This is a genomic window from Streptosporangium sp. NBC_01755 (assembly GCF_035917995.1).
Lineage (GTDB): Bacteria > Actinomycetota > Actinomycetes > Streptosporangiales > Streptosporangiaceae > Streptosporangium.
Genome location: NZ_CP109131.1, coordinates 2,224,005 through 2,280,527, shown reverse-complemented (window position 1 = coordinate 2,280,527; position 56,523 = coordinate 2,224,005). Strand labels below are relative to the sequence as shown.

The following is a 56,523-nucleotide window of genomic DNA, read 5'->3' as shown; positions in this document are numbered from 1 at the left end:
TGGATCCACGCGTACGTCTGAACCGCACCTGGATCCACGCGTACGAGAGAACGCACGAGCCCGGCTGATCCCGGACCCGTCCCGACCAGAAAGGCACGCCATGACCATCATCGCCGACTCATGGGGCCTGCACGAGGGGCACTTCTGGCTACGGGGAAAACGGCCGGACCGGCCGGTGAGCTTCGACGCCGGCACCGGGACGTGGAACGTCTACGGCTACCCCGAGGTACTGCGGATTCTCGGCGACCCGAAGACGTTCTCCTCCGATACCGGCCGCGTGGTACCCGAGGTCGCCAGGCCCGCCGAGCGCAGCCTGACGCAGCTGGACCCGCCCATGCACAGCAAGCTTCGCAAGCTCGTCAGCCACGCCTTCACCCCGAAGGTCGTCGCCGACCTCGAACCGCGGATCGCCGAGCTGACCAACGAACTGCTCGACGCGGTGGCCGACACGGGCCGGCTGGAGCTGGTGGCGGACCTCGCCTACCCGCTGCCGGTCATCGTCATCGCGGAGCTGCTCGGGGTGCCCGGCTCCGACCGCTACCTGTTCAAGCAGTGGGTGGACAGGATGTTCGAGGGGTCCCAGCGGTTCTCGCTCGTCAACCGGAGCGAGGAGCAGGAGCGCAACCTTGAGTTCGTCATGGAACAGGCCAAACACCTGGCCGACTACCTCGGCGAACACGCCGCGGAGCGACGACTCAGGCCGCGCGCCGACCTGCTCACCCAGCTCGTCGAGGCGGAGGTGGACGGTGAGCGGCTCAGCCAGGCCGAGGTGGTGAACTTCGCCAACGTCCTGCTGATAGCCGGGCACATCACCACCACCATGCTGCTGGGCAACACGGTGCTCTGCCTGGACGCCCAGCCCGAGCGGTTCGCCCGCGCCCGTGCGGACCGCTCGACGATCCCCGCCGTGATCGAGGAGTCCCTGCGCTTCTTCAGCCCGTTCGCGGTCCTGGCCCGGGTCACCAACGTCGACGTCGAGTTCGGCGGCCGGCACGTGCCCGCCGACCAGCTGCTCATGGTGTGGATCGCGGCGGCCAACCGCGACCCCCGGCAGTTCGCCGACCCGGATGTCTTCGACCCGACCCGTGACCCCAACCCCCACCTCGGTCTCGGCCGGGGCATCCACTTCTGCCTCGGCGCGCCGCTGGCCCGCCTGGAGGGCCGGGTCGCGCTCGACATCCTGCTCGACCGCTTCCCGAACCTGCGCACCGACCCGGACGAGCCGCCGCTCTTCCTGCCGAGCCCCAACATGACCGGCGTACGGAAGCTGCCGCTGCTCACCTCCGCCGACTGAGCGGGCTGCTCCGCCAGGAGAAAAGGGGAGGTACGAACGGCACCCCGATTTGAGCGAAAGTTCCGGTCCGGTTCATCGTCCGTTCCGCTTCTCTGCACGTGATCAAGGTCACGCCCCCCTTACCAGGAGAAGTCAAGTGAACGGTGTAACCGACGGGCTCGCCACGACACTACGATTTGTTCAGCGATACCTGCCTAGCGAGGAACCCCGGGCGTTCATGCCCGGGAGGAATCGCATACGGTGCCGCGCGTTTGGCGAATCAACGCTATACTTCACAGCGTGAAATTCGTTGTGCAGGTCCGGCTGTTCCCCACGCCCGCCCAGGAGGCGGCGCTGGCAGACACGCTGCGCCTGTGCAACGACGCCGCCAACCTCGTCTCCGGTGTCGCGTGGGAGACGAAGGTGTTCCGCAACTACGACCTGCGGCTGCACTCCTACGGCGACCTGAAGGCCATGGGCCTGTCGGCCCAGCCCGCCCAGCACGTCATCAAGAAGGTCTCCGACGCGTACACGACGGTGAAAGCCCAGGTGAGTGCGGAGCTGCGCACGCCTCTGGCCAAGCCGATCGCCTTCCGCCCGGACGCGGCGCAGCCGTTCGACGATCGGTGCCTGTCCTGGCAGGTCGAGGCCCGCACCGTGTCCATCTGGACCACCGGCGGCCGGATGAAAGGCATCCGGTTCGCCTGCTCCGACGAGCAGGCCCGCGCACTGGCCGCCTACCGCAAGGGCGAATCCGACCTGATCCACCGAGACGGCATGTGGCTGCTCATCGCCACCTGCGACGTCCCCGATGCCGACGTCACCGAACCCGACGCCTTCCTCGGCGTTGACCTCGGCATCGCCAACATCGCCACCACCGGCGACGGCGAACGACACTCCGGCAGGCACCTGAACGCGGTCCGGCACCGCAACCGGGAACTCCGCCGCCGCCTGCAGGCCAGGCAGACCAAGTCCGCCAAGCGGCTCCTGAAGAGGCGCCGCCGTAAGGAGTCCCGGTTCGCCCGGGACGTTAACCACCGCATCTCCAAAAACATCGTGACCGAGGCTGCACGCACCGGACGCGGCATCGCCCTGGAAGACCTCCAGGGCATCCGTGAGCGGGTACGGCTCCGCAGGCCCCAGCGGGTCACGCTGCATTCGTGGTCGTTTCACCGGCTCGGCCGGTTCGTCGCCTACAAAGCCGCCCGCGCGGGTGTCGCCGTCGTCTACGTCGACCCGGCTTACACCTCGCAGGAGTGCTCGGCGTGCGGGCACGTCGACAAACGCAACCGGCCCAACCAGGAAACCTTCGCCTGTACGTCGTGCGGTTTCGCTGAGCACGCCGACGTCAACGCGGCCCGCAACATCGCCTCGCGCGGTGTGGCGTGCTGGGCAGTGAGTCACGCTGCCGACGACGCGGCCTGAACCGTCGAACCCATCGACGGCGAGGAGCTGCAAGCTCGGTCGTTTACGGCCGAGAAGCTGACCGCAGAGGGCCGCAATCTTGTTATTGGCGGCTGGCGCTCGTTTGGCGCGGCCTGAAACGACACCATGGATCTTCCCTGAAGGGCGGATGGCGCCGTGCTCCCTGACGAGTTCATCAACGGCTACGTGGACGACGTGGTCCGGTTACTGCCACGCCGGGGGCGGCGCGATGTGGCATTGGAGTTGCGCGCACTGCTGGTGGACGCACTCGCGGCCAAGGCCGAGGACGCGGGACGGGCCACCGACGAGGCGATGGCGCGGGAGCTGGTCATCGGTTTTGGTCGGCCCGCCGAGGTCGCCGCGCGGTACGGGCCGGTTTTCACGATCATCGACCCGGCCGATTCCCGCAGGTTCCTCTGGCTGACCGTGGCCGGTATGGGCTTCTTCGGGCTATTCATGTCGATGCCCGCCCTGATGAGGTTTCCGGTGAGCTCGAGGGCGGAGGTAGTCGGCTTGCTGGCGGAGTGGTGGAGGTTCTTCGGGCTGTACCTCCTGTGGTGGCCAGGACTGCTCGTGGTGTGCTTCGCCGTGACGGCCTGGCTGCGGCGGCGCCGGTCGGCGGCGGCCGCATGGGAGCCTCGGCGGAAGGATGGCGATCGGATCAGCCGGGCCGGCTACATTGTCCTGATCATTATGGACGCCTGCCTGATATCCGTACTGATCAACGCCGGAGCGCTGCTCGACTTCCTCTTCGAAAGGCAGGCGGCGGTCAAGAAGATCCACCAACTCTTCGCCATTGACGAGAACTTCCTCCGTTATTACGGTCCGTGGCTTCTGGGGCTACAGGTCGTGCACTGGGCCCTCTACCTGGTCCTGGTCGTGCAGGGGCGGTGGCGGTCGCTGACGCTGCGACTCGACATCGGCCTGACGTTCGCGATGTGCGGCGCCCTTGCCTGGGTCGTGCTCGCGGGCGCCATCTTCCAGGCGGGGCCGCTCAACCGGTGGGCGGAGTTCCTGGTTGTGCTGGTCATCCTGGGTGCCCTGGTCGACGCGGGCCTGAAAGTACGCCGCGAGTGGCGGCGGGCCGCCCCCTCCCCTTGACCTGATCTTGTCATCGGCGATCGCCTCAGGAGCCGACGGATGTCAGTGCGGTGTCCAGGGTTGGCGTAGATGGTCACCCGAGGCGAACCTGTCCGCTCGACAGCGCCGCTACACCGTCGACTAAGACCGGCCACATCTCAAACACCCACCAAGGCGCCGCGATCGGCCGTGATGGGTGTACGCATAGTGCCCGGAAAATGGTGATAAATCAGGTGAACGAACGACGGTGGGCACCCTCAGGTGGCTGACTGGCCAGAGGTTTTCCTTGATCTGGGCGATTAGGCACGTCCCCGGCGTGCCTAATCGCCCAGATCAAGAAAGGACTCCTGGCCGCGCTGATGAACGGCCCCGCCGCTCTTGAACCAACGGGCACATCACCTCTGGCCGCCCCTGAGACGGTGTGGCGCATCAGGGTTTGCGGCCTACTCCGACGTAGCCGATCGAAGTGTTTCGCTCGCCGAACAGGGGCGGATCGACAGGGCGCCAGTCCTTGGGGAACACCAGGCCGGGTTCGAGCAACTCATAGCCGTCGAAGAAGCGGGAGATCTCCGCGTGCGTGCGCAGGCTCAGCGACTCGGTGGCCCGCTTGTAGATCTCCAGGGCCTCCGGCGTGGTGTCAGGCTTGGCGTTGATCGCGTGACTGAGAACGAGGTGGCTGCCCGGCGCGCTCGCCTCGTACAGCCGCTGGGTGATCTGGTAGGCGCCCGCGCCGTCGGGGTTCTCGTCCGGGATGAAGTGCAGAATGGCCAGCAGCAGGAACGCCACGGGCCGACTGAAGTCGACGTGCTCGCGCAGCTCGGCCAGCAGCGTCTCCGGGGCCCGCGCGTCGGCGTGCACGATGGTGACGTTGTCGCCGTTCTCCAGGATCGCCCGGCTGTGCGCGCACACGACGGGGTCGTAGTCCACGTAGACCACGCGGGTGTCGGGCGCGACCGCGTGCGCGATCTCGTGTGTGTTGCCCCGCGTGGGTAGCCCGGAGCCCAGATCCACGATCTGCTGGACGCCCGACTCGACCAGATGGCGTACGGCACGTGCGAGGAACGCCCGGTTCTCCCTCGCGGAGTCGCGGGTCTCGGGGAAGATCTTCAGAATCTGCTCGGCTGCGGCCCGGTCGGCGGCGAAATTGTCCTTGCCGTCCAGGTAGTAGTCGTACATCCGGGCGATGTTAGGCACGTTCGGGTCGACCCCGGCTGGCGTAGCCTGATCTTCCACACTTTCTCCAGACTCTTCAGCATCCGTCTGGGGTTGATCTTAGAGAGTCTTTTGCACGTTGGCAGCAGGATGAGGTCATCGATGTGGGGCTTTGGCGGCGGACGCCGCCGGGGCCGGTGAACAGCCCAAGATGACGAGCATCGCAGCAGGATTCTGAGCCAGATAGCAGGGCGAAGAATGCTGACTTGATTTAAAACAGTACATATATGGTGTTATAGGCATCTTGCTGTGATCGCGAACTTAGACAGAGCCGGCATCGGTAAAAGAGGCGGAGTCCGCCGAGTGCCACCAACACTCGACACCGGCCGGGCCGGTCACCCTCGCAGGTGCGGTAACGGCCTGCCCTCCCGGTCGGGTTCGATCCCCCCGGTGATGTGCCGCGATCACCTCGTTAACACTCGTTGACGTTTCATGTCCAGCCGACCCTGTTCGGTTGGCGCGGAGGGATGTGCTGACCGGGTGGTCAGATGGGAAGGTTCCAGCTTGGTCCCTCTGGTCTCTCCAGCCAGATGTACTGGCGGCTTCGAGTGACCGTGAGCCCGAAGGCCGACTGATGGGGGGAACCGGCTTGCTGCCAGGTCAGGATGGCGTTCTCGACCGCGTCCCAGAGACGCAGAGGTCCATGCTGGCGTACGGTCCAGCCACCGGAGGCCGATCGTTCGGTGGTGGCCTGCGAGCCGGTGGCCACGTCCAGGAGAAAGACGTCGTCACCCCCGCCGAGCTTCTCCGCTGACGGGGCGCCGAGCTGGGCCACGAACAACCCGGTCCAGTCGTCGAGCACGCCGGGATCGATCCGGCTCTCTCCGGCGTCACCCAGCCCTGTCCGTAGATATGACGGCCGGGGCGGACGGCTGTGTTGCCGTGCGGGCATGAAAGAGACGTTCTGCTCGTGGAAGCGCCCGCTCGCGGTGCCGTCGTCGGAGAGGGTGAGGTGGGCGAGAGCCGACCCGGTCATCCAGCCCGACAGCGGGGTAGTGATCGTTCCGCCGTCTCGTACCTGCCACATCCACGGGGCCGGGATGTAACGGACCGAGCAGGTGGCGATCAGTCGATCGTATTCGGCGTTCTTCTCATATCCTCCTAAGCCATCACCAACTACCAGGGCGGGTGTGTATCCGACAGCGGTGATCGCCACAGCGGCGCGAGCCGCGGCGCTCCTGTCGTATTCGATTGAAGTGACCGCGTGGTCGCCGAGACGGTACGAGAGCAGGGCGGTGGAGTAACCGGTTCCGGTGCCGATCTCCAGCACCTTGTCCCCTTCGGCGATCTGCGCCGCCTCCAGCATGCGCACCACCAGGCTCGGAAGCGTGGCGGACGAGGTGGGATCACCTGTCATCGGGCCGGGTGCGTCTTCCGCCAGGACACCGTTCACCTGGGTGACCCATGTCTCGTCGGCGTATGCCAGGCGCGACCATTCGCCCTCGCCGGAGTCCGTACGGTGAACAGGTTGCCACATCGTTTCCCGCTCTCCGTCGACCGGACGATAGACCGCGTCACCGAGAAATGCTTCGCGCGGTACGGCTTTGACGGCCTCACGCCATCGGGGGTGAGTGAGCGCTCCGGTCGCGGCAAGCTTCGTGGCGAGATCATCGGCGGTGGAATTGATCATGAACAGCCTCTCGGGTTCTCCAGGCGGTCGGCGATGGCGGCGGCGATCAGATGCGGGATCGGGTCGGTGAACCAGGCCCACTGGCCATTGGGATTGCACTCCAGGAACACCCACTCACCGCCGGAGGTCAACGCGAAGTCGAATGCTCCGAAGACCAGCCCGAAGTGAGCAAGATAGGCGCGCATCCTCTCGATCAGGTGGGCCGGTGCCTCGATCAACTCGTAAGCCAGGGCGGCGTAGTCGTACCGCCAGTCCAGGCTGGGAGCACCGTCGATGTGGACGGCGAAGGCACGCTCTCCCACCATCGTTACGCGGATGTCGGCGACCTTGTCGATGAGTTGCTGGAAAAGGTGAGCGGTGACGCCGATGCCGTCGTCCAGGTCCGCGGGATCCACGGCGCGGGTCCACACGGCCACGGCCGTCCCGTTCGTGTCGCGGTACGGCGTGGACCACAACGGCTTGTATACGATCGTGCCGACCTCGGCCGCGAACCGTCTCGCGGTGCTGAGACTGTTGGTGATCACCGTGGGGGGAACAGCCAGCCCGCAGGCGGCGGCCGTGACGAGTTGCTCGGGTTTGTACTCGGCATCGCGGTTGCGCCAGGGGTGGTTCAGGTAGAAGGCGCCGGGGATCGCGGCCAGGACTCCGCCCAGGCCGTACCGGGACTGTTCGGCGGCCCACTTCCCGGCCTGCTCGTCGAGGTGTGAATATTTCTGGTGCTGGTAGGGAGTGGGCTTCCGCCAGTACACCGAGCGGACACGTGTCAGCTCCAGACGGCGCGTTCCTGTGCGGAGCAGGCCGCCCATTCCGTGCCCCCCGAGTCGCACGTCCAACGCGCAGGCGGAGGGGAAGTCGGCTCCCGGATCGAACCGCACGACCGGGGTGCCCCGGTCGTGCAACTCGGCCAGCACAAGGTCGGCGGTGAAGTCATCCAAGGCGGTGATCGCCAGTACGGGTGGAGGCATCACCTAATCCGACACCCAGTCGGTGTGCGAGTCCGCCGTGCCGCCACCACCGCCACCGGAACCATCCGTGGTCGGTGGCGCGGTCGCGGTGGCCTGCTCCCTGTTGGTGCCGTGCTTACCGGCTTCGATGGGCTGACCGGTCACCGCGTCGCTGTAGACACCGGTCTGGGTGACCGGGTCAAGCTCAACCCGGTGTGTCCTGGCCGAGGTGTGCGCCGCTGCGGAGAAGGGAGTCGCCCGGGTCAGGCCCCATGGCTTTCTGCGGAGGTTATCCATGATGTCCCTTTCGATAGGATCCGGCGTCTGGGCCCGGATCCGGGTCGCTGGAAACACGCATGTGCGACGCTAGGTAGCCGCCTGTCGGATGAACAATGAACTTGCACGAATTTGCGGGAAGGCTTTTCGGTTATATCGTCGATCGCTCCCGCGATCGGTTAGTCGGCGGCCGGTTTCGTCCGACTGTGATATTTTCATCCTGAAACAAGGTTTTCGTGTTCAGGTGAAAATCTTCTTGGATCACGGAACGCTATTGACCGCTCCGCAACCTCCGGTCATGCTCGCGATTGCGCAGGTCCGCGCACACCTCAAGCTGGGAGGTCGCCATGGCACTACGGTTCCTCGGGAAAGATCCGGAGTCTCCCATCAACGATTCGCCGACGATTTGGGATGACGGTGACTGCTATGTCATCCAGGGGTGGCGTATCACCGATGCCGCCACGCTGGTGGAAGTCGGTGATGTCCCCGGGCACGAGACGGTTCTACGGTTACCCAAGCGCATGATGCAGTTCTTTCCGGAGGTGAACGGCAGGAATGGAACCAACGTTTGACGATCTGCTCGCCTCGGCGCGGAGGTCGGCTGTACACCTGGAAATGCGCGATGGCTACATGCGCAGTGATCCGGCATTCATCGCCTGGAAAAGAGGAGAGGAGATCGTCCCGGCCACCCGATGGCCGGCATGGTTCGCACTCGTCGGCGCTGCTCGTGCTCGGGGCGTCCAGGTCCGGAGGGCACGCATCGTGTCCGAACCGATCACTGACTATGTCCGTTTCGAGTACGACATCACCGAGGGGTTGAACCTCGCGGCGGGTGAGGACGTGCGGTGGCTCCCCCGACGCCGGGCCTCGGACCTGGCCTTGCCCGGCAATGATTTCTGGGTCTTCGACGACACCACGGTCATGTGGAATCACTTCACCGGAGGCGGTGAATCGGCAGGAAAGGAAACAAGCGACGATCCGGCGGCAGTGAAACTGTGCGCGTCGGCGTTCCTGGCCGTCTGGGAGAGGGCGATTCCGCATGCGGAATACCGGGCCGTCTGACCGTAGCCTGGCTTATGCGCACCCCGCCGTCATCCAATGTCCAGCAGGCCCGGCAGGCTCTCGCCGACCGCCTCCGTGAGATTCGCCTCGACGCGGGTTTGACCGCTCGCGCGGTCGCTGTGGCGGCGGGTTGGCACGAGTCGAAGTGTTCCCGGATCGAGAACGGGCGTACCGCGCCGTCCGACGCCGATATCAGGGCATGGTGCGAAGTGTGCGACGCCGGCGACCAGGCCGCCGAAGTCATCGCCGCTTCGCGGACCGTGGATTCCATGTACGTGGAGTGGCGGCGGCTGGAACGTGCGGGACTGCGACAGGCGCAGGAGTCGGTGCGCTCCCTGTTCGAGCGGACGCGGAGATTCCACGCTTATTCCACCTGGCTGATCCCCGGCATCTTCCAGACGAGCGCCTACACTCGCGCCATTCTGCAGGCCACCGCCGCCCGGCGAGGTCTCCCGGACGATGTGGAGGGTGCTGTGGCGGTCCGTATGGAGCGTCAGCGTGTCCTCCATGAGGGTGACCACACTTTCGCGATCTTGATAGAAGAGCCGACACTTCGCACGCTGATCGGTGATACCGAGGTGATGGTTGGGCAGCTCGGCCACCTGCTGACCGTCTCCTCCCTGCCCAGGGTCAGCCTCGGGATCATCCCGGTGTCCAGTGACCGCAGCGCCATACGACCGGTCGAAGACTTCTGGATCTTCGACCGGTCGCAGGTGAACGTGGAACTCGTCTCAGCGTGGCTGACCGTCACCCAGCCAAGGGAGATCGAGATGTACGCACAGGTGTTCGCCGAACTCGCAGGACTGGCCGTGTACGGCGGGCAGGCTCGGAGCCTGATCACGGCAGCGATCGACGCGCTCGGCCGAGAAAGCGCGGATCTGCCCTGACCGATCTTCGAGTCAGTACCTGTGCTGCGTTCCTTAACGGGTGTTTCGGTCAGCTCCAGTAATCCCGCTCCGGAAGTCTGACCCATATGTCGGGTGGGCCGGTGATGGCCCGGGCGTCGGTCAGTCGCAGTCCCGCGCGCGCACAGCAGCGCGCCACGGCTTGACGCTTATAAAGGTAGAGGGCGAGAACCGTCTCCGCCGAGTCCCCGGAAGACACGCCGTCGCGGGTGTCCCGCTCCTCGATGACGCCGTCGCGGGTGACGCTCCCCTGGTTCCCGCTCGCCGCATTGGCGTACATGGCGTAGCAGACGGTGCCCATGGACAGGCGTTTGGTGACTCCGGGGGTGTGTGGCATGTAGTTCCACGGCTGGCTGACGACGCATCCGCCGGGCACGTCGGTCACGCCGACGGTATGCAGGCTCTCCTTGTCATCGTCGGCCCTGCGTGACCATTCCACCGGTGTGGCTTGCAGACGCCGCACCGCCTCGGCCGCGTCGATACCGGACACACATGCCAGGCCCAGGCCCATGTGGGGGGAGAATCTGCCCACGGCCGCGAGCAGACGCCGGGCTTCCGCCTCGGCGGCGGCCTCGGCGGCGGACAGGCCGACGTCGGCGGGACGAGGGGTGAACAGGTCGGGGGTGGGAGTGGCCAGGCTCAGCCGTCCGGGGGACCAGCCGGCCATCATCGGCCGCCACGGGTCCGCTCCCGCCGCGACCAGGGCGCGGGCGTTGTCGGGGCGGTTGGCGAAGACGGCATCCCACAGCGCGGTGCAACCGTTGTTCTCCGCGTCGACCTCGCGGACACGTCTGGCGAGTTCCGCGACCACCTCGGGTGAACCGCACTGGGCCGCAACAGGTAATGGTCGCTCGTGATAGTAAACGACGCTGTCAGGGTCGGCACCAGCGTCGAGCCGGGCTCGGACCAGCGCGAGGTCCGTCCAGTCCTTCCAGCCGACACCGAACCATCCGGCCTCTTCAGTGGCAACCACGAGACTCCTCGGCGAGAGGTAGGGGACACGTGCGGCCGAGCATGGCGTACCCGACCGACATTTTCAGGATCACCCCCGCGAAGGGTCCTCGGCCCGGAGCGGCGGTGTCGCCCCCTCGGCGATGCGCTCACCGATTCGGAGAGGCCCCGCTACATAACCCGAGGCGGACCCGCACGCCGACAGCCGCGCCACACTATCGACTGAACCCAATCACCCACCTCAAACACGCACTGAGACGGTTGGCGATGACCTGGCGCGCCTGCTGGGCGCTGGACGAGGGAGAGGTGGACGCGTGCGACGGTATGTCAGGTGGGCCGATAGTCCGCGTGATCGATGCCCCGTCCCCAGACGGCCCCGAAGGCCGCCAGGCAGAGCCTGATCACGGCGGGGTCATCGCAGAACGTGTGACCGGCGGGCTCGCCATTTCCGGAGAAGTAGCCGAACCGGATCAGCCGTTCGTCGAACAACCAGAAGTCGTTGCCGGGGAGTGCCAGGTCAGAGGCCAGTCGCCGGGGAAGCCAGCGCACCTGTTCGCCCCCGGCGAGGTTGGAGTACGGAGTGGCCGAGTGCTCGTAGCGGATGTAGTCGCTCACCGGTTCCGACACGATCCGGGCCCGTCGTACGACCACGCCCCGGGCGACCGCGCCGCTGACCAGGGCCACCCACGGAGCGTCGAAGTTGGTGCGGTCGAAGGGGACACCGTCACGCCAGGCGACGAATCCCGGGCTGGAGGTGCCGTAGTCATCGCGCGTCTCCAGATGGAGCGCGGAACGGTGACACTCGCCGAACAGGTCACCGAATGTCGGTTCCGCCGTCACCACATGCCTCCACTAGCAGGCCCTTCATCCGCGCGGGAATCCTGACGATCTTCTCGTTCCTTGTGATCGGACTACAGGTCTCGACACACGCAGCAGATCCGCCAGGGTCTGACCGACTACCTCTGGCCGAACTCGCCGTTCTTCACGCCGCCGATGAACGCTCGCCATCTATCAGGACTGAAGCTCAGCGTGGGCCCGTTGGGGTTTTTGCTGTCTCGTACGGCTCGGCCGCCGCTGGGTAGGTTGGCGACCTCGACGCAGTTGTCGTTGTTGGCCCCGCTGAGCCTGGATCCACCGAGCCGATTCTGAACTGAAGATCCTGAAATGAGAGGAGGTGCCCTCCGACCTGGGATGATGGGAGTTCTTCAGGCTTCCGCCACCTTGATCGAGAGGACACCTCTCAAGTGCAATTGTTCCACGACTCTGCCAAGACCCATGCGATCTTCGATGAGGAGCGTGTAGTCGCGTACGGCGGGCTGGGGCCGGTGATGCGGTTGGCCGAGCGGTGCGGCCTGAGCGACCTGGCGGGCGAGCACGTCACTCCCACCGGCCGGGACGGCGTGAACCCGGCGGCGAAGATCGGCTCGATCGTAGCCGGGATGGCCTGCGGGGCCGACAGCATCGATGATCTGGACGCACTGCGCCACGGCGGCATGGACACGTTGTTTACCGGTATCCGCGCACCGTCCACGCTGGGATCGTTCCTGCGGTGCCTGGCCTGGGGCAACGTCCGGCAGATCGAGAAAGTGGCCCGCCTGCTGCTGGCCCGGCTGGCCGCCCATACGCCGTTGCTGCCCGGCGCGGACGTGCTCGCCTTCCTCGATGTGGACTCGATGCAGCGACGTACCTACGGCTACAAGAAGCAAGGATCGGGGTTCGGCCACACCAAGATCGGCGGCAAGGGCGTGCTGGTGCGCGGACTGAACGTGCTGGCCTCCACACTGTCCACACCGCTGGCCGCCCCGGTGGTGACCGGCACCCGGCTGCGCGGCGGAAGCGCGAACTCCGCCCGCGGCGCGGCCTGGTTCGTGCGTGAGTCGATCGGCGCGGCACGATCAGCGGGCGCGAGCGCCACCCTGATGATGCGCGGGGACTCGGCGTTCTACACCGCAGGCGTGATCAACGCCTGCCACACGAACGACGTGCGCTTCTCCGTCACCGCCAAAATGGACCCCAAGATCAAAGCCGCGATCGCGGCGATCGACGAAACCGCCTGGACAGCGATCAAATACCCCAACGCCATCTTCGACGAACAAGCAGGGGGCTGGATCTCCGACGCCGAGATCGCGGAGGTCGCCTACACGGCGTTCGCCGCGAAGAAGGGCCAGGCCATCACCGCCCGGCTGATCGTGCGCCGGGTCAAACGGCTCAACTCGCAGACCGGGCTCCGGCCAGAGGAACCGTTCCCGCTCTACCGCTATCACGCGATCTTCACCGACAGTCCGTACGCCCTCGGGCAGGCCGAGGAACAACACCGTGATCACGCGGTCATCGAGCAGGTCAACGCGGACTTGATCGACGGGCCATTAGCGCACCTGCCCTCGGGCGTGTTCACCGCCAACGCCGCCTGGCTGACCTTGGCGGCGATCTGCCACAACCTGCTGCGCGCGGCCGGCTGCCTGGCCGGAACCTTTCACGCCAAGGCGCGCGGCGCCACCCTGCGCCGCCATCTCATCGGCGTGCCCGCCCGCATCGCCCGGCACGGCCGGGGCCACCTCACCCTGCATCTTCCCCGGTATTGGCACTGGCGGCACGCATGGATGAACCTCTTCCAAGCCGTCCACCGGCTGCCACCGATCCGCGCGGCTTGACCCGTCCCCGCCCTGCCACCACTCTTCCCTCGACCTCCACGGTCACCCGCGCCCTCGCGCACGAACCCCGCCCCCGAGCCCGTGAACGCCTGGACAATCCGTGACCCGCGCACGGCGGGTTCTCCACACCCCAAATCAGACCCCCGTCAGGCAAAACGGTCCTGGTGAAGGAATCGAACCGAAGAATGATCACCAGAATTCACGCCGTGGATCCAGGCTGAGAGTGCTCTTGTACCAGGTGAGATCCTGAGTGTTTTGGGCCACTGTGTTTCGCCGCCCTTCGAGGGTCTCCGCTTACTGAAGCTAGCTGTTCTGGCCGGTCACTTTCGGTCGAACTCGCCGTTTTTCACATTGATGATGAACGTTCGCCACTCGGTGTGGGTGAAGTTCAGCATCGGCCCGTTGGGGTTCTTGCTGTCTCGTACGGCCTGGCCGCCGCTGGGCAGGTTGGCCACCTCGACGCAGTCATCGTTGTTGGTTCCGCTGAGGGTGCTCTTGCGCCAGATGAGATTCGAGGGGCTCTTGTCCACTTTTTCGCCTATCCCTTGAGTTGCTCCACGAGCTTCGCCATGTGTTGGACCGATTCGTCTGGCGACAGAGCCAGTCCCATCACATAGTCCAAAATAATGGTGTATCGCTGATATTCCAATGGCTGTTCAAGCCAGAGGCTTTCCGTCGCGGTCACGGTGTAGATGAGGCTCGGGTCGCTGGGGAAATCCAGAATGACGAACGAACCCTCCAGGGCTGGATGCGCGCCAGCGGAGTCGGGAACGATCCGGATGATGATGTTTGGCCTGGCGGCCATCTCGATGAGGTGGCTGATCTGCTCACGCATCACCTCAGCACCACCGATCGACTTGCGCAGTGCGGCCTCGTCGATGAGCGCCAGCAGGGTTGGCGGGTTCTCCCGGAAAAGGATCTCCTGACGCGTGAGTCTCGCCTGGACGTGGCGCTCGACGAGCGTCTCGTCGAGAACCCGAGCGGCTCGCCATAGTGCTCTTACGTATCCCTCCGTCTGGAGCAGTCCTGGGATCAGCACGATCTGCCAGGTGCGGATGGAACTGGCACCCGATTCGAAATCGGGAAGGCTGCCACGGAAGACGTCCTGGTACTTCTCCCACCAACCGCGCTGACGTGACTCCCTGGCGAGGGTGATCATTGCCTCGCGCTGGTCCTCGTCGGTGATGCCGTACAGGTCGAGCAGTAGGCGAATGTCGTGGACGCTCGGGAGTCGCCACTCGTTGCGCTCCATCCTGGACACCTTTGACGCGTCCCACTCCAGCCGCCTGCCAGCCTCGGTCACCGAGAATCCGGCTTCCTTCCGGAGTTGTCGGAGCGTTTGAGAGAGTTTCCGGCGTTTGACCGTGGGGCTGTTGCTTGTCATTTTGGGCCTCCTCTGTGAACTGCCGGTGACGGTTCTGTGGAACAAATCAGACAATTCATCTTGATTTTATCTACGCATTGTGATCCTCGTGTCACTGTGCCAGCATGCTAATGGGTTCGGGGCTGAACGGCGACCCCAGTGTGACAATGAGGGTTATTATCCTAAATTTCTGCGCAAATATGTCCAGATTGCACTTTATTTAGTAATTGGCACTACCTGCTGTCGGCCATGGCCCCTCCGCCTGCTCCAGGTAGTCGTCAAAACGCGTTCTCCCTCTTCCCCTGGCAGACCCGAAAAACGAGTCGAGGCCGCCACGGTGCGGCAAACACCGTGACGGCCTCTTGAACCGGACTCTGGAGGTCCGATCCCATGGTCAACTTTACAAGAGCGATCAAGGTAATCCGGATGCGTTTCAGCGGTGACCGGCCGCCGGCCCCGTTGGGGTGTCGGTGGTGTGGGCACTCGCCGTACGCGCACGATGACCGGTGCCTGCCCCATCGGCAGGCGCACGCCTACGAGCGGCCGACGCCCGCGCAGTTCCGGGCGAGGCTGGCGGAGTGGTGGCGGCTGGGATTCGCGGGACGGTTGTCCGCCTCGGCCTCGGTGCGCCCGCCGGGAGAGACGCAGGCGGCACCCGGTCAGGGGCGGCACGTCAGGCCCGCAGAGTCCGGATCGCTCTCGTCGTACGGGCGAGGCAGGCCGCCGGACGGCAGGCGGAGGTCGTACCCGGGCGTGCTGAGCTCCGGGAGGGCGGCGTGAGCGGGCGGCATCGGCGGGGAGAGCCCGTCGATCAGCGAGGCCCACGGCAGTGGGACCGCGAGCAGCGGGAGGTCGCGGCCCGGCTGGATCGGGCCGAGGCGGGCTGGCTGGTCATGTACGGGGTGGGCGGGCGTCGGTTCTACGCCATCGCCGCCGGATGGGTCCCCGAGCCGCTGGTCGTGCAGGCGGGTACGGCCGAGGAGCTATGCGCGCTGATGCGCGAGACCGAAGAGGCGAAACCGGCGACGCCGTCCGGCGTGCGGCCGGTGCCGGAATTCCACCGGCAGAAGGAATCCCACAGGCGGACGGAAACCCACGGGCAGGCGGAATTTCACCGGCACGGGCAAGGAGATTTGATGATCGCAGGCACTCCCGACGGGCTCCGGACCGTCTGCTGGGACATTCCCCGTGACCCGGCGACCGTCGGTGAGGCCCGCCGGATGACGCGGGAGACCCTCACCGGTTGGGGCCTGGCGCCCGAGTTCGCCGACGACGCGGTGCTGGTGGTCGGCGAGCTGGTGGCGAACGCCACGCTGTACGGCGAGGAGCCGATCCGGCTCTCGCTCTGGGGCATGCCCCAGGGAGTCTGCGTGCGGGTCACCGATCACGGCTCCGAACGGCCCCGCAAGCTCAGCCTGGGTGAGGACGCCTCGCACGGCCGGGGGCTCGCGATCGTGGAGGCGCTGGCCGACCGGTGGGGTGTCGTTCCGGTGCCGGGCGGGATCGGCAAGACGGTGTGGGCCGCCTGGGGGATCTCCCGCTCGCAGTCCGACGCGTCCCGCGCCATCGACTGCATGGACCCGGTTCCGTCCTCTCGGGGCCACGAAGGGGCGTCAATTACATCCCCATATGTCCCCGAAAAAGGGTTCATGTCATCCTCCTACGCCCCAGAAGGAGCGTTCGTGCGGTCCTCCTCCGTCATCGAGGCGGCGTTCATGGCATCCGCCCAGTTCCGTACCGGAGACCTGCTCTCCTGACGGCAGGTGCGGACTTGTGATCCCGCGGCTGGTCAGCGGAGGTCGCGAGCGGCGGCGCTGAGGCCGTCAGGGCGGCCTTCCCGATGCTCAGAGCCGGATCAGGAAGGCCGCACGGAAGCCGGACGGTCAGCTCGTGACCAGTTTGCCGAGTTCGGGGAGTACCGCGTCGGCGACGGTGATCCTCTTCTCGATCAGCCCGTTGGTGTGGAAGAGGTCGGCGATGTGCTGCTGCTCGGCGACGAACTCCTCGCTGATCGGGTGCAGGCCCCACGGGCGGGTGCGCAGCGCGTGCTCCCAGGCGTCCAGGTCGCCGCCGTCGTCCTTGGCGAACAGCTCCGCCGCCGCGCGGGGGTTTCGCCGGATCCAGTCGTCGGACTCCTGGAGCGCGGAGACGATCCTGGCCAGCTCCTCGGGCTGTTCGAGGGCGAAGTCGCGGCGGGTGAACCAGAGGGAGCGGTGGCTGAACAGGCCGTCGGTGGCGACCAGTTCCCGGACGGACGCCCGCTGCTCGACCCCGGTGAGGTAGGGGTAGGAGCCCACCCACGCGTCGACCTCACCGGACAGGAACAGTTCGGCGGCGTTGCCGTAGGCGTCGACCGGGACGATGTCGCTCCAGCCAAGTCCGACCCGCGCAAGGGCGAGCAGCAGCAGGGTGGTCTGCCAGGAGCCGTGCCCGAGGGCGACCTTCTTGCCCTTCAGGTCCGCCAGGCTCCGGATCGGCGAGTCGTCGAGGACGACCAGGCGGCCGTTCTCGACCCGAGGTTCGGAGATCGCGACGTAGACGATGTCGCGCCCGTTGGCCTGGGCGGTCACCGGAGGGGTGGAGCCGGTGCCGATGAAGTCGTAGCCGCCGTCGAACAGATGGTCGCTGTGCAGCGAGGGCAACCCCCGGGTGGGGTCGGGCCGCTCGCCGGTCGGGAGGGAACGCAGGTCTACCCAGTCCACCTCGGGGAGTCCTCGGTGCCGCAGCACCCAGAGCGAGCTGTTCTGGGGGAAATATCCGACTCGGGTGGTCATCAGGAACGTCCTTTCAGCAGGGGGAGCACGTGTGTGCCCACCCGATGGGCTTCTTCCAGGTGCGGGACTCCGGCGAGGATGAGAGCGTCCACGCCGAGCCCGATCAGTTCGTCGAGCCGTTCGGCGACCTGGTGGTAGTCGCCGACCAGGCCGAAGGCGGGGCCGCTGCGCAACTCGTGGAACCCGCCCCAGACGCCTGGCGAGACCTCCAGGTCGCGGAGGTCTCCGCCGGCCGAGGCGAGGAAGGACCGGCTCCGCCGCACGCCGACCGAGTCGCCGGAGCCGGAGCCGGAGCCGGTGTCGGAGCCGGAGCCGGTGTCGGAGCCGGATTCCCCATCGGAGTCGCGGGGCGCCCTGGCCGCCCAGCCCCGGCGGAGCTCGTCCCACGCCTCCTCCTCGGTCTCGCGGGCGAGCACGTCCACCCGGACCGCGAACTTCGGCGGGGTGTCGCTGTGCGCGCGGACCAGGTCGAACTTCTCCGCCAGCGCGGGGTACGGCTCCAGCCACGACAGGTAGTGGTCGGCGTGCCGCCCGGCGGCGGCGATCGCGGCGGGGGACGAGCCGGAGAAGAAGATCTCCGGGAACGGCTGCCCGGCCAACTCCTCCGGCAGGCCCGCGTTCTCCACCCGGTAGAAACGGCCGTGGTGGGTGTGGGAGCCGTGCCACACGCCCTTGAGCACGTCGAGGAACTCCGAGGTGCGCGCGTAGCGGTCGTCGTGGTCGATCCGGTCGCCCCACCAGAGCTGCGCGGGTCCGCCGCCGCCGGAGATGATGTTGTAGACCACCCGCCCGCCGGTGGCCCGCTGCAGGGTGGCGGTCATCCGGGCCGCCTGCACCGGGTGCAGGAACCCCGGCTGGAAGGCGATCATGAACCGGTAGGAGCGGGTCTCCCCGGCCAGGGTGGCCGCCGCGGCCCACGGGTCGTCGGTGCTCGGGAAGGACGGCAGCAGCCCGCCGACGAAGCCGGAGTCCTCGGTGGCCCTGACCACCTCGGCCATGTAGTCGGCATGGCTGTAGCCGTCCGGGCCGCCGTCCCTGACTCCCGGTGCGAGGGCGCCGGGCAGGTCGGCGAAGCCGCCCCGGCTGCTCTCCCTGCGGCGCAGCGAGGGCTGGTCGCCCTCCATGTGGATACGCCAGTAGATGTCAACCGACACGGGTGCTCTCCTTCAACAGCGGCAGCAGATACTCGCCCAGCCGGTAGTTCTCCTCCGGTCGCGGCCCGGCCTCCAGGAAGAACTCCGACACGCCCCGCTCCACGTACTCCCCGATCGCAGCGGCGACGGCGGCGTACGAGCCGGTCAACCCGGTGAAGCCGGTACGGCGAGCCGTGGCCAGCGCCTCGTCGTCCTCGCGCGCCAGCACCGGCAGCCGCAGGCCGTACGCCACGCCGGGCAGCCGCGCGGTCAGCGCCTCCAGGTCGTCCCCGGGGGAGAACACGTGCACGTCGGCATGGCGCGCGGACAGTTTCAGTGCCCGCGGCGAGGCGCCGCCGAGGTAGACGGTCGGGAAGGCCCGCCCGGAGAGCGGGGGCGCGAAGCCGCCCCCGGCCACCTGGTAGAAGCGGCCTCGGTACTCGAAGTCGCCCTGCCAGACGCCCTTGGCGACGGTGAGGAACTCCTCGGCTCGCGCGTACCGGCTGTCTCCGATGAGGAAGTCCCCCTCGGTCCTGGCCACCGCCGGGTTGAGGTCCACCGTGAGCCACCAGCCGAGCCGGTCGGCGGAGAAGCGCTGCAGCGAGGCCGACAGCTTGGCCAGGTAGACCGGGGTGGCGATCCCCGGATGGAACTCCGCGATCACCCGCAGGTGGCGTGAGTCGCGCAGCAGCCCTGCGGCCACGACCAGCGACTCCTGCCCCTCGGGATCGAAGGGCACCAGGGCGCCGGACAGCCCCGCCAGTTCGGCGGCCCGACCGGCCCGGCCGGCCGGATCGGACCGGGCAGGCCGTACGTCGGTGACGAAGGTGGGCAGCGTGCGGCGGGCGGCGGTCCTGACCGGAAGCGTGACGTTGAACCTGGCCATCACGCCACCGCGCCGAGGGGAAGGCGTGCCGTACGGGAATGTGCCGGTGGGCTCACCGCGCCACTCCCGCGTGCTCGGAGAAGGGTTCGCCGGTCAGGACCCCGAGGTCGGCGAGCAGGCGGCGGCGCAGCGCCACGAAGTCGCCGTCCACCCGGTCGCGGGGGCGGTCCAGCTCGACGGTCAGGTCGGTGACGAACGCGCCGTCGCGGAGCACGACGATCCGGTCGGCGAGCAGGATGGCCTCTTCGACGTCGTGGGTGACCAGTACCACGGCGGGGCGGTGCCTGGCGCACAGCTCGGCGATCAGGTCCTGCATGTGCAGCCTGGTCAGCGCGTCGAGCGCGGCGAACGGCTCGTCAAGCAGCAGCAGCTCGGGCTCGCGGACCAGGGCGCGGGCCAGCGCGACCCGCTGCGCCTCGCCGCCGGACAGCGTCGCGGGCCAGGCGTCGGCGTGGCCGCTCAAGCCCACCTCGGCGAGTGCCGCCAGGCCCTTGGCGCGGGCGCTGCGGCCCTGCCCGAGGATCACGTTGGCCGGCGCGCGCTTGGAGGGGATCAGCCGAGGCTCCTGGAAGACGACGGTCCGCACCGGCGGGACCAGCACGGTCCCGCTCGTGGCGGCGTCCAGCCCGGCGAGGATCCGCAGCAGCGTCGTCTTGCCGGTGCCGCTGGCACCGAGCAGCGCGAGGAACTCGCCGCGCCGTACCCGCAGGTCGATCCCGTCCAGTACGGCGCGGCCACCGAAGGCCCTGCGCAGGCCCGTGGTCTGTACGGCCAGGCTCATCGGGCCGCCACCGCCTTTCGCCACGGCATGGTGAACCGCTCGGCCAGCCGGAGGACCACGTCGGCGGTCAGCCCGATCAGCGCGTAGAGGATGACGCAGAGGGCGAGAATGTCGGTGCGCAGGTAGTCGGTGGCCCTGGCCATCAGATAGCCCAGCCCGGCGGTGACGTTGATCTCCTCGGCGGCGATCAGCGCGACCACGCTGAGCGTGGTCGACAGCCGCAGCCCGGCGAAGATCGAGGGCAGCGCGCCCGGCAGCACCACCTCCCTGGCGAGAGCGAGGCGGCCGAGCCCGAACGAGCGGGCGGCCTCCACGGTACGGCGGCGGAGGTGTCCGCCGAGGGAGTGGAGCCGCACGCGACCAGCAGGGCGAGGGGGAGCGCGGCGGCCAGGGCGAGTCTACGCATGGGATTCTCCGTGGGATCGGGCATTGGCGAGCGGGGTGTGGTCGGCCCAGGCGGCGACGTCCACCGCCGACTCCAGGAAGCCGCGGCCGCGCAGGTTCCCTGGTTCGTCACGCAGGCCCGCGCCTGCGCCCGCGTTCTGGAGGTGCTCCTGCTGCCTCCCGCCGAACGCCGCCGGCACTCGTGATCCGGTACGGCCGCCGGTCGACTCCATAGGAAGTCCACCATGACCGACCTGGTGGCGATCTCCGGCGTCGTCGGCGGTCTGTTCGGTGGTGGCGGCGGCGCGGAGATGCAGTCCGCGCTGGTCCGGGTCGCGGCCCGCGCCAAGCACGGCACGGCGGTCGCCGACCAGGTCTGGTCGGCGTTCCGGGCGCAGAACGACACGGAGACGACGCTCACCCTGCACAACGGCCAGAGCTTCCCGTCCGGGGCAGCGCCCGCTGAGGTCACCGCAGTGTTCGCCGAAGATCGGGCGGATATGGACCGACGGCTTACCGGCCAGGGATGATCCGGGTGGTCGTGTCAATCAGGTTCGGGCCCGGTCGGCCCGGCCGGGCCGGTCCAGGTAACGTTCGATCTCCGTTCCGTGTAAGGGGACACAGGATGCCAGGCGCAACACCATCCCGACCCAAGCCGCCGCTCATCGCACGGATCATCTGGGGGATTCCGTTCCTCTCCAGGCCGCGGCTGGCCACGGTCACCGCCGCGCAGTTGGAGAAGATACAGGAGGAAGCCCGCGCAAAGAGCGGGCGCATGAACGCGACGACCCACCAGCGCGTGATCGAAGGGCCGGGCGGTGCGATCACTCTCCGCATCCACACCCCTGGCACTCCCGCCATAGGGGAACGCGCTGTCGTGGTCCACTTCCACGGCGGCGGCTGGGTGTTCGGAAGCCCGCGCGAAGCCGATTTCATCTGTTCGACGGTTGCCGAAGGTGCGGGTGCGATCGTCGTATCGGTCGACTATCGTCTCGCACCCGGACACCCGTACCCCGCAGGACTCGATGACTGCTATGCCGCGCTCGTCTGGGTGAGTACGCACGCCGCGGAGTTCGGCGGGGACGCCTCACGCCTCGGACTGGTCGGTGAGAGCGCGGGAGGCAACCTGGTCGCGGGCGTCTCCCTGCTCGCGCGGGATCGCGGTGGTCCGGCGATCCGTCATCAGACGCTGCTTTATCCTGCGACGGACGCTTCGATGTCGGCACCGTCTTACCGCATGAACGAGAACGCCCCCTGGCTCACGGCAGCCGATATGCGGAACGCCTACAAGCACTACGTGCCGGCCGATGTCGACCGCCTGGACCCGGGAGTGTCGCCACTCCACGCGACCGAACACGCAGACCTTCCGCCGGCGACGATCGTCGTAGCCGGACACGATCCACTCCACGACGACGGCGTCTGGTATGCCGAGCGACTACAGCAGGCCGGAGTTCCGGTCGAGCTGTTCGACTACCCCCGGATGGTGCATGGTTTCGTCAATGTCCCTCATCTGTTCTCCGACACCGCCCACGCCCTGGGAGAGGTCGTGAGAGCGCAACGCAGATATCTTTCGAGCGAGTCCGCCGAGGCGTGAGCCCACGCGCGTGACGAGGTCACCCTCCCGGCCCTTCCCGGGGTTGAGCAGATGGACACCGCCGCGGATCCCGCACCCCCGGATCCGCGGCGGTCAGATCACGGCCAGCGGGTTGGCGACCGGCACGTACCCGGCGGCGCGGTCCGCCGACCGCGCCCACCTGACCGACAGGTTGGCCTTGGCCGGCAGCGGAGCCCCCGCCAGCAGGTCCGACAGCGGCCGGGGCCACCCCCGCGACTCCGCGTACCCCGCCAGGACCTTCCCGGCCACCGCCCACAGCTCCCGCGCGGGCCCGGCCTCGGAGAGGGAGGCGGCGATCTCGGCGAGATGGTTGACCATCAGGCAGTAGACCACCCGGCTCCAGCCGGCGTCCGCGTCGTAGCTGAGCGCCTCGGCGACCCGGACCGGCAGGCCGGACAGGTCGTGCCGCCCGGCGACGAGCTTCGTGCCCTCCATGTCGCGGAAGACCGCCTCCACGGGCAGCCCCTCCGCGTCCACACCGATCAGCACGTTCTGCAGGTGGGGTTCGAGCACCACGCCGTGGCCGAGGTAGGCGTCGAGCACCGGCAGCGCCACGCGCTCCACGTACGCCCGCCACCAGCGCACCGGATCGGCGACCGTCACCTGCCGTCCGGCGGCCAGCGCGCCGCTCAGCAGGGGGGTCACCCCGGGTCTGCAGACCGACCACGGGCTGACCCGGACGATGACGCCGAGCCCCTCAAGCAGCCGGGTGCCCAGCTCGGCGGAGCGGTAGCCCGGCTCGGGCAGCCAGCGGGTGCCGGGGAAGGCCGCCGACAGTTCCCCGAACACCGGTCCGAGGCGGCGGCTCAGCTCGACCGCGCCGGCCAGCTCGTACCAGGAGTTCTTCCGCAGGCAGTTGGTGATCCGCACATCCAGGCTGAACTTCAGGCACCGGTCGATCAGCGGCTCGTAGACGGTACGGACCGACGAGGTGGGAACGGCCATCCGGGTGCCGTTCCCCAGGTCGACCAGCCGGCCGTCGGCCAGCGGTGCGGCCAGGTCGGCCGAGAGCAGCTCCAGCTGCCACGGATGCGCGGGCAGCAGCGAGTAGCCGGGCGGCGCCGCTCCGAGCGCGTCGAGCGTGCCGACCTCGCCCGCCTCCGCCAGCACGTCGTTCCTGACCCCGAGCAGTCTCAGCGGGAAGCTCGCGTGCGCCTCGGGCGCGTAGCGCAGCCAGCCCGCGCCGCCGTGCGCCTTCGGGCTGGGGTGGAACGGGTGCCCGAAGACCAGCGCCTGCTCCGAGGCCAGCCACGGGTCGGCGGGGGGCGATACGTCTCGCCGGGCCGTGAGCAGCGCCGCCATGGCGTCCCTGCTGGCGCCCACCTGGACGGCGAACTCGTCGTTGCCCTCGCCGAGCTCGGTCTCCACCAGCCGGACGAGCAGGTCCGCCGAGAGCGGTTGCCAGGAGTCGTTCTCCAGCCACTCGGCCCGTCCGTCGAAGCGCAGCGCGAGCCCGCCGTGCGCGCGGGCCCGCAGTAGGGTGCCCGCGACGCGCAGCAGCACGTACGGCTCGTCGTGCCTGACCTGCCCACGAGGCCCAGAGATCTCCCGTACGCAGCAGCGCAGCAGCGCCGCCAGTGAGGCCTTCTCGGCGACGGCTGCGGGGGAGTCGAGGGCGAGGCTGGTCATGGCGTCCTTCGAATGATCGCGGCCTGCGTGGCCTGGGGCTGCTGGCGAAGGTAGTTCGGCCCGCTCGTGCCGTAGAACTTGTTCACATCCCGCGCGCCGGTGCGCGCCTTGTCCACCAGGGTTCCGGCGGTGACCATCGACTTGCCGACGAGCCTGGCGGCGTCCAGGGTCCTGGCCCGCAGCAGCCTGGCCATCGGGTCCTCGCCGTACTCGTCGAGTGCTCCGGCGAGCGCGTCGCGGACCAGCTCGGCGGCCCTCGGCGACGGCAGCGCGCCGAACGCCACGGCGGCGGCCGCCAGGTGCAGGGTGATGGTCACGAACATGTCGGCGAGCGCGTGCGGGTCGTCGGTGAGCATTCGCGCGTCCGTGAAGTCCGGCACCGGGAGGCCGGCCTCTCTCAGCAGTTCGGGTGAGGTCAGCAGCCCGTCGTTGTCCTTGACGAGCAACCGCACGACACCTCTGTCCGCGGTGCTGTCACCCGCAGCGCCGTCACCTGTGGTGCTGTCACCCGCGGTGCTGTCACCCGCAGCGCCGTCACCAGTGGCGCCTTCGCCTCCGGTGTCGGCGTCGAACACCAGGGAGAGGTTCTGCTGGTGGGCCTCCAGCGCCGTGCCGTACCTGACGAAGAGCCGCACGTGGAAGCGGAACAGCACCCGCAGGTACCGGCCGAGCAGACCGGCGACGTCCCCGCCGAACCACCGTCCGGCGAGTTCCTCCACGACCAGCCCGCCCCCGGGCAGCGGCGCCGCCAGCGCCGCGACGGGGACGACCTCCCCCGCGGGGTGGCGGCGCAGGAGCCAGCCCAGGTACTCGTGTCCGGCGTGCCCGTACGTCTGCTCGTCGGCCAGGAGCACCTCCGGGTCGGGCATGGCCCGCAGCAGCAGCTCGGCCCGCGCCCCGTCGGCCAGCGTGTCGGGCTTGATCGACCTCCGGTTACGCAGCCCGAGGGTGCTGGTGGTCAGCGGCAGCTTCAGGTGCGCGCCCGGGGCGATCTCGACGGTGCGCATCGACAGTGTGGGCCTGACCTCCAGGTACGGCCGAGGGGCCACGGTCGCCCACGGGATCTCCTCGAGGGCGGGGACGGTCAGCGGGTGCACGGGGAACAGCACGTGCGTCTCCGCGAGACTCCCCGTCAGCCCGACGGCGCGGAATCCGGGAGCCCCCGGCACCTCGCCGCCGGTGAGCCGTGCCCGGGGAACCGCGGCCCAGCGCAGCTCGAAGGTGGGCGCGAACTCCGGCGCGTACGCGGTCAGTTCCTCGTCGGACAGGCCGATCCGGCACCGGGCCGTCGGGTAGACGGGGTGGTCGACGAACGCGGCCAGCGTCTCGTACCGCACGTTGTCGCGCCCGCCGCCGGTTCCCGTGATGCCCGCGGTGCCGTCTCCCGCTCCCGCCGGACGCCCGGTGCCGGGCGCGGTGCCGGATATGGTGCCTGGTCGCGCCGCAGGAGTGGTGCCGGTGTGCGTGGTGCAGGGGCGTGTGGTGCAGGGGCGTGTGGTGCAGGGGCGTGTGGTGCCGGTGTGTGTGGTGCCGGCGGCCAGTCTGGTGAGCACCTGTTCGCGGTGGACGTCGTGAAGGTCGAGCGCGCGCAGCGCCTCGTGGCACTCCCGGACGAACGACTCGACCCCGGCCGCGTCGGCGGGGGCGGAGATCTCCCGCAGTGTGTGCAGGACCTCCTTCAGGCGGAGCGCCTCCTGCGGGGCCGCGACGAAGTCCTGGAACAGCGAGCCGGGGACCAGCCGCACCCGCCTGCCCCCCGGAAGGACCAGCGCGATGCCGTCCTTGCCGTGGGTCATCCGCCCGGCCAGGCCGCCGTAGTCCTCGCGCAGGAGCGCGTTCAGCACCCGGACGGCGAGGTACGACTCCCGCCCGCTCACAGAACCTCCGCCGATCCCGGAGCCGTCCGTGGCTCCCCGGCCGACCACAGGTCGGCTCGCGGGCACCCGGCTCACGCGATCATCCACGGGTTCTCCGCCCTGAAGGCCGCGACGGCGGTGTCCACGCTCGCCCGGTCGGGCCCGGTCGCCCGGACGATGCCCAGGTAGTCGCGGTTGGTGTTGCTCCGGTCGATCCGGTCGCCCACGGCGCGCAACGGCCGGTGCCAGATCCGGACCGGGTCGCCGCGGGCGGGAACGACGGTTCCGGGAGCCTTCACCACGGTCCCCGAGCGGTCGGCGACCAGGCTCAGCACGGTCCCGTGCACCCGTGCCGGGGCGGGGGCCTCCAGCTCCGCCCCGAGATGCGCCCCGAGATGCGCCCCGAGATGCGCCCCGAGACGCGCCCCGAGGTGCGCCCCGAGGTGCGCCCCGAGGACGAGCTCGAACAGGGGCACCTCCAGCAGGCTCGCCAGCAGGAAGTCGCAGTGGTCGCCGATCACCCGGTAGTTGACCTCGATGATCCGCGGCCCGGCCGGGGTCATCACGTACTCGGTGTGGCAGGCCCCGAGCCCCACCCGGAGCGCCTCCAGCGCGCGCAGCACGTGATCGCGGCCGGGAGGCGGCTCCCAGTCGAGACGTTCCTCCACGAAGTGCGGCAGTGGCCCGAGGGTGGTGCGGAAGCCGCCGAGCACGCTGATCCGCTCACCGTCGCCGAGCGTCTCCATCGTGTGCAGGGGTCCATCGAGATACTCCTCCACGACCAGCGTCTCTGCAGGCCGCCTGTCTCTGATGGACAGGACGGCCGCCGCGAGCTCGTCCGCGTCGTGGACCAGCACGACGTCCTCGCTGGCCACGCCCTCGCGCGGCTTCACGACCGCGGGGAAGGGCACGTCCGTGAACGGCGGGTCGGCCGGTGCCAGCCGTGCGGAACGGACGGTCTCGACCCCGGCGGCGGCCAGCCGCCGTCGGGTGAGCGCCTTGTTCTTGGTGTCGACGCAGGCCCGCCAGTCCTTGCCGGGAAGTCCGAAGTACGCGGCGGCGAGTGCGGTCTCCGCCTGGATGTGGTCGGAGTTCGAGAAGATCGCGTCCGGGGTGTGGTGGTGCGCGACGGTGTCGACCACCGCCCGCGCGTCGCGCACGTCGCAACGGAGCACCTCCGCCCCATGGTCGCGGTACTGTTCCGGCCGGTCGGTGAGGATTGTGACCTCACAGCCGAGTGCGCGTGCCGCCGGGAGGAAGCCGTCGGTGACCGAGTCCGTCGGTTTCAGCGCGGTGAGGTACAGCCGCAATGTAGGGACCCCCGATATCAGGTAAGGCTAACCTAACTCGGTGCATCCTAGCGGGATGGAGATCATCGCGCCGGGATGATCGGTCTATTGACCGTACATGGCCGTGTCGTCTAAAGACGGAAGTCTTTTCGGTAGGGCCTCCGGCCAGGGATGACGCCGTCGGCCCTGTGCGGCTCCGCGTTGCGGCGGCGTAATATGTGCACTCGTCTGGGGAGGCGGAACGGCGTGGAGATCACGGCACAAGAGACACAAGAAGGACTTCTGGGGCCGCTGCTGCTTGCGCGCAGTGCCATCGACCGGTCGGCGGTGCTCCGCGGCGACGCCGAGTGGCTCGAAAGAGCCTGGGCGGACGCCGCGACCAGGGTCGTGGTCGTCGACGACGGGCAGGCGCTGATCCGGCGTAGCGGGGAAGAGGCGCAGCTGGTCCTGCTGTCCACCGCCGACGCGCCAGAGGGAGAGCGTTACCTGCTTGGTGTCGACGTGGAGGGCATCGCCTACTTCGCCGTTGCGGCGCCGCCGGCCACCGCCGCTCATGCCGGCTCCTTCAACCGGATCGTCTCCCCGCTCGCCCCCTCGGAACTGGGCGAGGGGCAGAGCATCACCGCCGGGCTACGCCAGGTGGGCTCGTTGCTGGGGGATCTGGACGCCGGCCTGCTGGTGTACGCGGTCGCCCTGGAGGCATGGCACTCCACCCACGAGTTCTGTCCCCGCTGCGGGAGCCGCACCGAGGTGCGGGCGGGTGGGCATGTGCGCGTCTGCCCCAAGGACGACAGCCAGCACTTCCCCCGGGTCGACCCCGCGGTGATCATGCTGATCCACGATGACGACGACAGGTGTCTGCTGGCCAGAGGACCGCAGTGGCCCGAGGGGCGGTTGTCGGTGCTGGCCGGGTTTGTCGAGCCGGGTGAGTCGCTGGAACAGGCCGTGGCGCGCGAGGTTGCCGAGGAGGTCGGCGTGCGTGTCGCCGATCCGCGCTACATGGGCAGCCAGCCCTGGCCGTTCCCACGCAGCCTGATGCTCGGCTTCTTTGCGCGGGCCACGTCTACGGAGTTCACGCTGGACTCCGAGGAGATCGCCGAGGCCCACTGGTTCAGCCGTGCCGAACTGCTGGCCGCGCTGGAGAGCGGCGAGGTGCGCCTGCCGCCCGAGGTGTCGATCGCCCGCAGGCTCATCGAGACCTGGTACGGCACACCGCTGACCGGCGACTGGTGACCCGGACCGCTACGCGGGGCCGCACGCGGATGTCGTCCAAGTCCGCTGCCGGCGGCTGGGAGACCTCGCCGCCGACCGTCGACCGCATGGAGGAGCCCCGGCTTCCGCGGAACCGGGGCTCGGGTGGGAGGCTACACGCCCGCGCCCGCCAGGATGCGCTTGAGCTCGATCACCGAGGGGTTGGTCCTGACGACCTGACCGGTGGGGGAGTCGACCACGACGGTGGGCACGACCTGGTTACCGTTGTTGACGCTCATGACGAACGTGGCGGCGTCCGGGTCGCTCTCGATGTCGATCTCGTTGTAGGAGATGCCCTCGCGGCTGAGCTGGCTCTTCAACCGCTTACAGGGGCCGCACCAGGTGGTGGTGTACACAGTCAGTGCCATGTCGTGAAAAATCCCCTCATGTGATGTCCGGCGCCATTGGCAACAAAGTGAGAGCCGTTCATCTTCCCAACTGGAGAAGCTTCTCCGCGACCCACTGCTGAACCTGCTCCGCCACGCCGGGCAGCCGGTAAAGAGGTGCGCTGTGCTCGATGCCCTGCTCGGTCAGCACCGTCACCGGCACGCGGACCTGCTGCAGGTGCTCCTTGAGTTGCCTGCCGTGCTCCGCGGACACGAACTCGTCCGACGAGTGCACGATCAGCATGGGGGCGTCGCCGCGGCTCGCGTGCCACGGCACCTCCATGCTGGTCCACACCCTGGCGCACTTGTCGGTGGGCTCGCAGCCCCCGGCGAGCTTGATGGCCGCCTCGCGCAGCTTGCGCCTGTTCGGGTCGAGGGCGCCGATGCCCTCGGTGTACGCCGTGAGCGGGGAGATCACCGGGGAGATGCCGACCACGCCGCGCAGGCCGGACAGGCCGTTCTTGTAGGTGCCGACGGAGGCTGCCAGATGCCCTCCGGCGGAGAAGCCGACGATCACATAGTTGTTCGGGTCGAAGGACCAGCGCGCCGCGTGCCGCCGCGCGGTGGCGATGGAGCCGAAGGTGTCGGTGCGCTGGGCCGGCCAGGAGGCGTCGCCCGAGAGGCGGTAGTTGATGTTGAAGACCACGTAGCCCTGTTCGGCGTAGCTACGGCTTATCTCGGTCATGTACTTCTTGTCACCCGAGGACCACCAGCCGCCGTGGACCAGGAAGACGCCGGGCCGTTTCAGCTCGTCGGGCTGGTACCAGACGTCCATGCGCTGACGCACATGCGGGCCGTACGCCACGGTTTCGACAAGGGTGCCCTGGGCCAGCAGGGAGGAGCCCGTGCTCGGAGACGGAGATGGAGCCGGGGTGGCCTTGCCCGCCTTCCCGCCGCCGGCCTGGGTTGGAGTTGAGATCGCGTGCGCGGACGCGGTCGTGTGCACCACCGCGGGGCCGATCATCGCCGCCGCCAGAGCGAGCGCACCCACGGTTACCCAACTTCGCACGGGCCTCTTCCTTCCCCGGAACTAGTCGAACCCTATTGTGGGGCAAAAGGCCCACTTTATGCATCTCGGTGATCGATACAGGTCGAAGGCGGCATGTTGCCAGGATGAGCGAGGTTCGGCCAGAGCCTGGGAGAATGTTGCCGCCCGGTCCGTTCGACTGCTTGTAAGGAGGCTCTGTGGGGCCCGACAACATTCTGGCGGGACTGGATCCCGAGCAGCGTGAGGTGGCCGAAGCCGTCCGGGGACCGGTCTGTGTTCTTGCCGGGGCGGGGACGGGCAAGACCCGGGCCATCACACACCGCATCGCGCACGCCGTCCACAACGGGGTGGTCGACGCCCAGAGTGTGCTGGCGGTGACGTTCACCACACGAGCGGCCGGTGAGCTCAGGCAGCGGCTCAGGCAACTCGGCGCGCCGGGCGTGCAGGCGCGCACCTTCCACGCCGCCGCGCTGCGCCAGCTCACCTACTTCTGGCCGCGCGTCATCGGCGGTGACCCGCCCAGGGTGATCGAGTCGAAGCTGCCGCTGCTGATCGACGCCTGCCGCTCCCTGCGTAAGAGTCAGGACCGCTCGGAGTTGCGCGACATCGCCTCCGAGATCGAGTGGGCCAAGGTCACCCAGATCGGCCCCGAAGACTACGCGGAGGCCACGAGGAAGGCCGGCCGGACCTCGCCCGTACCGGCCGAGGAGGTCTCCCGGCTCTACGAGGCGTACGAGACCCTCCGCCGCGACCGGCACCTGGTCGACTTCGAGACCATCCTGGAACTCACCGCGGCCGTGATGACCGAGCACCGCGAGGTGGCAGGCGAGATTCGCAGGCAGTACCGCTACTTCGTGGTCGACGAGTACCAGGACGTCAACCCGCTGCAGAAGCTGCTGCTCGACACCTGGCTCGGCGGACGCGACGACCTGTGCGTGGTCGGCGACCCCAACCAGACGATCTATTCCTTCACCGGAGCCACCCCCCGCTACCTGACGGGTTTCTCGGTCGAGCACCCCAACGCCACCGTGATCAAGCTGGTCCGTGACTACCGCTCCACACCCCAGGTCGTCTCCCTGGCCAACCGGGTGCTCGACAGGGCGAGGACCCCGCACAAGCTCGCCCTGATCGCCCAGCGTCCAGACGGCCCCGAGCCGGTCTTCGCCGAGTACGACGACGAGACCGCCGAGGCGGAGGGCGTGGCGCGGGTGGTGCGGAAGCTCGTCGGTGGCGGCGTGCCGACTCGCGAGATCGCCGTGCTGTTCCGGGTCAACGCCCAGTCCGAGGCGTACGAGCAGGCCTTCAGCAAGGCCGGCCTGCCGTACGTGCTGCGCGGCGCCGACCGGTTCTTCGAGCGCCCCGAGGTCCGCCAGGCGGTCGTGCTGCTGCGCGGCGCCGCGCGCTCCGCGGAACCCGGCGACATGCTCACCTCGACCGTGCACCACATCCTGTCCGGCATCGGGCTCACCCCCGAGGCGCCCGGCGGAGGCAAGGCCCGCGAGAAGTGGGAGTCGCTGAAGGCCCTGGCCGACCTCGCCGAGGACCTCGCCGCCACGGGCGCGGACCTGTCCGTCTTCGTCGCGGAGTTGGAGCGCCGGGCCAGTGAGCAGCACGCACCGCCGGTCGAGGGGGTCACCCTCGCCTCACTGCACGCGGCCAAGGGCCTGGAGTGGGATGCCGTCTTCCTCGTCGGCGTCACCGAGGGCATGCTGCCGATCATCTACGCGGAGACGCCTGAGCAGATCGAGGAGGAGCGTCGCCTCCTGTACGTCGGCGTCACCCGCGCCCGTGCCCACCTGGGGCTGTCGTGGGCGCTGGCGCGCTCGCCGGGAGGCCGGCGCTCCCGCAAACCCTCCCGCTTCCTGGACGGGCTGACCGGTCGCTCCACGCAGAAGAGCAGCCGCACACCCGCGGCGGCTGATCGCCGCGCGGTCGCCGCGCCGATCAGCTGCCGGATCTGCGGCAAGACCCTGACCACCGCCGCCGAGCAGAAGCTCGGCAGGTGTGCCGCCTGTCCGGCGGACTACGACGAGGCACTGCTCGAAGCGCTGAAGGCATGGCGTACCGGAGTCGCCAAGAAGGAGAAGCTCCCGCAGTGGGCGGTCTTCACTGACGTCACCCTCCAGGCCATCGCCGAGCGGGCGCCGGTTTCCGAACAGGACCTGTTGGCCATCACGGGAATCGGACGCGTCAAACTGGATCGTTACGGTGAAGCGGTGCTCGGACTGTGCCGTGCCGCCGCGAACCATACGGAGGGCGCGTGAACGGGGCGTTAAAGGAGCTCTTGGACCTGCTGGACCTGGAGCAGATCGAGCTCGACATCTTCAGGGGCCGTAGTCCCGAGGAGCGTATCCAGCGGGTCTTCGGCGGTCAGGTGGCCGCCCAGGCCCTGGTCGCCGCAGGGCGGACGGTGCCCGACGACCGTAATGTCCACTCGCTGCACGCCTACTTCATCCGCCCGGGTGACCCGGCCATCCCGATCGTCTACAACGTGGAGCGGGTCCGTGACGGCCGCTCCTTCACCACCCGGCGGGTGGTGGCCGTCCAGCACGGCAAGGCGATATTCACCATGTCGGCCTCCTTCCACGTGTCGGAGCCCGGTGTCGAGCACCAGGCGGCCACGATGCCCCAGGTGGTCGGGCCGGAGGAACTACCGTCGCTCATGGACCGGATGCTCCAGATCGTGGGGGAGGATCCATCGATGCGCGAGTGGGTGTCCAAGCCCAGGCCGGTGGAGGCCCGCTATGTGACCCCTCTCACCTGGGAGGCCCAGCGCGACCCGGAGCTTCGGAGTTCGAACACCAACGTGTGGTTCCGCTACGAGGCGGAGCTGCCCGACGACCCGCTGCTGCACGTGGTGCTCGCCGCCTACGCCTCCGACTTCACCCTGGTCGACACCGTGCTGCTGGCGCACGGCCTGGCCTGGGGCGCCTCCAATGTCTCCGGTGCCTCGCTGGACCACGCGATGTGGTTTCACCGCCCCATCCGGGTGGACGAGTGGGTGCTCTATGCCCAGGAGTCGCCGTGGTCGGGGGCGGCTCGCGGGCTCGCCAAGGGCGAGATGTTCACCCGATCCGGAGAACTGGCCGTGTCGGTAGTGCAGGAGGCGATGATCCGCGTGAGATAGTCGCAAAGTCGCAGGTAGAAAATATGTTGCCCACTCCCGGGGCTCGGGTTTAGGGTCATGCTCAAGCAAGTCGGACGCTCCTGTCCGACGATCCACGAATGGAGGTGAGTCCGCTGTGAAGAACATCCTGATGTCGTCCCAGATGGGGCTCGCTTCCGTGCGCCGTAACACCGGTCTGCCCTGCGGCAGCCAGGTCTCCCTCACCCGTAGCGCGGCAGCTCCGGCTCTGCGGGACAACCCTGCCCGCTTCTGGGTCGAGGCCGACCGCCGGTCCGCTCTGATCGCCTTCGCGGTTACAGAGGCCCCGGCTGTCCCGACCCTCGCGGGCGACAGCTACGCAGCAACGACCAAGCACATCGGAAACGGTGGACTGCGCGGTCCGCAACCCTGGAGGCATCCTCCGGTCATAATCTGACCGAGGAAAGAGCCTTCAGGCCGCGGATCCGCACCAGGATCCGCGGCCTTCTTGTTTGTCCGCGTCATTCCTGCCCCCACCCAAGAGGTAGCCGAAGATCAACACCTAGCTGAGAGGTGAAACAGATGGGGGCCCAGACGGTCATGGACCTGATCGACGAAGCCACAATCCCCTGTCGTACCGACCCCGACCTGTGGTTCGCCGAGTCTCCGGAGGACGTGGAGTTCGCCAAGGCGCTCTGCGGAGGCTGCCCGATCCGCCAGGCCTGCCTGGCCCGCGCGCTGGAGCGCGAGGAGCCGTGGGGAGTCTGGGGCGGCGAGCTCGTCCTGCGGGGGGCGATCGTCCCCCGGAAGCGTCCGCGCGGACGTCCGCGCAAGAACCCGGTCGCTGCCTGAACACTCCGGTCATCGCCCAGACCACCGAGAACCTGATCAACCAGGAACCACCCGTTCCCGAAAGGACCACCCCGATGAGCTACTTCAACACCACAGGGCTCGACCTGCCGTCTATGCAAGAAGCACTGGTCCGTGACCGAATACGGACCCTCCACCGCGAGGCGGAGGAGCATCGCAGAGCCGCCGGGCTCCAGCGCCTTCGGCGCGCCCAGCGCGGAGCGGAACGCGCCTCGGCGCGCCTGCGCATCGCGCTCCTGCGCCTCGTCTGATCCGTGAGGATCGACGGCGACGCATAGAGGGCGTACAGCAGAACGCTACAGATGAATGAGGGGTGACCCGCTCCGGCGGGCCACCCCTCAGCTGTCTTGCCGGGCCACCTTTCAGGTGTGTTTCCGGGCCACCTTTCAGGGGTCTTCTCGAATCACCCCTCAGGTGTGTTCCCGGGCCACCCTTCAACTGTCTCCCCGGGCCACCTTCGGTCAGGCGCTGGCGAGGGTGGGCTCTCCCGAACCCTCGTCGGCGAACCCGGGGACCCAGCGGATGACCTCCTGGCGGAAGCGGGCGGTGGCGCCGAGCTGGCAGAGGACGCCGATCCCCGCCGTGTGCACGCGGTGGATGAGGACGTACGACGCGGGCAGGTTCAGCTGGCGCACCACGTTGCCCGGACGCAGGTCGGTGGCCGTCGCGGCCTGCTGCTGGAGCCACTCCCTGCTGAAGGAGAACTCCTCCACGGCGGTCGGCTCGACATAGGGGGCGAGGAACGCCCGCAGGGCTTCGGTGTCGATCTCGATGTGCGGGCGGATGAACCCCTCGTCGCGCAGCCCCTGCACCACGGTCGTCATGTCGCCGTTGTTGAAGATGCGGGTCAGCTTCCCGAAGAGCGGCGGGTATCCGTCAGGCAGCCGGCTGACCGCGCCGAAGTCGAGTACGCACATCCGGCCGTCCTCGACGATCCGGAAGTTGCCCGGATGGGGGTCGGCGTGGAGCATGCCCACCCGGGCCGGTGAGGAGAACAGGAACCGGACGAGCTGGAGCCCTGCCCGATCGCGCTCCTCCTGGGTGCCGTCGGTGATGATCCGTGACAGCGGGGTGCCGTCGACCCATTCGGAGACGAGCACCTGCTCGTTGGCGGCGATGACATCCGGGATCAGGAAGTCGGGGTCGTCCTTGAACTCCATGGCGAAGGCGTGCTGGGCCTCGGCCTCGCGAAGGTAGTCGAGCTCCTCGACCACCCGCTCGCGCAGCTCGCTCAGGACCGCCTTGATGTCGAGACCGGGCAGCAACACCCCGAAGAGCTTGCCGAGCCTGGACAGCTGGGTGAAGTCGGAGAGCAGGGCCTTTCCCGCTCCCGGGTACTGGATCTTGACCGCGACTGCCCGGCCGTCGTGCCAGACCGCCTTGTGCACCTGCCCGATCGAAGCGGCCGCGGTGGGTTTGTCGTCGAATGACTGGAAGTTCTCCCTCCAGTCGTCGCCCAACTGCTCGACGAGGACCTTGTGTACTGTCGCGCTGGGAAGTGGCGGAGCCGCGTCCTGGAGTTTGGTCAGGGTCGCGCGGTAGGGGCCGGCGATCTCGGTGGGCAGTGCCGCCTCGAAGATGGACAGCGCCTGGCCGAGCTTCATCGCCCCGCCCTTGAGCTCTCCGAGAACCTTGAAGATCTGCTCGGCGGTGCGTTCCTGGATTTCCTGGGCGACGATCTCGGCGGACTTGCCGCCGATCCGTTTCCCGAGGCCGAGAGCGGTACGGCCGGCGAACCCGATGGGAAGGGCCGCCAGCTTGGCAGAGCGCGCAACGGCGCGACGCGGAAGGTCACTCACCTTGGTTAGCGGCGTGTCCCCCGTTACAGCGAGACGCCGCTCCCTCCCTTCGCTGTGCTTGTCCGTCAGTGGCAGGTAGCCGACGCGACCATTGTTAGCGAACCCAACTCGTTTCGGAAGCAACGACATTGAGGATGAACACTCCAGGATCGCCTTTTCCACGTCCAATCTGGCAATACTTCCATTGTGCTGTTTGTCACAACAGGTTCACGGCCGTCGATCCAAGCAAGCGCATGCCCGGTTGCCGATGCCGCCACCAGCGCAGACAGCGCCGTCCCGCACGCGATCTCTCCCGCGGGGAAGCCTCCCAGGCGCGCGCTGACAATGGGCCAGCCGGGGTCGCGATCGCGTCGCGTCAAATCTAGGCAGTGCAGGCACGTGCTCCGTCCAGGCAACACCAGCGGGCCGACCGAACCGAAGGCCTCGAAGGCGGTCGTCAGTAGGTGTGGGATTCCCCACTCGACGAGTTCCCTGACCAGGAGGCCGTCCAGAGGCGCCACTGGAGCGAGCACCGCCAGGTCGGGCGGCCTGGAACCGTCGGCCAACCGGGCAGCGCCGTCGCCGGTCGACGCCGTGAGGCCGGGCGCCAGCCTCCTGGCCACCGCGACCGCGCCGTCCTGTCTGCTCATCCCCACCTCCGTCCAGCCGAGCCCGCCGGGAACGACATCCCGTCGCCGGGCCGTACCGGGATCGACGACGCAGATGTGGCCGATCCCTGAGGCGGCGAGCAGGGCGACGACCTGCGCGCCCACCCGGCCCGCGCCGTAGACCCGCACCCGGGCCTCCTGCCTGCGTTCCAGTGCGGCCAGCCCTCCGTCGATCGTGCCGGGAGAGAGGGAGAGCGCGTCCAGATCAGGTTGGAGTCGGTCGCGCTCGGCCATCACGAGCGCGCGCAGCGGGCCGGGACCCGCCCCCGCGTCGTCCACCACACCCCGGCTGATCAGCAGATCGAGCAGGGTCCGGCCGCGCTCCTCGCCGAGACCCGCGTCGGTGGCGCCGGCCAGCACGCCCGCGAGATCTCTTACGCCGTCGAGACCCTCCACCCAGCGGCGAACCTCGGGCTCGAGATCGCTCAGCACCACCGCGTGCCGGGGATGCAGGCCGAACTGCAGAGTGCGTCGGTCACGGGCGACGCGGCGCAGCGCGGGCTTCAGACGTGGTCGCATCAGGGGGCCTTTCCTCGAAGGGGGGCAGCCTGTGAGAGAGACTGGCCGGGCGTGTCAGCGTGCCACGCTCCCGAGGGCTCCCGGACCTCTTTCCCGCCGCCTGTGGATAACTCTTGCCCTGTGGACAACTCCCACCGGGCGGGCTTCCCCGGCAGATCCCTCGACGGTCGGGCAGAAGATGCCGTGGACTACGCTCCCCGGCATGAATGAGATCTTGATCGACCGGCGTGAGAACGGCGTCGCGGTGCTCACCCTGAACCGCCCTGACCTGCGCAATGCGATGACCGACGCGATGACCGCCCGGTGGCGGCAGGCCGTCGCCGACCTCGCGACGGACCGCGACCTCCGGTGCGTGGTCGTCACCGGAGAGGGGAAGGCGTTCTGTTCCGGGGGAGACCTGTCCTGGCTTGAGGAGCGGCATGCCGAGGGCATCCCCGCCCTACGCGACCGGATGCTCGGCTTCTACCGGACCTGGCCGAGGTATTGGGCATCGCGTCGCGGATCGCCGCCAACGCGCCGGCCGCCACCCGGCTCACCAAGGTCGCCCTCGCGGGTGGCGGGCACGCCGATCTCGACGCCGCACTGCGCTGGGAGTCCCTCGCCCAGCCGGTCACCATGGCCTCCGACGACATGCTCGAAGGGTTGGCAGCCCAGAGAGAACAGCGGGTCCCGCGATTCGGCAACGCATGAGACAGCTGATATCCAGGTTAATTAGATAAGTTGTGACCACACTTGATCACTCTCGCCGAACAATCGGTGAACGGGGATTGACCAGCGGGAACGTGTTCTACCCCCTGGTGTGAATTCGCCATTCTCGGCTACCGTTCATATGTGCCCCCCGAGACAGTCGAGGTCCGCCGAAGTTCTCGCCGCCGGCGGACGGTTTCTGCGTACCGCGACGGCGAGAAAACGATCGTGCTCCTCCCCGCCGGTCTGAGTAGCACCGACGAGGAACAGTGGGTGCGCCGTATGCTCGACCGACTCGCGGCCAAGGAGCAGCGCAGGCGTCCCTCGGACGACGATCTCCTCGATCGAGCCGTCGAGCTGTCGGCTCGCTACCTGGGCGGGGAGGCCAAGCCGTCGAGCGTGCGCTGGGTGGAGAACCAGAAGCACCGCTGGGGCTCGTGCACCCCGGATCACGGAACCATCAGGATCTCCACGCGACTTCGGGGCATGCCCTCGTGGGTGGTGGACTATGTGATCATGCACGAACTCGTTCACCTGCTGGTGCCGAGTCACGGCTCGCGCTTCTGGGTGCTCGTGGAACGATATCCCAAGGCCGAGCGGGCACGGGGCTTCCTGGAGGGATTCTCCACGGCGGCCCACGGCTCGGCGGAGGAATGTTGACAGAAGATCGAGTGGTGGCCGTTCTCGTCACACCCTCCGCGGCGGACGCGGCCCCGCCGGGGATCGACGCCGCCGATTTCCTCAAGGCCGTCGCCGAGGACGCCTACGAACTCGTCGCCGGGCTCGACTTCGTCTCACCTGTCGTGGTGACGAGCGTCCCGGGCATGGAGGAGATCGTCTGGCCGGGCACCCCTGTCGTTGAGATCCCCGACCTCTCGGGGAGCGCCCTGGTCGAGGCCGCCTTCGCCGCCCTGCCCTATGGCGAGCAGGCGGTCCTGCTGAGCGCCGACGCGCCCGACCTGCCTCCGCTGCTCATCGGCAAGCTCTTTCGCGAACTCGGCCGGGCTCGGATCGCCGTCTGCCCTGCCGCGGGCGGCGGCGCGGTGGCACTGGCCGCCCACCTGCCCTACCCGGGCTGGGCCTCGGCGGGCTTCGACGACCTCGACCCGGTCAAGGTGCTCCGCTCCTCGGCGCCCGGTAGCCGTATGGTCGCCAGAGGTCCCGGCTGGCATCGCCTGCGCACTCCCGGCGACGTCCGCCTCCTCGACCCGGGCCTCGAAGGCTGGGACAACACCCGGGCGCTGCTCTCGGCCTGAGCCGCCCGAGCCGCCCCAGGTGCCCGGGTCGCCTCAAATACCCGGGTCGTCAGAGCGGGGGCAGGCGTAGGTCGGCGAAGACGGCCCGGTGGTCGGTGCCGGGAACGCTGTGCACGCTGACCGCGTTCACGCCCACCCGCCGGTCCACCACGACATGGTCGATCGTGATCAGCGCTGGGATGCGTCTGTTGACCGGCCAGGTCGGAGTCAGCCCCTCTCCGGCGCTGTCGGCCGCGTCCAGATAGCCACGGTCCAGAAAACGGCGCATGGCCGCGTGGTCGAGACTGGCGTTGAAATCGCCCGCGAGGATGCGGATCGTGTCGGGCGCGGCGGAGGGCAGGGCGTCCAGCGCCGCCGTCCAGTCGTACACCTGCCTGCCCAGTGGGGGGAAGGGGTGCACATCGACGATCTCGACGGGCTTGGCGCCGGGTATGGTCATCAGCGCGGCGGGCATGTTGTGCCCGATCGCCTCGAACAGGTTCTCCCTGGGGGTCAGCGGATACCGTGAGTACAGGCCGCTGCCGCCGGCGCTCCACTCCGGCTCCAGCACCCGGTACGGCATGATCTCGCCAAGACCGGCCGTCTCCAGCTTCTCGACCATTCCCGGGGTCAGTTCCTGAGTGCTCAGCACATCCGGGTTCAGCCGCCGGACCAGATCCATCACGGCGCCGGGCTCGGCATGCCCGAACAGCGTGTTGAGCGTCAGCACCCGCAGGGGCGTTCCCGTCACGGGGTCCCCGGAGCGAAAGGCCCTGGGGAGCACGCTGAGGCCGAGTGCCGCAGTGGTGATCAGCGCGACGGCCGTCGCAGCCCGGTTGCGGGTCAGCACGGACAGCAGCACCGGTACGAGCGAGGCGGCCGCCACGTACGGGGTGCCGGTCATGAGCTGGGTGGTCAGCGAGTCGCGTTCGAGTCCGGCCACCCGGGCCACCGCCCAGGCGGCGAACGGCGTCACCGCGGCCCAGGCAAGGGACTTGGGGATCCTCCAGCGCCGCGGCGGTGTCACGATCGCGCCCCTGGCGCTCCTGTCAGCCACGATGTCCACGCTCACAGTGCCCCGATCCGTTCCGTACGGCCTGACTGGGAACGAAGATATCCAGGCAGAGGTGAGACAAGCATAAAACGGTCCAACGCCCTCGGAAGACGGCCGGAAATCGACTGATTCGCCAGGACTCATGCGTTCCGGGAGCCACCGAGACAGGGAAGCTCTCGGTGGCTACCACGTCACCCGGTCACCCGGAGCCCGGCGGCGGTCACCGCCGAGCCGCACCGGGCGAGCGTCCGGAGCCCCGGAGCCGCGGAGCCGCGGCGGCCACCGAGCCGCAACGAGCCGATCCGTACGGGGCCGATCCGTACGGGGCCGAGCTCCCGGTCAGCCGGAGCGCAGGACCTCGCGGGCGCGGCGGGCCAGGCGACGGGTCGCCTCGTCGGAGAGTTCGGGGATCTCGTCCACGGGGAACCAGCGCAGGTCGAGCGACTCGGCGCTGATCACCGCCTCGACGTCCGCGGGGGCGACCGCGCCGTACTCCACGTCCAGATGACTGCTGTGCGGCGGGTGGCACCAGACCCGGTGCCGGTCGAGTGCCAGCGGGCCGGGCAGCAGCCGCAGGCCCGGAATGCCGGACTCCTCGGTGGCCTCACGCATCGCCACCGCCGCGAGGGAGACGTCGCCGCGCTCGCAGTGGCCGCCCATGGGCAGCCACATCCCGGCCTTGGGGTGCAGCGTCAACAGAACCCGCCGGCCGTCGTGGGAGAGCACCGCGGTCGTGGCCGTCAGGTGACCTGGGACGCACTCGCGCCACATCGCGTCAGCATGGGCGTGCAGGTGCTCCAGGAACTCCTTGCGGAGGATCTCCTCCTCCGCCGTGGGCGCGGTCCACCCCGTGAGCACGTCCCGCGCGTCGGCGCGCAGGCTCACGCGCCGCTCCCACCGGCATCGCCCTTGTCATCGTCCTCGCCAGGAGTGGCGGGAGGCTCACGCAGGGTCCCCTCCAGGGATGACAGGTCGAGTTCGGGCTCGCCCCGTACGAACCCCTCGGGGTTGTCGAGGTCATCGGCGGTGGGCATGAGATCGGGGTGGCTCCAGACCGCGTCGCGGCCGTCGATGCCACGGTCGGCTTCCAGCGCCTGCCACAGGGCGGCGGCCTCGCGCAGGCGGCGGGGCCGGAGTTCGAGGCCGACGAGCGTGGCGAAGGTCTGTTCCGCAGGGCCGCCGGTCGCCCTGCGGCGCCTCACGGTCTCCGCCAGTGCCGCCGCCGAGGGGAGCTTGCCGTCCGCGGCGCCGTCCACGACGGTGCCGACCCAGCCCTCGACGAGAGCGAGCATGGTCTCCAGCCGGGACAGGGCGGCCTTCTGCCGCTCGGTCTCCTCGGGCTTGAGCAGGTTGCCGCCGCTCAGCGCCTGCTGGAGCTGCTCGGGATTGTTGAGATCGAGCCCGCGGAGCTGCTCCTCCAGCGCGGAGGCGTCCACCGTGATGCCCCTGGCGTACTCCTCCACGGCTCCGAGCAGGTGCCCGCGCAACCACGGCACGTGCTGGAACAGCCGGTGGTGGGCCGCCTCGCGCAGGGCGAGATAGAGGCGGATCTCCTCGGCGGGGGTCTCCAGACCCTGGCTGAACGCCGAGATACCGCCGGGCAGCAGGGCGGCGTTGTCCGACAGCGGCAGGCCGATGTCGGTGGCGCCGACCACCTCCAGGGCGAGCGAGCCGATGGCCTGGCCGATCTGCTGGCCGACCATCATGCCGCCCATCTGCTTCATCATCCCCATCAGCGGCCCGGCCATGGCCTGTGCCTCCGGGGGCAGACCTGAGGCGCTGATCGTGCCGCTCATGGTCTCGACCATGCGGGCGGCGATCGGGTCACAGAGCTTCTGCCAGACGGGGACGGTCTTCTCGATCCATTCCGAACGGCTCCACGCCTGAGGGTTGCTCACCCCGCTCGGTAGGGAGGTGGCCTCATTGAGCCAAAGGTCGGCCAGGTTCAGGGCGTCGACGACCTGGCGTCGCTCGCCTTCCATGACACTGGGATCGCCCTCGGCGACCACAGCGTGCCGGGCGATGTTCTTCGCCATGTCCCAGTTGACGGGACCTGAGGTCGGCGGAGCGGAGAGCATGTCGGCGAACTGGCGCATTGCCGCTGCGATCTGCTCCGGGTCGCCGAACATGGCGAACGGATTGTCGTTGGGGTCGTTTTCCCGACCTGGCAAGTCAGTCACCGCTCTACCTCGTGCAGGATGGAGGAGTCCACATCCGCCACGTTATCCGTCGCATGGCGGGTCAGTGCAAAGTGAGGACCTGGTGCCTACCTCGAAACGCTCCCGGCCCCCTGTCGTCGCCGTCACCGGCGCCGCCTCGGGCCTAGGCCGTGCTTTCCTCGCGAAGGTCGCCTCGTCTGCGGATTTCCGCAGGGTTGTGGCCATCGACGAGCAGCGCGGCGATGTGCCCGATGTCACATGGCGGGTGCTCGATGTTCGAGATCCGCTCTTGGCGAACCGTATATCCGATATTGACGTACTCGTGCACCTGGCAGGTGACTACGCGCTCGACGCCGACCCCGCGGAGCGACGCGCCTACAACCTGCGTGCCGCCCAGACCGTGCTCACCGCCAGTGCCGCTGCCCGGGTGCGACGGGTCGTGCTGGTCACCAGCGCCATGGTGTACGGAGCCGTACCCGACAATCCCGTCCCGCTGCCTGAGGATTCCGAGGTCGCCGCAGAGCCCGATACGGGCATGGTCGGAGATCATCTGGAGATCGAGGCGCTGGCCCGGCGCTCCCTGCGCAGCCATCCCGGTCTCGGTGTGACCGTGGTCAGGCCAGCCGCCGTGGTCGGCCCCGGTGTCGACAGCGTGGTGACCCGGCACTTCGAGGCGCCCCGGCTGCTGAGCGTCAAGGGTTGTAACCCTCGCTGGCAGTTCTGCCACGTGGACGATCTGGTCTCGGCCCTGGAGATGGCGGCGCTCGGCACGGTCTCCGGGGTGGTGGCCGTCGGCGGCGAGGGCTGGCTGGAGCAGGAGCAGGTGGAGGAGATCTCCGGACTGCGCCGGCTGGAACTGCCCGCCGGGCTGACCTTCGGAACCGCCCAGCGCCTGCATCGCCTCGGCATCACTCCGGCCCCGGCCACCGACCTGCACTACGTCGTCTACCCCTGGGTGGTCGACTGCGCGGCGCTGCGCAAGATCGGCTGGAAGCCGATGTGGACCAACGAGGCCGCGTTCGAGCAGCTTCTGGAGCTGCGTGGCGGCAGGCACGCCGTCGTGGGCCGCCGCCTGTCCGGCAAGGAGGCCACGCTCACCGCGGCCGGCGCCACCGTCGCCGTCCTCGGCACCGCGGCGATCGTCCGCGCCGCCCGCAAGAAGCGCCGTCCCTGACGGCCACCTGGGGGCCGAGCGAGCTTCCGAGGGGACGTGCCTGTGCCCATGCGTGAGGGACGACCCGTGAGGTCGCGCCGGGGACTGGACTGAGGAGAGCGGGGTCGTGAGGCCGCGCCGGCGACTGGACTGAGGAGAGCGGGGTTGCGAGGAACGAGCGGCCCCGGTCGACGAGGGAAGGAGCCGGGTTTGAGCGGCCGAACCGCGACGCGCAGCGTCGCCAGCGACTCGTGAGGTACGAGCGACCTTGATCGACGAGGGAAGGAGCCGGGTCTCAGCGGCCGAGCCGCGACGCGTTGGCGTCGCCATAGACTCTGGACGTGGATGTCATCCGGTTGCTCGATATTCGCGACAGTGCGCTCTCCGTCGATGAGGTGCTCGCCGCCATCGGCGATCATGCCGCGGGCGGTACGACGGTCTTCGTCGGCACGGTGCGCGAACAGGATCACGGCAGGCCGGTCACGAGCCTGTCCTACTCGGCGCACCCGAGTGCCGAGGGCGAGTTGCGCCGGGTGGCCGAGAAGGTCGCCGCGGACTTCCCGGTGACCGCCCTGGCAGCCGTCCACCGGGTCGGCGACCTGAGGCTCGGCGACGTCGCGGTCGTCGTGGCGGTCGCCGCCCCCCACCGCGGTGAGGCGTTCGAGGCATCCAGAAGGCTGATCGACGACCTCAAGAGCCAGGTCCCCATCTGGAAGAACCAGTTTTTCACCGACGGTTCCTCCGAGTGGGTGGGAGCCTGCGATTGATCCCGGGCGAGTGGTGTGCGCCCGTCGGCGCGGCGGCGTCCGGGTGCGGTTTCATGACCTGTCGTACGGCATAGGCTTTGTCCATGTCCCGACGAGCCCTGACCTTGATGGTGGCGGGCTTCCTCACGCTCATGCTCGCGCTGGTCGGCGCCGTGCTGCCGGTGCCGTACGTCGTGCTGAGCCCTGGGCCGACCGAGAACACCATCGGTGACGTCGACGGCAAACCGGTGATCAGCGTCGAGGGACACCAGACGTATCCGACCGACGGCAAGCTCAGTCTCGTCACCGTCGCGTACCAGGGCGGCCCCGGCACCAGGATCGATCTGTTCAGCGCGCTCAGGGGATGGATCGATCCCACCATCGCGGTCGTGCCCGAGGAGACGATCTTCCCTCCGGCGACCACCGCGAAGGAGGTCGAGGAACAGAACACCCAGGAGATGACGAACTCCCAGGACGACGCGACCGCGGCGGCGCTGACCGAGTTGAAGATTCCCTACAACTCGATCGTGACCGTGGGCTCCACGGAGAAGGGCCTGCCGGCCGATGGGAAGTTCAAGGTCGGGGACGAGATCGTGTCGGTGGACGGCACGCCCGTGGCCGATCGTGAGACCGTCGCCTCCGCTGTCCGCAAGCACAAACTGGGAGAAGAGGTCAGTTTCGTCATCAACAGGGGCGCCCAGAGCCTGACCGTCGCCGTCCCGACCGTCGCCGGTAAGGATGGAACGCCCATTGTGGGCATCACCATGCGGGTCGGGTACAAGTTCCCCTTCGAGGTCAAGATCAATGTTGGTGACGTCGGCGGGCCGAGCGCGGGGATGATGTTCTCCCTGGGCATCGTCGACAAGCTCACCCCGGGGGCGTTGACCGGCGGCAGGTCCGTCGCGGGGACCGGGACGATCACCGCGGAGGGTGATGTCGGCCCGATCGGCGGCATCCAGCAGAAGATGGTCGGCGCCAGGAGGTCAGGTGCGACGGTCTTCCTGACCCCGGCCGACAACTGCGCCGAGGCGGCCAGGGCAATCCCGGACGGACTCCGGCTGGTCAAGGTCGCGACACTGCGCGAGGCCGTTCAGGCGATCGACGCGATCCGTACCGGCTCGGGTTCCGTGCCGAGCTGCTCGACCGGCTGACGCCGGAACCGGGCCGGAGGTAGGCGCTGCGCCAGGGCGCACGGTGGACACGCCCGTGCCGGAGGAGTGGCTCCGCGAGCTCGATGGCAAGGTGGGGCGTGATGTCCGATTTGCAAAGAAAGTTGGATTTTCGGCCCTGGATCTCGTCACGGGGCACTCATCAGGACCCTCATGCGTTGCTACCGGTGGACCCGATACCAGTGGACGTTGTGGCCGGACCGTGCCCGAAAGGCTAAGCACGCCCCAACTCCCGCCGGTGTAGGTTTCCAGACACGGACCGTGCTCTTACGACAAGGGGTTGGCCTTGAGCTTCCGGACCCCCGGAGCCGGTAGGGCAATGCGCTTGCCCCGCCGGCCACGACTGCTACTTCCCGTCGCGATCACTTTGGTCGTGATAGTCGCGTTATTCTTCCTATTTGCCGGTATTTTTACCGATTACCTCTGGTACGACTCGGTCGACTACACCGCCGTCTTCTCCGGTGTGATCGTTACGCAGATCCTCCTGTTCATCGTCGGTGCGTTGCTGATGGTCGGCATCGTCGGCGGCAACATGCTGATGGCGTACCGCATGCGGCCGATGTTCGGCCCCGGGATGTTCGGTGGTGCCAGCGGCGCCGACCGGTATCGGATGGCCCTCGACCCGCACCGCAAGCTGATCTTCCTGATCGGCGCGGCGGTGCTCGGTCTGTTCGCGGGATCATCCCTCTCCGGTCAGTGGAAGACCTGGCTGGAGTTCGTCAACGCGACGCCGTTCGGCGAGACCGACGCGCTGTTCAAGATGGATCTCTCGTTCTTCATGTTCTCCTATCCGTTCATCCGGATGATGCTGAACTTCCTGTTCATCGCGGTGGTGCTGTCCGCACTGCTGTCGGTGATCGTGCACTACCTGTACGGCGGGTTCCGGCTCCAGTCGCCCGGCGTGCACGCCTCTCGCGGCGCCAGGGTGCATCTGTCACTGCTGCTCGGCATCTTCGTGCTGCTGAAGGCGATCGCCTACTGGGTCGACAGGTACGGGCTGGTCTTCTCCGACCGGGGCTTCCGGCACGGTGCCTCCTACACCGATGTCAACGCGGTGCTTCCCGCCAAGACCATCCTGGCGATCATCGCCCTGATCTGCGCCGTCCTGTTCTTCGCGGGGATCGTGCGGTCCGGCGGCATGCTGCCCGGCGTCGGCTTCGGTCTTCTGGTGCTCTCGGCCATCCTGATCGGCGGGGTCTACCCGGCCCTGGTCGAGCAGTTCCAGGTCAAGCCGAACCAGCAGGGCAAGGAGCAGGAGTACATCAAGCGCAACATCGACGCGACACGAAAAGCCTACGGCGTAGACAAAGCCGAGGTGATCGACTACACGGCTCAGGGTGACCCGAGCAAGGTCAACGTCACCGCGGACAGCTCCATCTCCGGCGTGCGCCTGCTCGACCCGAGCCTGGTCGCCAAGACCTACCAGCAGAAGCAGCGGATCCGCGGCTACTACGACTTCCATGAGCCGCTCGACGTCGACCGCTACCCCGACGCGGACGGCACGATCCGTGACACCATCGTCGCCGTGCGAGAGCTCACCGGGCCGCCGACGGAGCAGAACAACTGGATCAACCGGCACCTCGTCTACACCCACGGCAACGGTTTCGTGGCCGCGCCCGGTAACGAGGTCGACTCCGAGGGCCTGCCCAACTTCGACGCCAAGGACATGCCGGTCACCGGCTCCCTGGCGGAGCGGACGAAGCTCAAGGAATCGCGGATCTACTTCGGTGAGGCGCCCGCTTCGACCCAGTACGTCGTCGTCGGCGGCAGCGGGGAGAAGCAGCAGGAGCTCGACTACCCCGAGAGCGGCGGCACCGGCCAGAAGAACACCACCTACGACGGCAAGGGCGGGGTCCCTGTCGGCTCGTTCATCAACAGGATGCTCTACGCCGCCAAGTACGGCGAGATCAACCTGCTGCTCTCCGGTGACATCAACGCGAACTCCAAGATTCTTTACGCGCGCAACCCGCAGGAGCGCATCGCCAAGGTGGCGCCGTTCCTGAGCCTGGACGACAACCCCTACCCCGCTATCGTCAACGGCAGGGTGGTCTGGATCGCCGACGCCTACACCACGTCCAACGCCTACCCGTACTCCCAGAGCAAGAGCCTGGAGGCGATGACGCGGGACACCGTCACCGACCCGCGCCTGGTGGTGCCGCAGCCGCGTGACCAGATCAACTACATGCGCAACTCGGTGAAGGCCGTGGTCGACGCCTACGACGGCACCGTCAGCCTGTACGCGTGGGACGAGAAGGACCCCATCCTGCAGACCTGGCGCAAGGCCTTCCCCGGCATCATCAAGCCGCAAACGGAGATGGCGCCCGAGCTCAAGCAGCACCTGCGCTACCCGGAGGCGCTGTTCAAGGTCCAGCGTGATGTGCTCTCCCAGTACCACATCTCCGACCCGAACGCCTTCTACAGCGGCCAGGACTTCTGGAACGTCCCGAACGACCCGTCGTCCGGCGACCGCGACACCAAGCAGCCGCCGTACTACCTGTCGGTCAAGATGCCGAAGACCTCGGCGCCCTCGTTCTCGCTGACGACCACGTTTGTGCCGCGCCAGGGGCCCAACCTGGCGGCGTTCATGGCCGTGGACGCCAACCCCGGACCGGACTACGGGAAGCTGCGCATCCTGCGCATGCCGTCCAATACCACGATTCCCGGGCCCGGCCAGGTGCAGAACAACTTCCAGAACAAGTTCTCCGGCGAGCTCAACCTGCTCGGACTCGGCCAGGCGAAGGTCCGTTACGGCAATCTGCTGACCCTGCCGTTCGCCGACGGCCTGGTCTACGTTGAACCGGTCTACGTGGAGATCGCGGCCGCCTCCGGCCAGGAGCCGTACCCGATCCTCCGCCGGGTCCTGGTGGCCTACGGCAGCAAGGTCGGTTCGGCCGACACGCTCAAGGGCGCGCTGGAGCAGGTCTTCGGCGGCACCCAGAGCGCTCCGCAGGGCGAGAACACGTCCGGTGCGGCAAAGCCTGAGGAGGCCAAGCCCGCCACCGAGCTGGCCAAGTCGATCGACGAGGTGCAGAAGGCGTACGACAAGGCGCAGAAGGCGCTCCAGGCGACCCCGCCGAACTGGACCGAGTACGGCACCGCCCAGAAGGAGCTTGAGACGGCGCTGGGCAAGCTGAAGGCCACCGCCGAGACAACGGGCGTCACCCCCAGCCCGGCACCCTCGGCGACACCGTCCGGCACACCGGTTCCGTCGGCGACACCGTCGCCCTCACCAAGTTCCTAGGAGACGACACAGGGGCCCAGCGCTACTCGATTCGCGTCCGCCTCCAAAGCCGGGTATGGTTCTTACATACACCGACGCGGGGTGGAGCAGCTCGGTAGCTCGCTGGGCTCATAACCCAGAGGTCGCAGGTTCAAATCCTGTCCCCGCTACAAAGGAAAGGCCCCGGTCGCCGGAAACGGCGACCGGGGCCTTCTGTGTTTCCCCCGGTTCCGTTGAACCGGGTACCGGGAGGCCGGCTGCGCAACCCCCGCGAGGCGGTCCACAGCGGCGTGAAGCGTTCACCCCTCATGCTCTGACGACCCGGCTCACGCGCGGGGTGGCCCGCGGGGGCGGCGGGTGAGGTCTGTCGATGCCTCCGGTCCTGGGCGCGCCGACATCATCATGGCCACGCTGACCTGGATGATCGCACCGTGGCAGGGCCATCCGTGAGTGGTGCGGCACGGGTACGTCAACCTGTGCTCCCGCGCCGATTTGCAGTCGGAGGGGAATACCGGATAGTGTTCCATCATACCGACGCGGGGTGGAGCAGCTCGGTAGCTCGCTGGGCTCATAACCCAGAGGTCGCAGGTTCAAATCCTGTCCCCGCTACAAAGGAAAGGCCCTGATCTCCTGGAGATCAGGGCCTCTCGTGTTATCCAACCGGTTGGGGCCTGCCCGGTGCCTCCACGATCGCTGGAGAGCATCCGAGCTCGATCCGGATGTGCCCTGTCGGTAGTCGGGCGACGAGCCCCGCTCCTTTCGGGCGGGGCTGTGGCTCATCCGGCTCTCAGGCTCTGAGCCTCTCCCGGCGATGCCGCGGGACGAAGCCAGGGTTGACCCGGCGAATCAGCAGGCTTGCCTTGTAGAGAGCCCAGCAGGTGAGGAAGGCCCCGAAGGAGACCTGCCCGATCCACGTCCACGCAGAGCTCTCGACGGCCGCGAACATCACTACACCGGTCCAGACAAAGCCGAAGACGCCCACGAGGGTCGCCGCAGCCCAATTCAGCCCTCGCTGCAACATGCCTGGAGTCTTACAGATCTTGGTTCAAGACCAGGTCAATGACGCGGAAGGCCTCACCGGGGGATGCTACGGCTCGTGCCGGCACACCTCCGCGCGCGAGCCCCACCGGTGTTCATCGGGGTCGCTCCGAGAGGATTCTCCTCAAGGTATGCCAGCAGTGCGGCCGCGGTGTGGGCATCTGCCAGGATCCGGTTCACCTCGTCCTCGGATGTCGGGAGCTGGCCACGCTTGGCGAGCTCGTCGGTGAGGAAGGTCAGCGGTTCCGGGTAGCCGGCCGCCTTCGCGGAGACCGTCGCTCGAGCCGCGGTGAGGAGACGCAGGTAGTAGGCGCGGAGGGTTGCCTCTCGCATGCGTGCGTCTTCAAGGTCGTTCAGCAGAGACCGGGCAACCCTCAGCAGATCACCTGGGCGATTGGCCTCCGCGTCGATGTGCGCGCGGATGTCGTCGAACTCCGAGCGGGTCATGGTGCTCACCTCCACGGCGGAGTCAGGATCCTGACCCTCGCGCCTACTTCGTATCCAGAGTCGATTGCGAATGGCTTGATGTCTGGTTGCGCACTTCGACTTCCTATGACTGTTTGGGACGCGCGAGCCCCGGGGATGGTTGGCAAGTTGTCTCTGTGACGTGAGAGTCCTGGTAGTGTTCTTCTCGCAGGGCAACGAGCCCCCGGATCCAGAACCTCCCGGGTGAGCGGAGTGCCTCGCAAAACCCTCTCGCTAACCTGATAAATCAGGCATGTCTGCATGAATTGGACGCTGGCCGGATGTTGGAGTAAGTTAGAGGGGTTGCCCTGGAAACAGGGTGGTCGCAATCCTAGCGGATTCGGCGGGTTGGGGTCGATGGTCGGAAAACCGGCAATTTGACACAAGCCCGGCAGATCCGATAAGATGGTGACACGGAATGGAACGCCCTGAAGTCTGGGACACCGCGAAGGCGGGTCCGCGGACGACGGTGTACGCGTCCGTTTCTTGAGAACTCAACAGTGTGTTAAAAGCCAGTGCATGAAGCACAACCCTGTCCGACCTGCCCTTTGGGGTGGGAGGACGGATTCCTTTGGTTGAACATCCATCATGTGAGATGGGTGCTTTCAGCCGGGAGCAACTGTTCAGACATTGTTTGGAGAGTTTGATCCTGGCTCAGGACGAACGCTGGCGGCGTGCTTAACACATGCAAGTCGAGCGGAAAGGCCCTTCGGGGTACTCGAGCGGCGAACGGGTGAGTAACACGTGAGTAACCTGCCCCTGACTCTGGGATAAGCCCGGGAAACTGGGTCTAATACCGGATACGACACCTCCCGGCATCGGGTGGGTGTGGAAAGTTTTTCGGTTGGGGATGGACTCGCGGCCTATCAGCTTGTTGGTGGGGTAACGGCCTACCAAGGCGACGACGGGTAGCCGGCCTGAGAGGGCGACCGGCCACACTGGGACTGAGACACGGCCCAGACTCCTACGGGAGGCAGCAGTGGGGAATATTGCGCAATGGGCGAAAGCCTGACGCAGCGACGCCGCGTGGGGGATGACGGCCTTCGGGTTGTAAACCTCTTTCAGCAGGGACGAAGTTGACGTGTACCTGCAGAAGAAGCGCCGGCTAACTACGTGCCAGCAGCCGCGGTAATACGTAGGGCGCAAGCGTTGTCCGGAATTATTGGGCGTAAAGAGCTCGTAGGTGGCTTGTCACGTCGGGTGTGAAAGCTTGGGGCTTAACTCCAGGTCTGCATTCGATACGGGCTGGCTAGAGGTAGGTAGGGGAGAACGGAATTCCTGGTGTAGCGGTGAAATGCGCAGATATCAGGAGGAACACCGGTGGCGAAGGCGGTTCTCTGGGCCTTACCTGACGCTGAGGAGCGAAAGCGTGGGGAGCGAACAGGATTAGATACCCTGGTAGTCCACGCTGTAAACGTTGGGCGCTAGGTGTGGGGACCTTCCACGGTTTCCGCGCCGTAGCTAACGCATTAAGCGCCCCGCCTGGGGAGTACGGCCGCAAGGCTAAAACTCAAAGGAATTGACGGGGGCCCGCACAAGCGGCGGAGCATGTTGCTTAATTCGACGCAACGCGAAGAACCTTACCAAGGCTTGACATCGCCCGGAAACACTCAGAGATGGGTGCCTCTTCGGACTGGGTGACAGGTGGTGCATGGCTGTCGTCAGCTCGTGTCGTGAGATGTTGGGTTAAGTCCCGCAACGAGCGCAACCCTTGTTCAATGTTGCCAGCACGCTCCTTCGGGGGTGGTGGGGACTCATTGGAGACTGCCGGGGTCAACTCGGAGGAAGGTGGGGATGACGTCAAGTCATCATGCCCCTTATGTCTTGGGCTGCAAACATGCTACAATGGCCGGTACAGAGGGTTGCGATACCGTGAGGTGGAGCGAATCCCTAAAAGCCGGTCTCAGTTCGGATTGGGGTCTGCAACTCGACCCCATGAAGTCGGAGTCGCTAGTAATCGCAGATCAGCAACGCTGCGGTGAATACGTTCCCGGGCCTTGTACACACCGCCCGTCACGTCACGAAAGTCGGCAACACCCGAAGCCCGTGGCCCAACCAGCTTGTCTGGGGGGAGCGGTCGAAGGTGGGGCTGGCGATTGGGACGAAGTCGTAACAAGGTAGCCGTACCGGAAGGTGCGGCTGGATCACCTCCTTTCTAAGGAGCATCGGCTGCGGTCGTCTTCGGGTGGTCGTGGTTCAGGTCGTGTCTGCAGGCGTACGTTCTGCACACGGCGCGCTCATTAGTGGAGCGCTGGCTATTCGGTTCGGCGGGATCGCTGATCGGTTAGTACCGCCTTGGTTCTTCGGAGCCGGGGAGTGGGAACGGCGGTTGCGGGGTTTCGCTGGGGTGAACACACTGTTGGGTCCTGAGGAAACGGACTTTGAGGTGGGCCCGCTTGCGGCGGGCTTGCTGTCTGTTTGGGCCTCATGCGGGACCGATCATCTGTCATACCGGCTCGTTCGTGGCGCACCGTGGGTGCGACCCGGTGGGTGTTGGTGGCGGGTCTGGTCTGGTCGCTGTTTGTTGTTTGAGATTTGCATAGTGGACGCGAGCATCTTTGTGGCCAAGTTTTTTAGGGCACACGGTGGATGCCTTGGCATCAGGAGCCGATGAAGGACGTGGGAGGCTGCGTTAAGCCCCGGGGAGTCGCCAACCAGACTTTGATCCGGGGATGTCCGAATGGGGAAACCTAGCACCAGTCATGTGGTGTTGCCTCCGCCTGAATGTATAGGGCGGTTGGTGGTAACGCGGGGAAGTGAAACATCTCAGTACCCGTAGGAAGAGAAAACAAATAGTGATTCCGTGAGTAGTGGTGAGCGAAAGCGGATCAGGCTAAACCGTAGGCGTGTGATAGCCGGCAGGCGTTGCGTTTACGGGGTTGTGGGACCCTCTGGGAGGGGCTGCCGTTCCTCCGGACAGTAAGAAATCCTTTCGATAGCCGAAGCTTCTGGGAAGTGGCGCCGTAGACCGTGAGAGTCGGGTAGGCGAAATCGGTTGGACTGTTGGAGGGGATCCCAAGTAGCACGGGGCCCGAGAAATCCTGTGTGAATCTGCCAGGACCACCTGGTAAGCCTAAATACTCCCTGATGACCGATAGTGAACAAGTACCGTGAGGGAAAGGTGAAAAGCGCCCCGGTGAGGGGTCGTGAAATAGTACCTGAAACCGTGTGCCTACAAGCCGTAGGAGCGTAAACATTCTTCGGAGTGTTTGTGATGTGACTGCGTGCCTTTTGAAGAATGAGCCTGCGAGTTATGGTGTGTGGCGAGGTTAACCCGTGTGGGGGAGCCGTAGCGAAAGCGAGTCTGAATAGGGCGTTTGAGTCGCATGCTGTAGACCCGAAGCGGAGTGATCTAGGCATGGGCAGGTTGAAGCGCGGGTAAGACCGCGTGGAGGACCGAACCCACCAGGGTTGAAAACCTGGGGGATGACCTGTGTTTAGGGGTGAAAGGCCAATCAAACTCCGTGATAGCTGGTTCTCCCCGAAATGCATTTAGGTGCAGCGTTGCGTGTTTCTTGCCGGAGGTAGAGCACTGGATGGCTAATGGGCCCGACAAGGTTACTGACGTCAGCCAAACTCCGAATGCCGGTAAGTGAGAGCGCAGCAGTGAGACTGCGGGGGATAAGCTCCGTAGTCGAGAGGGAAACAGCCCAGACCACCGACTAAGGCCCCTAAGCGTGTGCTAAGTGGGAAAGGATGTGGAGTCGCAGTGACAACCAGGAGGTTGGCTTAGAAGCAGCCATCCTTGAAAGAGTGCGTAATAGCTCACTGGTCAAGTGATTCTGCGCCGACAATGTAGCGGGGCTCAAGTACACCGCCGAAGTCGTGGCATTCACACATGTATCCGAGCCTTTGTGGTTTAGGTGTGTGGATGGGTAGGGGAGCGTCGTGCGGCCGGTGAAGCAGCGGAGTGATCCAGCTGTGGAGGCTGTGCGAGTGAGAATGCAGGCATGAGTAGCGAATCAGAAGTGAGAAACTTCTGCGCCGGATGACCAAGGGTTCCTGGGGCAGGCTAATCCGCCCAGGGTAAGTCGGGACCTAAGGCGAGGCCGACAGGCGTAGTCGATGGACAACGGGTTGATATTCCCGTACCCGCTACGATGCGCCAATACTGAATCCAGTGATACTAAGGGTCCTTAACCCCTCCGAGCCTTCGGGTTTGGGGTGAGGGTGAACGCCTGGCCTGAATTGGTAGTAGGTAAGCGATGGGGTGACGCAGGAAGGTAGCCCAGCCCAGGCGATGGTAGTCCTGGGGTAAGCATGTAGGGAGGATCGTAGGTAAATCCGCGGTCCATGTATCCTGAGATGTGATGCCGAGCCGATTGTGGCGAAGTGGGTGATCCTATGCTGCCGAGAAAAGCCTCTAGTGAGTGTCGTGGCGGCCCGTACCCTAAACCGACTCAGGTGGTCAGGTAGAGAATACTAAGGCGATCGGGTGAACTGTGGTTAAGGAACTCGGCAAATTGCCCCCGTAACTTCGGGAGAAGGGGGGCCTTCGCTGGTGATGAGTCTTGCACTCTGAGCTGGTGGGGGTCGCAGAGGCCAGGGGGAAGCGACTGTTTACTAAAAACACAGGTCCGTGCGAAGTCGTAAGACGATGTATACGGACTGACGCCTGCCCGGTGCTGGAACGTTAAGGGGACCGGTTAGTCGCACGTGTGTGGCGAAGCTGAGAACTTAAGCGCCAGTAAACGGCGGTGGTAACTATAACCATCCTAAGGTAGCGAAATTCCTTGTCGGGTAAGTTCCGACCTGCACGAATGGCGTAACGACTTCCCCGCTGTCTCAACCGCAGACCCGGCGAAATTGCACTACGAGTAAAGATGCTCGTTACGCGCAGCAGGACGGAAAGACCCCGGGACCTTCACTATAGCTTGACATTGGCGTTTGGAACGTCTTGTGTAGGATAGGTGGGAGACGGTGAAGCTATCACGCTAGTGGTGGTGGAGTCATTGGTGAAATACCACTCTGGTCGTTTTGAACGTCTAACTTCGGTCCGTGATCCGGATCAGGGACAGTGTCTGGTGGGTAGTTTAACTGGGGCGGTTGCCTCCTAAAGAGTAACGGAGGCGCCCAAAGGTTCCCTCAGCCTGGTTGGCAATCAGGTGTCGAGTGTAAGTGCACAAGGGAGCTTGACTGTGAGACCGACGGGTCGAGCAGGAGCGAAAGCTGGGACTAGTGATCCGGCGGTGGCATGTGGAAGCGCCGTCGCTCAACGGCTAAAAGGTACCCCGGGGATAACAGGCTGATCTTCCCCAAGAGTCCATATCGACGGGATGGTTTGGCACCTCGATGTCGGCTCGTCGCATCCTGGGGCTGGAGTAGGTCCCAAGGGTTGGGCTGTTCGCCCATTAAAGCGGCACGCGAGCTGGGTTTAGAACGTCGCGAGACAGTTCGGTCCCTATCCGCTGCGCGCGCAGGAGACTTGAAAGGAGCTGTCCCTAGTACGAGAGGACCGGGACGGACGAACCTCTGGTGTGCCAGTTGTTCCGCCAGGAGCACGGCTGGTTGGCTACGTTCGGAAGGGATAACCGCTGAAAGCATCTAAGCGGGAAGCTCGCCTTGAGATGAGGTCTCCCACCCTGTGAGGGGGTAAGGCTCCCGGTAGACGACCGGGTTGATAGGCTGGAAGTGGAAGCGCAGTAATGTGTGGAGCTGACCAGTACTAATAGGCCGAGGACTTGACCACAAAGCAACATGCTTGATCTGTGCAGCGCTCTGTCCCTTCGCCGGGTCCGGAGCAGCGCCAGATCAAGGTCTTGCCCGCGTCCACTAGGCAATTCTGAAACAGCAAACAGTGGTTTGTGTGTTTCATAGAGTTACGGCGGTTATGGCGAAGGGGAAACACCCGGTTACATTCCGAACCCGGAAGTTAAGCTCTTCAGCGCCGATGGTACTGCACCGGGGACGGTGTGGGAGAGTAGGTCGCCGCCGGACAATTTTTCATGTGAGGGCCCTCACCATTCGTGGTGGGGGCCTTCGTGTTTTCCGGGAGGTTTTCCTCCGAGGCGCTGCTCACCGGTGTCTGCCGGGGGCGCTCCACGCGGGCTGGGATCGTGTGACCTCCGGCGTCGCACGCTCGCCATCGTCTTCGACGGCCTCAGGGGGCCTGCGGGCCCGTCGATGATGTGCCGTCGCCCGGCGATGGGTCAGGTGTCGGCTGCGGCGTGGAGCAGGGGCTCGATCCGGTAGGGGACCTGGATGGAGAGGGCGATCGTGGTGTCGGTCCGCTGTACCGCGGGGGAGGCCAGGATGCGAGCGATGATCTCCTGGAGGTCGGGGGTGCTGCGCGCGACCACGCGACAGAGCAGGTCGGCCTGACCGCTGGTGCCGTAGACCTCCAGGATCTCGGGAAGAGGCTCCAGTGCCCGTACGGCCTCTTCCAGCCGGCCCTGGGCGATCTGTAGCGAGACGAATGCCAAGATCGGGTACCCGGCGCCCTCGGGGGCGACGGTGGGGCCGAAATCGGAGATGACGCCGCGGGCGGTCAGCTTCTCGACGCGGGCCTGAACGGTGCCCCGGGCCACGCCGAGCAGGCGGGCCAACTCGGTCAGGCCGATGCGCGGGTGGGCGCGCATGGTGACCAGGAGACGGCAGTCCAACTCGTCGATAGACATCTCATCAGGATGTCAGCAGACTGGGCGATTCGACCAGCGTAAGCGAGGTATGATCATACATTTCTGTGCGGATCGCCCAGCAATGCTGGCCGCTCTTGTCAATGTTTCCAGAAATTGCTGTCATTTCATATATGTTCGAGGAAGCGCAGTACTTCGCACCGGTGGCGACACGTGACGACGGCACGATCGAGGTCCAACTCGGTGCCGGTCATCCGGGTTTCGCCGATCCGGTCTACCGTGCGCGCCGCAACGCGATCGCGGCACTCGCCGTGGGGTACGTGCCTGGTACGCCGATCCCGACGGCCGAGTACACCGC

53 protein-coding genes, 2 tRNA genes, 3 rRNA genes and 1 pseudogene (1 of these 59 cut by a window edge) are annotated in these 56,523 nt (G+C 67.1%); 32 read left to right on the top strand and 27 right to left on the bottom strand.

Annotation, left to right across the window (positions count from 1 at the left end):
* Positions 1-100: 100 nt before the first annotated feature.
* The 3 genes from OG884_RS10385 (at position 101) to OG884_RS10375 (ending at position 3,799) form a co-directional block, all read left to right on the top strand.
* Entirely contained in the window at positions 101-1,294 is a 1,194-nt protein-coding gene (locus OG884_RS10385; RefSeq protein ID WP_326644478.1) for a cytochrome P450, read from the top strand.
* Positions 1,295-1,573: 279 nt separating this feature from the next.
* Positions 1,574-2,698, top strand: a complete 1,125-nt coding sequence (locus OG884_RS10380) for an RNA-guided endonuclease InsQ/TnpB family protein (protein ID WP_326644476.1) — start codon at positions 1,574-1,576, stop codon at positions 2,696-2,698.
* A 156-nt stretch (positions 2,699-2,854) separates the two neighbouring features.
* Complete coding sequence (locus OG884_RS10375; RefSeq protein WP_326644474.1) at positions 2,855-3,799, top strand: hypothetical protein; 945 nt, start codon at positions 2,855-2,857, stop codon at positions 3,797-3,799.
* 408 nt (positions 3,800-4,207) lie between these two features.
* On the opposite strand, the gene OG884_RS10370 is transcribed toward OG884_RS10375, so the two are convergent.
* The 4 genes from OG884_RS10370 to tgmA all read right to left on the bottom strand — a co-directional run bounded on the left by OG884_RS10370 (position 4,208) and on the right by tgmA (position 7,861).
* Positions 4,208-5,011, bottom strand: a complete 804-nt coding sequence (locus OG884_RS10370) for an SAM-dependent methyltransferase (RefSeq protein WP_326644472.1) — start codon at positions 5,009-5,011, stop codon at positions 4,208-4,210.
* Between the two features lie 463 nt (positions 5,012-5,474).
* Positions 5,475-6,620: an ATP-grasp peptide maturase system methyltransferase gene (tgmC, locus tag OG884_RS10365; protein ID WP_326644470.1), complete on the bottom strand. Its 1,146-nt coding sequence runs from the start codon at positions 6,618-6,620 to the stop codon at positions 5,475-5,477.
* Positions 6,617-7,585, bottom strand: a complete 969-nt coding sequence (gene tgmB / locus OG884_RS10360) for an ATP-grasp ribosomal peptide maturase (protein WP_326644469.1) — start codon at positions 7,583-7,585, stop codon at positions 6,617-6,619. The genes tgmC and tgmB overlap by 4 nt, the downstream gene beginning before the upstream one ends.
* A gap of 3 nt (positions 7,586-7,588) precedes the next feature.
* Complete coding sequence (gene tgmA, locus OG884_RS10355; protein ID WP_326644467.1) at positions 7,589-7,861, bottom strand: putative ATP-grasp-modified RiPP; 273 nt, start codon at positions 7,859-7,861, stop codon at positions 7,589-7,591.
* A 326-nt stretch (positions 7,862-8,187) separates the two neighbouring features.
* Here tgmA and OG884_RS10350 point away from each other — a divergent pair, with 326 nt between their 5' ends.
* The 3 genes from OG884_RS10350 to OG884_RS10340 are packed head-to-tail and all read left to right on the top strand — an operon-like array spanning position 8,188 to position 9,789.
* Entirely contained in the window at positions 8,188-8,412 is a 225-nt protein-coding gene (locus OG884_RS10350) for a hypothetical protein (RefSeq protein WP_326644465.1), read from the top strand.
* On the top strand, positions 8,396-8,902 hold the full coding sequence (locus OG884_RS10345; protein ID WP_326644463.1) for a DUF6879 family protein: 507 nt from the start codon (positions 8,396-8,398) through the stop codon (positions 8,900-8,902). Before OG884_RS10350 ends, OG884_RS10345 begins: the two co-directional genes overlap by 17 nt.
* A 14-nt stretch (positions 8,903-8,916) precedes the next feature.
* A complete protein-coding gene (locus OG884_RS10340) occupies positions 8,917-9,789 on the top strand; it encodes a helix-turn-helix domain-containing protein (protein ID WP_326644461.1) in 873 nt (290 codons plus the stop codon).
* 49 nt (positions 9,790-9,838) lie between these two features.
* On the opposite strand, the gene OG884_RS10335 is transcribed toward OG884_RS10340, so the two are convergent.
* The 3 genes from OG884_RS10335 to OG884_RS10325 form a co-directional block, all read right to left on the bottom strand.
* Entirely contained in the window at positions 9,839-10,780 is a 942-nt protein-coding gene (locus OG884_RS10335; RefSeq protein ID WP_326644459.1) for an ankyrin repeat domain-containing protein, read from the bottom strand.
* A gap of 305 nt (positions 10,781-11,085) precedes the next feature.
* The gene (locus OG884_RS10330; RefSeq protein WP_326644457.1) at positions 11,086-11,598 is read right to left on the bottom strand and encodes a DUF6879 family protein; all 513 of its coding nucleotides are present in this window, start codon (positions 11,596-11,598) and stop codon (positions 11,086-11,088) included.
* A 116-nt stretch (positions 11,599-11,714) separates the two neighbouring features.
* Positions 11,715-11,924 carry a DUF397 domain-containing protein gene (locus tag OG884_RS10325; RefSeq protein ID WP_326646892.1) on the bottom strand — a complete coding sequence of 70 codons (210 nt, stop codon included), beginning with the start codon at positions 11,922-11,924 and terminating at the stop codon, positions 11,715-11,717.
* A 78-nt stretch (positions 11,925-12,002) separates the two neighbouring features.
* Between OG884_RS10325 and OG884_RS10320 the strand changes: the two genes are divergently transcribed.
* The gene (locus tag OG884_RS10320; RefSeq protein WP_326635019.1) at positions 12,003-13,409 is read left to right on the top strand and encodes an IS1380 family transposase; all 1,407 of its coding nucleotides are present in this window, start codon (positions 12,003-12,005) and stop codon (positions 13,407-13,409) included.
* Between the two features lie 320 nt (positions 13,410-13,729).
* Here OG884_RS10320 and OG884_RS10315 read toward each other — a convergent pair whose 3' ends face one another.
* Positions 13,730-13,939 carry a DUF397 domain-containing protein gene (locus OG884_RS10315; RefSeq protein WP_326644455.1) on the bottom strand — a complete coding sequence of 70 codons (210 nt, stop codon included), beginning with the start codon at positions 13,937-13,939 and terminating at the stop codon, positions 13,730-13,732.
* 8 nt (positions 13,940-13,947) lie between these two features.
* Positions 13,948-14,793, bottom strand: a complete 846-nt coding sequence (locus OG884_RS10310) for a helix-turn-helix domain-containing protein (protein WP_326644453.1) — start codon at positions 14,791-14,793, stop codon at positions 13,948-13,950.
* Between the two features lie 405 nt (positions 14,794-15,198).
* On the opposite strand from OG884_RS10310, the gene OG884_RS10305 reads away from it, so the two are divergent.
* Positions 15,199-15,552 carry a hypothetical protein gene (locus tag OG884_RS10305; protein ID WP_326644451.1) on the top strand — a complete coding sequence of 118 codons (354 nt, stop codon included), beginning with the start codon at positions 15,199-15,201 and terminating at the stop codon, positions 15,550-15,552.
* A complete protein-coding gene (locus tag OG884_RS10300) occupies positions 15,549-16,529 on the top strand; it encodes an ATP-binding protein (RefSeq protein ID WP_326644449.1) in 981 nt (326 codons plus the stop codon). The genes OG884_RS10305 and OG884_RS10300 overlap by 4 nt, the downstream gene beginning before the upstream one ends.
* 126 nt (positions 16,530-16,655) lie before the next feature.
* On the opposite strand, the gene OG884_RS10295 is transcribed toward OG884_RS10300, so the two are convergent.
* The 5 genes from OG884_RS10295 to OG884_RS10275 are packed head-to-tail and all read right to left on the bottom strand — an operon-like array spanning position 16,656 to position 20,702.
* Positions 16,656-17,546 (bottom strand): aliphatic sulfonate ABC transporter substrate-binding protein, encoded by an 891-nt coding sequence (locus OG884_RS10295; protein WP_326644448.1) that lies wholly within the window; start codon positions 17,544-17,546, stop codon positions 16,656-16,658.
* The gene (locus OG884_RS10290; RefSeq protein ID WP_326644446.1) at positions 17,546-18,700 is read right to left on the bottom strand and encodes an LLM class flavin-dependent oxidoreductase; all 1,155 of its coding nucleotides are present in this window, start codon (positions 18,698-18,700) and stop codon (positions 17,546-17,548) included. The genes OG884_RS10295 and OG884_RS10290 overlap by 1 nt, the downstream gene beginning before the upstream one ends.
* Positions 18,690-19,565, bottom strand: a complete 876-nt coding sequence (locus tag OG884_RS10285) for an LLM class flavin-dependent oxidoreductase (RefSeq protein ID WP_326644444.1) — start codon at positions 19,563-19,565, stop codon at positions 18,690-18,692. The genes OG884_RS10290 and OG884_RS10285 overlap by 11 nt, the downstream gene beginning before the upstream one ends.
* A gap of 52 nt (positions 19,566-19,617) precedes the next feature.
* A complete protein-coding gene (locus OG884_RS10280) occupies positions 19,618-20,346 on the bottom strand; it encodes an ABC transporter ATP-binding protein (protein WP_326644442.1) in 729 nt (242 codons plus the stop codon).
* Positions 20,343-20,702 (bottom strand): ABC transporter permease, encoded by a 360-nt coding sequence (locus OG884_RS10275; protein WP_326644440.1) that lies wholly within the window; start codon positions 20,700-20,702, stop codon positions 20,343-20,345. The genes OG884_RS10280 and OG884_RS10275 overlap by 4 nt, the downstream gene beginning before the upstream one ends.
* A 60-nt stretch (positions 20,703-20,762) precedes the next feature.
* Between OG884_RS10275 and OG884_RS10270 the strand changes: the two genes are divergently transcribed.
* The 3 genes from OG884_RS10270 to OG884_RS10260 all read left to right on the top strand — a co-directional run bounded on the left by OG884_RS10270 (position 20,763) and on the right by OG884_RS10260 (position 22,324).
* On the top strand, positions 20,763-20,936 hold the full coding sequence (locus OG884_RS10270; protein WP_326644439.1) for a hypothetical protein: 174 nt from the start codon (positions 20,763-20,765) through the stop codon (positions 20,934-20,936).
* A gap of 39 nt (positions 20,937-20,975) precedes the next feature.
* The gene (locus OG884_RS10265) at positions 20,976-21,260 is read left to right on the top strand and encodes a hypothetical protein (RefSeq protein WP_326644437.1); all 285 of its coding nucleotides are present in this window, start codon (positions 20,976-20,978) and stop codon (positions 21,258-21,260) included.
* 245 nt (positions 21,261-21,505) lie between these two features.
* Positions 21,506-22,324 (top strand): alpha/beta hydrolase, encoded by an 819-nt coding sequence (locus OG884_RS10260; RefSeq protein ID WP_326644434.1) that lies wholly within the window; start codon positions 21,506-21,508, stop codon positions 22,322-22,324.
* 93 nt (positions 22,325-22,417) lie between these two features.
* Here OG884_RS10260 and OG884_RS10255 read toward each other — a convergent pair whose 3' ends face one another.
* From OG884_RS10255 to OG884_RS10245, 3 genes are read right to left on the bottom strand one after another with little or no spacing between them, the layout of a single operon-like run.
* A complete protein-coding gene (locus OG884_RS10255) occupies positions 22,418-23,974 on the bottom strand; it encodes an IucA/IucC family protein (protein ID WP_326644433.1) in 1,557 nt (518 codons plus the stop codon).
* Entirely contained in the window at positions 23,971-25,938 is a 1,968-nt protein-coding gene (locus tag OG884_RS10250; RefSeq protein ID WP_326644430.1) for an IucA/IucC family protein, read from the bottom strand. Before OG884_RS10250 ends, OG884_RS10255 begins: the two co-directional genes overlap by 4 nt.
* Positions 25,923-27,140, bottom strand: coding sequence for a siderophore biosynthesis protein (locus tag OG884_RS10245; RefSeq protein ID WP_326644428.1), 1,218 nt, complete (start codon positions 27,138-27,140; stop codon positions 25,923-25,925). The genes OG884_RS10250 and OG884_RS10245 overlap by 16 nt, the downstream gene beginning before the upstream one ends.
* A gap of 225 nt (positions 27,141-27,365) precedes the next feature.
* Here OG884_RS10245 and nudC point away from each other — a divergent pair, with 225 nt between their 5' ends.
* Positions 27,366-28,352 (top strand): NAD(+) diphosphatase, encoded by a 987-nt coding sequence (gene nudC, locus OG884_RS10240; RefSeq protein WP_326644426.1) that lies wholly within the window; start codon positions 27,366-27,368, stop codon positions 28,350-28,352.
* A gap of 131 nt (positions 28,353-28,483) precedes the next feature.
* On the opposite strand, the gene OG884_RS10235 is transcribed toward nudC, so the two are convergent.
* Positions 28,484-28,738, bottom strand: a complete 255-nt coding sequence (locus OG884_RS10235; protein ID WP_326644425.1) for a glutaredoxin family protein — start codon at positions 28,736-28,738, stop codon at positions 28,484-28,486.
* A 58-nt stretch (positions 28,739-28,796) separates the two neighbouring features.
* Positions 28,797-29,765 (bottom strand): alpha/beta hydrolase, encoded by a 969-nt coding sequence (locus OG884_RS10230; protein ID WP_326644424.1) that lies wholly within the window; start codon positions 29,763-29,765, stop codon positions 28,797-28,799.
* Positions 29,766-29,941: 176 nt separating this feature from the next.
* On the opposite strand from OG884_RS10230, the gene OG884_RS10225 reads away from it, so the two are divergent.
* From OG884_RS10225 to OG884_RS10205, 5 genes are all read left to right on the top strand, one after another.
* Positions 29,942-32,008 (top strand): ATP-dependent DNA helicase UvrD2, encoded by a 2,067-nt coding sequence (locus tag OG884_RS10225; RefSeq protein WP_326644422.1) that lies wholly within the window; start codon positions 29,942-29,944, stop codon positions 32,006-32,008.
* A complete protein-coding gene (gene tesB / locus OG884_RS10220) occupies positions 32,005-32,871 on the top strand; it encodes an acyl-CoA thioesterase II (protein WP_326644420.1) in 867 nt (288 codons plus the stop codon). Before OG884_RS10225 ends, tesB begins: the two co-directional genes overlap by 4 nt.
* 115 nt (positions 32,872-32,986) lie before the next feature.
* The gene (locus OG884_RS10215) at positions 32,987-33,286 is read left to right on the top strand and encodes a hypothetical protein (RefSeq protein WP_326644418.1); all 300 of its coding nucleotides are present in this window, start codon (positions 32,987-32,989) and stop codon (positions 33,284-33,286) included.
* A 125-nt stretch (positions 33,287-33,411) separates the two neighbouring features.
* Entirely contained in the window at positions 33,412-33,681 is a 270-nt protein-coding gene (locus OG884_RS10210; RefSeq protein WP_030910441.1) for a WhiB family transcriptional regulator, read from the top strand.
* A gap of 74 nt (positions 33,682-33,755) precedes the next feature.
* A complete protein-coding gene (locus tag OG884_RS10205) occupies positions 33,756-33,950 on the top strand; it encodes a hypothetical protein (protein WP_326644415.1) in 195 nt (64 codons plus the stop codon).
* A gap of 210 nt (positions 33,951-34,160) precedes the next feature.
* Here the strand turns inward: OG884_RS10205 and OG884_RS10200 are convergent, their stop codons facing one another.
* Positions 34,161-35,498, bottom strand: a complete 1,338-nt coding sequence (locus tag OG884_RS10200; protein ID WP_326644413.1) for an ABC1 kinase family protein — start codon at positions 35,496-35,498, stop codon at positions 34,161-34,163.
* A 65-nt stretch (positions 35,499-35,563) separates the two neighbouring features.
* Positions 35,564-36,664, bottom strand: coding sequence for a ThiF family adenylyltransferase (locus tag OG884_RS10195; protein WP_326644411.1), 1,101 nt, complete (start codon positions 36,662-36,664; stop codon positions 35,564-35,566).
* A 178-nt stretch (positions 36,665-36,842) separates the two neighbouring features.
* On the opposite strand from OG884_RS10195, the pseudogene OG884_RS10190 reads away from it, so the two are divergent.
* The 4 genes and pseudogenes from OG884_RS10190 to OG884_RS10175 all read left to right on the top strand — a co-directional run.
* Positions 36,843-37,034, top strand: a pseudogene (locus OG884_RS10190) (enoyl-CoA hydratase/isomerase family protein); the annotation flags it as partial.
* Between the two features lie 113 nt (positions 37,035-37,147).
* Complete coding sequence (locus OG884_RS10185) at positions 37,148-37,354, top strand: hypothetical protein (RefSeq protein ID WP_326647133.1); 207 nt, start codon at positions 37,148-37,150, stop codon at positions 37,352-37,354.
* Positions 37,355-37,495: 141 nt separating this feature from the next.
* Positions 37,496-38,011 carry a M48 metallopeptidase family protein gene (locus OG884_RS10180; protein WP_326644409.1) on the top strand — a complete coding sequence of 172 codons (516 nt, stop codon included), beginning with the start codon at positions 37,496-37,498 and terminating at the stop codon, positions 38,009-38,011.
* 14 nt (positions 38,012-38,025) lie between these two features.
* Positions 38,026-38,607: a hypothetical protein gene (locus tag OG884_RS10175; RefSeq protein WP_326644407.1), complete on the top strand. Its 582-nt coding sequence runs from the start codon at positions 38,026-38,028 to the stop codon at positions 38,605-38,607.
* Between the two features lie 49 nt (positions 38,608-38,656).
* Here OG884_RS10175 and OG884_RS10170 read toward each other — a convergent pair whose 3' ends face one another.
* The 3 genes from OG884_RS10170 to OG884_RS10160 form a co-directional block, all read right to left on the bottom strand.
* Positions 38,657-39,643, bottom strand: coding sequence for an endonuclease/exonuclease/phosphatase family protein (locus tag OG884_RS10170; RefSeq protein ID WP_326644405.1), 987 nt, complete (start codon positions 39,641-39,643; stop codon positions 38,657-38,659).
* A gap of 336 nt (positions 39,644-39,979) precedes the next feature.
* The gene (locus OG884_RS10165) at positions 39,980-40,525 is read right to left on the bottom strand and encodes an NUDIX hydrolase (protein ID WP_326644404.1); all 546 of its coding nucleotides are present in this window, start codon (positions 40,523-40,525) and stop codon (positions 39,980-39,982) included.
* Positions 40,522-41,820 carry a zinc-dependent metalloprotease gene (locus OG884_RS10160; protein WP_326644402.1) on the bottom strand — a complete coding sequence of 433 codons (1,299 nt, stop codon included), beginning with the start codon at positions 41,818-41,820 and terminating at the stop codon, positions 40,522-40,524. Before OG884_RS10160 ends, OG884_RS10165 begins: the two co-directional genes overlap by 4 nt.
* A gap of 79 nt (positions 41,821-41,899) precedes the next feature.
* Here OG884_RS10160 and OG884_RS10155 point away from each other — a divergent pair, with 79 nt between their 5' ends.
* The 6 genes from OG884_RS10155 (at position 41,900) to OG884_RS10130 (ending at position 48,696) form a co-directional block, all read left to right on the top strand.
* Positions 41,900-42,973: an NAD-dependent epimerase/dehydratase family protein gene (locus OG884_RS10155; RefSeq protein ID WP_326646891.1), complete on the top strand. Its 1,074-nt coding sequence runs from the start codon at positions 41,900-41,902 to the stop codon at positions 42,971-42,973.
* Positions 42,974-43,293: 320 nt separating this feature from the next.
* The gene (locus OG884_RS10150) at positions 43,294-43,719 is read left to right on the top strand and encodes a molybdenum cofactor biosynthesis protein MoaE (RefSeq protein ID WP_326644401.1); all 426 of its coding nucleotides are present in this window, start codon (positions 43,294-43,296) and stop codon (positions 43,717-43,719) included.
* An 83-nt stretch (positions 43,720-43,802) separates the two neighbouring features.
* Positions 43,803-44,849, top strand: a complete 1,047-nt coding sequence (locus OG884_RS10145) for a YlbL family protein (RefSeq protein WP_326644400.1) — start codon at positions 43,803-43,805, stop codon at positions 44,847-44,849.
* A 337-nt stretch (positions 44,850-45,186) separates the two neighbouring features.
* Positions 45,187-48,108 carry a UPF0182 family membrane protein gene (locus tag OG884_RS10140; RefSeq protein WP_326644398.1) on the top strand — a complete coding sequence of 974 codons (2,922 nt, stop codon included), beginning with the start codon at positions 45,187-45,189 and terminating at the stop codon, positions 48,106-48,108.
* Positions 48,109-48,183: 75 nt separating this feature from the next.
* Positions 48,184-48,257, top strand: a tRNA-Met gene (locus tag OG884_RS10135).
* 365 nt (positions 48,258-48,622) lie between these two features.
* Positions 48,623-48,696: transfer RNA gene (locus OG884_RS10130), tRNA-Met, on the top strand.
* A gap of 178 nt (positions 48,697-48,874) precedes the next feature.
* On the opposite strand, the gene OG884_RS10125 is transcribed toward OG884_RS10130, so the two are convergent.
* Together OG884_RS10125 and OG884_RS10120 are read right to left on the bottom strand one after the other, a co-directional pair.
* On the bottom strand, positions 48,875-49,108 hold the full coding sequence (locus OG884_RS10125; RefSeq protein ID WP_326644397.1) for a hypothetical protein: 234 nt from the start codon (positions 49,106-49,108) through the stop codon (positions 48,875-48,877).
* 53 nt (positions 49,109-49,161) lie between these two features.
* Entirely contained in the window at positions 49,162-49,572 is a 411-nt protein-coding gene (locus tag OG884_RS10120) for a hypothetical protein (RefSeq protein WP_326644395.1), read from the bottom strand.
* A 649-nt stretch (positions 49,573-50,221) separates the two neighbouring features.
* Here OG884_RS10120 and OG884_RS10115 point away from each other — a divergent pair.
* The 3 genes from OG884_RS10115 to rrf all read left to right on the top strand — a co-directional run bounded on the left by OG884_RS10115 (position 50,222) and on the right by rrf (position 55,527).
* Positions 50,222-51,745: ribosomal RNA gene (locus OG884_RS10115) — 16S ribosomal RNA — on the top strand.
* 407 nt (positions 51,746-52,152) lie between these two features.
* Positions 52,153-55,279 (top strand): 23S ribosomal RNA (locus tag OG884_RS10110).
* Between the two features lie 131 nt (positions 55,280-55,410).
* A 5S ribosomal RNA gene (gene rrf, locus OG884_RS10105) occupies positions 55,411-55,527 on the top strand.
* The 16S, 23S and 5S rRNA genes sit together here, the layout of an rRNA operon.
* A 212-nt stretch (positions 55,528-55,739) precedes the next feature.
* On the opposite strand, the gene OG884_RS10100 is transcribed toward rrf, so the two are convergent.
* Positions 55,740-56,207, bottom strand: coding sequence for an Lrp/AsnC family transcriptional regulator (locus OG884_RS10100; RefSeq protein WP_326644393.1), 468 nt, complete (start codon positions 56,205-56,207; stop codon positions 55,740-55,742).
* 131 nt (positions 56,208-56,338) lie between these two features.
* Between OG884_RS10100 and OG884_RS10095 the strand changes: the two genes are divergently transcribed.
* On the top strand, positions 56,339-56,523 hold the start of the coding sequence (locus tag OG884_RS10095; RefSeq protein ID WP_326644391.1) for a phenylalanine 4-monooxygenase. 709 nt of this gene lie beyond the right edge of the window; the window shows 185 of its 894 coding nt (coding positions 1-185); its start codon is at positions 56,339-56,341; its stop codon lies beyond the right edge, outside the window.

What these genes read in the sequence shown, in the direction of transcription:
- OG884_RS10340 (WP_326644461.1), top strand. Translation starts at nt 8,917, where the DNA reads ATGCGCACCCCGCCGTCATCCAATGTCCAGCAGGCCCGGCAGGCTCTC.
- OG884_RS10285 (WP_326644444.1), bottom strand. Translation starts at nt 19,565, where the DNA reads ATGGCCAGGTTCAACGTCACGCTTCCGGTCAGGACCGCCGCCCGCCGC.
- OG884_RS10255 (WP_326644433.1), bottom strand. Translation starts at nt 23,974, where the DNA reads ATGACCAGCCTCGCCCTCGACTCCCCCGCAGCCGTCGCCGAGAAGGCC.
- OG884_RS10345 (WP_326644463.1), top strand. Translation starts at nt 8,396, where the DNA reads ATGGAACCAACGTTTGACGATCTGCTCGCCTCGGCGCGGAGGTCGGCT.
- tgmC (WP_326644470.1), bottom strand. Translation starts at nt 6,620, where the DNA reads ATGATCAATTCCACCGCCGATGATCTCGCCACGAAGCTTGCCGCGACC.
- OG884_RS10295 (WP_326644448.1), bottom strand. Translation starts at nt 17,546, where the DNA reads ATGACCACCCGAGTCGGATATTTCCCCCAGAACAGCTCGCTCTGGGTG.
- OG884_RS10260 (WP_326644434.1), top strand. Translation starts at nt 21,506, where the DNA reads ATGAACGCGACGACCCACCAGCGCGTGATCGAAGGGCCGGGCGGTGCG.
- OG884_RS10210 (WP_030910441.1), top strand. Translation starts at nt 33,412, where the DNA reads ATGGGGGCCCAGACGGTCATGGACCTGATCGACGAAGCCACAATCCCC.
- tgmA (WP_326644467.1), bottom strand. Translation starts at nt 7,861, where the DNA reads ATGGATAACCTCCGCAGAAAGCCATGGGGCCTGACCCGGGCGACTCCC.
- tgmB (WP_326644469.1), bottom strand. Translation starts at nt 7,585, where the DNA reads ATGCCTCCACCCGTACTGGCGATCACCGCCTTGGATGACTTCACCGCC.
- OG884_RS10125 (WP_326644397.1), bottom strand. Translation starts at nt 49,108, where the DNA reads ATGTTGCAGCGAGGGCTGAATTGGGCTGCGGCGACCCTCGTGGGCGTC.
- OG884_RS10120 (WP_326644395.1), bottom strand. Translation starts at nt 49,572, where the DNA reads ATGACCCGCTCGGAGTTCGACGACATCCGCGCGCACATCGACGCGGAG.
- OG884_RS10350 (WP_326644465.1), top strand. Translation starts at nt 8,188, where the DNA reads ATGGCACTACGGTTCCTCGGGAAAGATCCGGAGTCTCCCATCAACGAT.
- OG884_RS10205 (WP_326644415.1), top strand. Translation starts at nt 33,756, where the DNA reads ATGAGCTACTTCAACACCACAGGGCTCGACCTGCCGTCTATGCAAGAA.
- OG884_RS10305 (WP_326644451.1), top strand. Translation starts at nt 15,199, where the DNA reads ATGCGTTTCAGCGGTGACCGGCCGCCGGCCCCGTTGGGGTGTCGGTGG.
- OG884_RS10140 (WP_326644398.1), top strand. Translation starts at nt 45,187, where the DNA reads ATGCGCTTGCCCCGCCGGCCACGACTGCTACTTCCCGTCGCGATCACT.
- OG884_RS10265 (WP_326644437.1), top strand. Translation starts at nt 20,976, where the DNA reads ATGACCGACCTGGTGGCGATCTCCGGCGTCGTCGGCGGTCTGTTCGGT.
- OG884_RS10280 (WP_326644442.1), bottom strand. Translation starts at nt 20,346, where the DNA reads ATGAGCCTGGCCGTACAGACCACGGGCCTGCGCAGGGCCTTCGGTGGC.
- OG884_RS10310 (WP_326644453.1), bottom strand. Translation starts at nt 14,793, where the DNA reads ATGACAAGCAACAGCCCCACGGTCAAACGCCGGAAACTCTCTCAAACG.
- OG884_RS10145 (WP_326644400.1), top strand. Translation starts at nt 43,803, where the DNA reads ATGTCCCGACGAGCCCTGACCTTGATGGTGGCGGGCTTCCTCACGCTC.
- OG884_RS10385 (WP_326644478.1), top strand. Translation starts at nt 101, where the DNA reads ATGACCATCATCGCCGACTCATGGGGCCTGCACGAGGGGCACTTCTGG.
- OG884_RS10235 (WP_326644425.1), bottom strand. Translation starts at nt 28,738, where the DNA reads ATGGCACTGACTGTGTACACCACCACCTGGTGCGGCCCCTGTAAGCGG.
- OG884_RS10195 (WP_326644411.1), bottom strand. Translation starts at nt 36,664, where the DNA reads ATGCGACCACGTCTGAAGCCCGCGCTGCGCCGCGTCGCCCGTGACCGA.
- OG884_RS10100 (WP_326644393.1), bottom strand. Translation starts at nt 56,207, where the DNA reads ATGTCTATCGACGAGTTGGACTGCCGTCTCCTGGTCACCATGCGCGCC.